This is a genomic window from Rhizobium sp. CIAT894 (genome assembly GCF_000172795.2).
Taxonomy (GTDB): domain Bacteria; phylum Pseudomonadota; class Alphaproteobacteria; order Rhizobiales; family Rhizobiaceae; genus Rhizobium.
In genome coordinates, this window is record NZ_CP020947.1 from 3,847,353 (window position 1) to 3,904,778 (window position 57,426).

Sequence of the window (57,426 nt, forward strand, 5' to 3'; positions counted from 1 at the left end):
AAACGTTTCTGAAATGTTGTAGCACGCAATTTGGCAGGCGCAAGGCACCTTCCCGCCTTTGCTTCGCGCATCGGCACGCAGGCCGGATGAGACAGGCCTGCGAACTAATCATGATGGGCTTTGACGGGCAAGAGGTACGTGCAGCATTTTCGGCTGTGCGCCGAAGGCAAGCATAAAAACGCGCCCATCCTTTCGAATGGGCGCGCCCTGCAGTCGATGGATCAGAACGGAGAATCCGGGAAATAGAAGTCCTTGGCATTGTCCTTGGTGACGAGTGTTGCGTCGAGGATGTAATTGCCGTGGACCGGGACCTGATCGTAGAGCGCCGCCGCCGTGAGTTCCATTGCCGTGCCGACCATTGCCGGCGGGTAGAGAACGTCGACCGGGATCAGCTTGTCGCCGTCCATGACCTTCTTGACCATGTCCTTGGAGCCGGCGCCGGCAACGACATACTTGATGTCGGTGCGCTTGGCCTGCTCGATCGCCTGCAGAACGCCGACGGCCATGTCGTCGTCCTGGCACCATACGACGTCGATCTTCTGGTACTTCGTCAGGTAGTCCTGCATCACCTTGAAGGCATCGTCGCGGTTCCAGTTGCCATACTGGCGATCGAGAACCTTGACCTTGGAACCGGCAATGCCCTTGTCGAAACCGTCCTGGCGCTGCTGGTCGATCGGGATCGGCAGACCACGGATGATGACGACTTCAGCGTCCGGAGTCTTTTCGGCAATGTACTTGCCGGCGACTTCGCCGAGAGCCGGGTTGTTGCCGGCGACATAAAGGTCGCGCACGGAATTGTCGTTGTTGCTCGGCGCGCGGTCGACGAGAGCGACAAATTTGCCCTTGCCTTTGACTTCCTTGATGGCGTTGACGAGCGGATCCGGGTCCGACGGCAGAATGACAAGGGCATCGATGCCCTGCGTATCGAGATCCTGCACAGCGTTAGCCTGGCTGGCGGCATCCGGCGAGGTCTTGACGATGACGTTGAGACCGGGATGTTCGGCCATCAGCAGCTTGGCGACGCGTTCGGCATGGAAGACGACGCCCGAGGTCCAGCCGTGGTCGGCAGCCGGAATGGAGACGCCGATGGTGAATTTCTTGTCCTGGGCGTGAGCGGCGCCGGCGAACGTCACCGCCGCAACCGCGAGACCCAACATCAATTTCCGCATGCTATTTCCTCCCAATGACTTCAGGGACTTGTTCCATCGGGACCGGACGCCCTGTAAGCCCGGCCGAATTGTAAACCCGGTCGAATGAGCCGGTCAGATCATGATTTGCGCACCAGCGAGCGCTGGACGAACATGGCGATGATGATGATCGCCCCCTGAATGGCGCCGATCAGATATTCGCTGATGAAGTTCGAAAGCAGCATGATGTTGCCGACGAGCTCGAGGATGAAGGCGCCGCAGATCGTGCCCCAGACCCTGCCGGCGCCGCCCTTCAGCGCCGTCCCGCCGACGACGACGGCAGTGATCGCCTGCAACTCCCACAGGATGCCTGTCGTTGCCGAGGTCGAGCCGAGACGCGGAACATAGAGCAGCACGGCGATGGCGACGCAGAGCCCCTGGATGACGAAGGCGATCGTCCGCACGCGGTTGACCGCGATGCCCGAATAGCGGGCGACATCGCTGTTCGAACCGACAGCAACGACATGGCGCCCATAGCGCGTGCGATAGAGGATGAAGGCCGCAACAGCTGTCACCGCCAGGATCACCACGATCGGCAGCGGCACGCCGCCGATATTGCCGAAATAGGCGGGACGATAGAGCGTCTGGATATCGGCCGAACGCAGGGTGATCGCGCCGCCCTGCGACAGCCATGTCGTCAGGCCGCGATAGATGCCCATCGTGCCAAGCGTGGCGATGAACGGCTCGATCTTGCCCACCGTGGTGATCAGGCCGTTCGCCAGACCGCAAAGTGCACCGGCAACGATCGTGAAGACGACCGCGACCGTCAGCATCAAAGCCGGATTTTCGATGGCGCCCGAATTCATCAACAGGATCATCAGGCTGGCAACGAAAGCCACCATCGAGCCCACCGACAGGTCGAGATCACCTGCCGATATCACGAAGGTCGCGCCGACCGCGATGATGGCGATGAAGGCGCTGCGGGTGGCGACGTTGGCAAGGTTGGTGATGCCGATGAAATTGGGATTGACCAGAGCTCCGACGATCAGGAGCAGCGCCAGGGCGACGAAAGGTGCGACCGCACGCAGATCGACATCCCGCCAGGATCGGCGCCGGATTTCCCTGGTCTCCTCGTTGACACTCATATCCAAAACCAACCTCCCGTCCCATATTTTCTGGGCATCTTCTCTGTCGTCCGGATCGGCGAAGCCCTGCTTCAAAGCCTCAGGCCGCCGCCTTCTTCTTGAGCCCGGCGGCGTAACGCATGATTTCCTGTTCGGAAATCTCGTCTCCTTCGAGCACGCCGACGATATGTCCTTCGCGCATCACCACCACTCGGGTGCAGAGGCCGATGACTTCAGGCATCTCCGACGAGACGACGATGATCGACCGGCCGTCCCGGGCGAGCGCCGAGATGAAATGATAGATCTGCTGCTTGGTGCCGACATCGATGCCGCGCGTCGGTTCGTCTATGATGATGATGTCGGGCTCGGTCTCCATGACCTTGGCCAGCAGCAGCTTCTGCTGGTTTCCGCCGGACATGCGGCCGGCGATGATATTGCCGTCGCGAACCCTGATGTCGAAACGGCGTTTGGCCTTCGCCAGTGCAGCCGCCTCGCTGGCTGGGCTGAGATAGCCGTGGCGGCCGTGCCTTTCGAGCGATTGCAACGTCAGATTGGCCACCATGCCGGAGCGCAGCAGCAGCCCCTTCGACTTGCGGTCCTTGGTCATGTAGGCAAGCCCGCAGCGATTGGCGGCATGCACGTCGCCGGAAGGAACCGTTTCGCCCTTGATGACCACCTCGCCGTCAAGACGGCTTCGCAAACCGGCGATCGCTTCCATCAGCTCGGTACGGCCGGAGCCGATCATGCCGGAGAAGCCGATGATCTCGCCCTTGCGCACCTCGAAGCTCGCATCCTTCACATAGCCCGTCGACACCGAGGCAACGCGGAGCACGACCTCCTCGTCCACGTCAGGTTCGACCTTGGCGGGATAGAGGCTGGAAAGTTCGCGGCCCACCATCAGCTGCGCGATCGATTCCCCATCCAGAATGGATGTCGGCGACGTCTTGATCCACTGGCCGTCGCGCAGGACCGTCACCCGATCGGTCAATTCCATGACCTCGTCGAGCTTATGGGAGACGAAGACGAAGCTCGTGCCCTGGTCGCGCAGCTTGCGGACCTGCTTGAAGAGCATATTGGTCTCTTCCCGCGACAGCACCGCGGTCGGCTCATCCATGAACACGACCCGCGCATCACGGCTGATCGCCTTGGCGACTTCGACCATCTGCTTGTCGGCGATGGAAAGCGTGCTGATCAGGGCATTCTCGTCGACATGCGAACCCAGCACATCGAGAACCTTGCGCGTCTCCGATCGCATATATTTGCGGTCGAGCACGCCGAACCGCGTGACTTCGCGCCCGAGAAACAGGCTCTCCGTCACCGTCAGATGGTCGGCGAGATTGAATTCCTGATGGATGATGACGATCCCCAGCGCTTCCGCTCCGCCATTCGGCGGCAGCACGACAGGCTTGCCGTCGAGCAGAATCTCGCCGGAACTCGGCTGCTCGAAGCCTGACAACACCTTGACGAGCGTGGACTTGCCGGCGCCGTTCTCACCCATGAGGGCATGGATTTCGCCGGCACGGAGATCGAAATTGACGCTGAAGAGCACCTGCACGCCGCTGAAGGATTTGCATATGCGCCTGGCGGACAGCACCACGGGTGCGGTGTCGGCGGTCTCCACGGTCATCATGCTCTCCCCCAAGAGCGTCTTGCATCCGGCGGAAGGCACCGGCGCTGCTCCATCACCTTGAACTAGCGCACATTCCCATTTTGAAAACCGCTTCCTGTTTTCGGGTGCTGTGAGCTGCGGCTCCCATCCGCTTTGAAGTTTATGTAAACCTTTACATCACCTATGTAAAGGTTTACATGGTGGATTTACGCAGATCCGTTGAAGCCTGCCTTTGACCTCTCGACAAGTCTGTGTAGTGTCGCGGCGAAGACAGCCCAAGGCAGAGCTCAGTGTCGAATTCCACGCCCGCAACCATCGAAGACGTCGCCCGGATCGCCGAGGTCTCCATCGCGACGGTGTCCCGGGCGATCCACATGCCGGAGAAGGTCGCCAACTCCACCCGTCTCAAGGTCAACCAGGCGATCGCCGTCACCGGCTACACCACCAATGCCATGGCCCGCAGCCTGAGGCTCGGCCGCTCCAACATGATCCTCGTGGTGGCGCCTGATATCGGCGACCCGAATTTCTCCAACATCCTTGTCGGTCTGGAGAATGAGGCGCGCGCGCACGGCTACGGCGTCCTGATCGGCCACACGCAGAACGACGCCCAGCGCGGGCTGGAATATCTGAAATTCTTCAACTCCAACCAGGCTGCCGGATTGATCCTCTTCACCGGCATCCTGCCCTTCGGTCATCAGACCATGACCGCGCGGCTGCCGCCGAGCGTCGGCGTTTTCGAGCCCGTCTTCAATGGCGGCATTCCCTATGTCGGCGTCGACGATACCGAGGGGGCGCGAAAGGCGGTGGACCTGCTGCTGGCCGAAGGACATCGCAAGATCGCCTTCATCGGCGATTCGCGCACCCGGCTTGCCTTTATCCGGCGCCGCATGGGATATGATGCCGAACTCGATGCGGCCGGCATTCCGCCCGATTTGAGGATCGTGCTCGAAGGCGACGGCACGATTGAAAGCGGCCGGCATGCGGTCGAACAGCTTTTCATGCGCGACACGCTGCCCACGGCCTTCATGTGCGTAAACGACCAGACGGCGATCGGCGTCATGATCGGGCTTGGGGCGCGGGGCTACGATATTCCAAGGGATTTCTCGGTGACCGGTTTCGACGACGTGCCGCAGGCCGTCTTCATATCGCCGTCGCTGACGACGATCCGCCAGCCGCGAACGGCGATCGGCAAACAGGCCATGGCGCTGCTGTTGGAACTCTTGTCCGATGGCCGGCCGGCCGAGACGGAAATCCTGCTGCGGCCGGATCTGGTGGTTCGCAACTCCGTCTCCGCACCGTCGCGCCAATGGTTCAAGCGCTGAAGACGCTATAATAACCAGCTACAAAAAGCTGCGCCGGCGACCGTGGGCCGCCGGCGCGCTTTATCAGACGTAACGATTGACGACGTTTTCGAGCAGTTCCTGCTTGCCGGATCTCGGCTGCGGGTTCACGTCCTTGGTTTCGACCCAGTTGGTGATCTCGTCCAGCGAATATTCGCCGCGGAAGAGCTTCTGGGCCTCGGCCGATTCCCAGCCGGCATAACGATCGGCGAGCGGCTGCGACAGGGCCTTGTCCTCGATCATCCTGGCGGCGGCTTTCAGGCCGCGGGCGCAGCAATCCATGCCGCCGATATGGCCGATCAGCAGATCCGCCGGATCGAGCGACTGGCGGCGCAGCTTGGCGTCGAAGTTGGTGCCGCCGGTCTTGAAGCCGCCGCCCGCCAGGACGTGGTAATAGGCGAGCGCCATTTCCGGAACGTTGTTCGGGAACTGGTCGGTGTCCCAGCCGGACTGGTAGTCGTTGCGGTTCATGTCGATCGAGCCGAAGATGCCGAGCGCATTGGCGAGCGCCAGCTCGTGCTCGAAGGAATGGCCGGCAAGGATCGCATGGCCCTGCTCGATATTGACCTTCACCTCGTTTTCCAGACCGTGCTTCTTGAGGAAGCCGTAAACGGTGGCGACGTCGTAGTCATACTGGTGCTTGGTCGGCTCCTGCGGCTTCGGCTCGATCAGGATCGTGCCCTTGTAGCCGATCTTGTGCTTGTATTCGACGACGAGGTTGAGGAAGCGCCCGAGCTGGTCAAGCTCGCGGCCGATATCGGTGTTGAGCAGGGTTTCATAGCCTTCGCGCCCGCCCCAAAGCACGTAATTCTCGCCGCCGAGCTTCTGCGTGGCGTCGATGCAGGTCTTGACCGTCGCAGCCGCGAAAGCAAAGACATCCGGATCCGGATTGGTGGCTGCACCCGACATATAGCGGCGGTGCGAAAACAGGTTCGCCGTGCCCCAGAGCAGCTTGGTGCCGGTAGCGGCCTGCTTTTCGGCGAAATAATCGACGATCTCGTTCAGGTTCCTGGTGTTCTCGGCAAAGTTCTTGCCTTCCGGGCGCACGTCGGCGTCATGGAAGCAGTAATAGGGCGCACCCAGCAGCGAGAAGAATTCGAAAGCGACGTCGGCCTTCAGCTTGGCAGCCTTCATCGTGTCTTCGAACCAGGGACGCAGGAAGGTCTGGCCGCCGAAGGGGTCGCCGCCCGGCCAGGTGAAGGTGTGCCAATAGGCGACAGCAAAACGCAGATGGTCTTCCATGCGCTTGCCGAGAACGATCTCGTCCGGCTGGTAATAGCGGAAGGCCAGCGGATTGGTGCTGTCGGGGCCTTCATATTTGATCTTCTGGATATCGCCGAAAAATCCGGTGCTCATCTTGGGTCTCCTTGGGTTCGTATTTTTTCGAAGCTCTGAATTGATGGTCTACGCCAGAGGCCCCCTCATCCGCCTGCCGGCACCTTCTCCCCGAAGGGGAGAGGTGGCCCGAAGGGTCGGATGAGGGGGCCGCTGGCTCAAACTCTCAATGCGCCAGCGACTTGATCGCCGGATAGAGTGCGCGGTAGCGCTTGTAGGCATCCTCATAAGCGGCGCTCAGCGCCGACACCGGCTCGATCGTGCCTGATGTCACCGGCGGCGTGCAGACAGCGATCGGATCCGCACCCGTTGCCGCAATCAGACCGAGACGGGCTGCACCGAAGGCCGCGCCGAAATCGCCGTCGGCCGGCAGGTCGACCGGAACACCGAGCGCGGTCGCGATCGACGCCAGCCAGTAATGCGAGCGCGAACCGCCGCCGATCGCCGTGACGCGGGCGATGCTGGTGCCGGCCGAGCGTAGCGCTTCGAGATTGTCGCGGATGGCAAAGGCCACACCTTCGAGCACCGCCTGGGTGAGCACGGCACGGCTGCTTTCATGTTCGAGGCCGATAAAGGCGCCGCGGATGACCGCATCGTTGTGCGGCGTCCGCTCACCGGAGAGATAGGGCAGGAAGGTGACGCATGTGGGCGTCTTCAGCGTCTCGCCGAGTTCGCCTGTGAGATCGGCAGCCGACTTGCCGGTCACGCCGGAATGCCAGTTGAGCGCATCGGTGGCCGAGAGGATGACGCCCATCTGGTGCCAGGTGTTCGGCAATGCGTGACAGAACGCATGCACGGCGCTTTCAGGCTTCGGCAGATAGGAACCGTTAGCGGCAAAGAGAACGCCTGATGTGCCGAGCGAGACGAAGGCGGCGCCGTCGCTGACCGTGCCCATGCCGCAGGCGGACGCCGCATTGTCGCCGGCGCCGCCGGCAACGACGACATTGCCGGATATGCCCCATTGCGCCGCCAGTTCGGGCCGCAGCGTACCGGCCTGCTCGGTGCCTTCGACAAGCGCCGGCATCTGCTCCTCGGAAAGATCGGTAGCGGCAAGCAGCTCGGACGACCAGGCGCGTTTGCCGGTATCGAGCCACGAGGTCCCGGCCGAATCCGACATTTCGGAAATATATTCGCCGGTCAGCCAGAGACGCAGATAGTCCTTCGGCAGCAGCACCTTGGCGATCTTGGCGAAGATATCTGGCTCATGCTTCTTGATCCAGGCGAGTTTCGGCGCCGTGAAGCCGGGGAAGACGATATTGCCGGTGAGGGCACGGAAACGCGGATCGGCATCGAGGGCGGCCGCCTCGACATGGCTGCGCGTGTCGTTCCACAGGATGCAGGGGCGCAGGACCTTGTCGCTGACATCAATCAGCGTTGCGCCGTGCATCTGGCCGGAAAGGCCGATGCCCTTGACTGCGGCAAGCTCTTTCGGATGTTTTGCCTTGAGGCCGGCAACGGCCTCCTCAGTGGCACGCACCCAGTGGGCCGGCTCCTGCTCCGACCAGCCGGAATGCGGACGCGAAACGTCGAGCGAACCGTTGGCCGAGCCGACGATCGTCTGATCGCCGTCGATCAGCATCGCCTTGACGCCGGAGGTTCCGAGATCGAGACCGAGATACATCTGGTATTCTCCTTTGCCGTTACGGCAGATTGTCTTTCAGGAATATGTCGAGACGGATGCGCTCCTGCGCTTCGATGACGGCAAGCCCGTCCGCCTTGGCCTTCAGCACGCGGATGGCGCTGCGCACCTCATGGCCGGCGTCCTGGTTGAGGATCGCATCGATCGTGCCGTCGAGGAGCGCCGCACGCGTATGGGCGGTCAGTTCGTGGGCGACCACGGTCAGCGTCCGATCGACGGACTTCTCTTTCAATGCCCGGATCAGGCCGCGATTGCCGGCGCCGAGACTGTAGACACCGACGATGCCGGCATTGTGGGAAAGCGCATCAGTGACGAGCCTATGGGCGACCTCGGGGTCGTCGCGACCTTCGAGAACCGGCAGGATCGCCAGATCGGGAAATTCCTCGGCCATGACGGCGGTGAAACCCTCCAGCCGCTCGCGATGGTCGCGCACCAGCATGGAGCCGGCAAGAACGGCGATCTCACCTTTTCGAGCTCCTAAAAACCGGCCGAGCAGCCGGGCAGCCGTACGACCGGCCGCAATGTTGTCGATGCCGGCATAGTGATGGCGCAGCGACCCCGTCAGATCGGAAACCAGGGTGACGATCGGAAATCCCGCCCGAACCAGCCTGTCGACGACATCGCGCACCTCAGGTGCATCGGTCGCAACCATCGCTATGCCGCAACGTTTTTCCTGGGAAAGCCCTTCGAGCACCGAGACGAGTGCCGCCGGGTCGAATGCGGATACTTCGATGGTACGGATATCGGTGCGCTCGGCCGACGACCGGAGGATCGCCTGCCGGATCTCGGCATTGAGCCCGTGCATGAAGGAATTGTCGCTCGCCGGCAGGATGAAGACCAGCGGATAGGTGCGTCCCTTCGCGAGATTGGCGGCGGCGACGTCCCTGATATAACCAAGCTGGCGGATTGCGCTCTCGACCTTCTCCCGCGTGACGTGACGCACACCGGGACGCTGGTTGAGAACCCGGTCGACAGTCGCGAGACTGACACCGGCGGCAGCGGCAATATCGTGAACAGTTGGTCTCATCATTCCTCCCGACGAGACCCTTAGCGCCAAATTTGATGTACGTAAATCAAAAAATCGAACAGGCCGGTTTCCTTATCGATTTTCCGGCATTGCTCGCCCGATTCGGGCTGATCGGCCGGTGATCATCCGCCTGATCGCACGGAAGCTGCAAAACCGCAACAAAAAGGCCCTCCGGAGAGGGCCTTTTCAAGGGGCGGCAGGCCGGAGGTCAGTGGCCGCCACCGCCTCCCCCGCCTTGCGGCGCGGGTTTCTTGATCATGGCGACACCGAAGATCATTGCGACAAAAAGCGCAGTCAGGATCAGGAAGATATCGCTGAAGGAGAGGATCACCGCCTGCTTGGTGGCAAGGCCGACCATCTGCTTGATCGCGACCGAAGCGCCATCCATGCCGTATGTGTTGAAATTGGCGGTCATGTTGTTCATCTGGTCCACCGCCGCCGGATTGCCCCAGTCCATATTCTCCCGCAGCCGCTCGTAATGCACGTCCTGGCGGTTGGTGAGCACGGTGTTGATGACCGCGAGGCCGACGGCGCCGCCGAGGTTTCTGGTCAGGTTGAACAGGCCGGATGCGCCGCGGATGCGCGAGGGCGGCATCGTGCCGAGCGCGATATTGTTGATCGGCACCATGCACATCATCAGCCCGAAACCGCGCAGGATCTGCGGAATGAACAGCTCGTAGAAATCCCAATCCGCCGTCAGGTGTATCATGATGTATGTGCCGGCGGCGAAGCTGGTGAAGCCGATCACCATCATCAGGCGCAGGTCCATCTTGGTCGACAGCTTGCCGGCGATCGGCGCGGTGAAGAACATCGCAAGCCCGGAGACGAACATCGTCTCGCCGATCATCAGTGAATCATAGCCGCGGATACGGCCGAGATAGACCGGGTAGATATAGGTGAGGCCATAAAGGCCGATGCCCATCACGAAGGAGAAGATCGAGCCGAACGAGAAATTCCGGTTCGCAAAGGCCTTGAGATCGACGACGGGGAACTCCACCGTGAAGGCGCGATAGAAGAAGACGATTGCTCCAACGCCGGAGGCGACGGCGGCAATCGCGATGGAACTGTCGTTGAACCAGTCGTTCGAATTGCCCTCTTCGAGCACATATTCCATCGTGCCGAGGAAGATGCCCATCGAGATCAGTCCCCACCAGTCGAACTTCTTGAAGAGCGACAATTCCGGCTTGTCGAAATCGATGAAATTCCAGGTGACGATCGTAACGATGATGCCGGGAACGATATTGACGAGGAACAACCAGTGCCAGGAGAAGGCGTGGCTGAGATAGCCGCCGACGGTCGGGCCGATGGTCGGCGCCAGCGTCGCGATCAGGCCGATGATCGGCGAAACGATGCTGCGCTTCGACGCCGGGAAGATGGTAAAGGCGGCCGCGAACACCGACGGGATCATGCCGCCGCCGATAAAACCCTGAATGGCGCGGTAGACGATCATCTGGTCGATATTCGTCGCCGTCGCGGCGAGCGCGCTCGCCATGGTGAAACCGGCCGCCGAGATCGCGAAGAGATACCGCGTCGAGATGATGCGCGCCAGTGTGCCCGAAAGCGGGATCATGATCACTTCGGCGATCAGATAGGCCGTCTGCACCCAGCCGACTTCGTCGCTGCCCGCCGAAAGACCGGCCTGGATTTCGGCAAGCGAGGCCGAGACGATCTGGATGTCGAGGATCGACATGAACATGCCGAGCACCATCGCGAAGAAGGCGATGAGCTTCCTCGGATCCATGCGCTCGTCGGCGTGGGCGGGCGCTGCCGGAATCGTTCCCGCTGTTGCTGTCGCGCTTCCGGCCATCGGACCACCTCCGCCTTTTCTTAAAGGCTTACTTGCCCGGCGCCGTGCGGGTATCGACGTCGACGACGACGCTGAGACCCGCGCGCAGGCGCCCGCTGTCAAGCGCATCCTGCGGCAGCGCGATGCGCACCGGCACGCGCTGGATCACCTTGGTGAAGTTGCCCGTGGCATTTTCCGGCGGCAGCAGCGAGAAGACCGAGCCGGACGCCGGCGAGATCGATTCGACGGTGCCGACAACAGGATGGTCGCTATAGGCGTCGACATGGACGTTGACCTTCGAACCGGGAACCAGATGCTGGATCTGCGTTTCCTTGAAGTTGGCGTCGATATAGAGCTCATGCACCGGAACGAGCGCCATCAGCCGCTGGCCGGGCGAAACGAGATCGCCTTCCTGGACCGAGCGGTTGCCGACGATGCCGTCATAAGGCGCCTTGAGCACGGTGAAGGAGAGGTCGCGGGCAGCCTTGTCGCGCGAGATCTCAAGCGACCGGACCGAGCCTTCGGCCTCCTTGCGCTGGGCCTGGAGAATGGTGATGTTGGCCTGCGCGGCCGTGATGTTGGCGTCGCCGCCGGCAAGATTGGCCTTGGCTTGGTCGAGGGCGATATTGGCGTTGTCGAGATCGGCAGCCGTGCCGACCGACTTCGCCTGCAGCTCGCTCTGGCGCTTCTGGGTGATCTCTGCGCCGCGAACGGCCGCTTCGAGTGCCACCTTCTGCGCCTGCGCCTGCACGAGGCTGGCATTGGCGCCTTCGATCTGCGCGTCGATGCGCTGCAGCGAAAGCTGTTCGGTGGCGATCTGGGCCTGGGCCAGGTCCAGGGCGTTCTGATAGTCGCCGTTATCAAGCGTGGCAAGCACGTCGCCCGCTTTGACTTCCTGGTTGGCGACCACATTCACCTTCGCGACGTAGCCCGTGACCTTCGGCGAAATCGTTGCAATATCGCCCTCGATATAGGCGTCGTCGGTCGACACCATGAAGCGGCCGTTCGTCCACCATTCGTAACCGTACCAGCCGCCGCCGGCGAGAAGAGCAAGCACGACGATCGGCAGTACCGGACTGCGGCGCTTCTTCGCAGCGGCGGGTGCGGCGACCGAAGCCGGCGCCGACTGCGCCGGGGCAGACGGCTTTTCCAGGGCTTCCGCCGTCGGAGCCTCGGCGACGACCGCGACCTCGGCCTTTGCCTCTTCGGCTCCGGCATTTTCGCTGACGATCCGCGCGACGTTGCTTTTCTGGTTGCTCGACATGGCCACTTACCGATCTTGGAGTAATTCATCGAACTGAACGGTTCGGTTCAGTTGACATAAACCTGTTTTATCGTCATATCAAGATGTATAGAACCAATCGGTTCGATTTCTTTAACGAAAATGCGAAACCGTGAATACGGTTAAGGAGACATGACGCTGAAACCCGACCATGCCGCCGTCTTCAGCCCCCCCGCTGCCGGAGGCCGATTTGCCGCGGGCGAAGATCCGGCCAAGCGCCAGCAGATTCTTGCCGGCGCCAAGCGCGTCTTCATGAAAATGGGTTTCGACGCCGCCAGCATGAACGACGTGACGCGCGAGGCCGGGGTCTCCAAGGGAACGCTCTACGTCTACTTCACCAACAAGGAAGAACTGTTTTCGGCGATGATCGAGGCCGAGCGCGCCGCCTTCGTGGCGGCCGTGCGCACCGCGCTTGCCGAACATGACGATCCGGAAGCCGGCCTGTACGAATTCGGGATAAGTTTCGTCACCCATATGACCGACGAAAAGGTCATCAATGCGATGCGCACCGTTCTCGGCGTTCGCGACCGCATGCCGGTGCTCTGTCAGCGCTTCTTCAAGGGCCCGGAAAACCTGCGCACCATCATGCGCGACTTCCTGGAACGGCATGTCGCCGAAGGCACGCTTGAGATCGACGACATCGATCTGGCCGCCGGCCAGTTCCTCGATCTCGCCAGCGGCAGTTTCTTCAAGCTGCGCCTGTTCGGAACCATGGAAGAGCCGCCGCATCGCGACGAAATCGAGCGCGTCATCCGCGGCGCGATCCGGGTCTTCATGGCCGCCTACAGCGTGCGCCGGCACGAAACCGCCTGACCGCCTCCTTGACGGTGGCCGCGTATCGCCCAAAATTCCGCAACGACGATCAAACCCGGCTGCCGGCTTTTCTCTAAGGAAGAAGTCGCAACCGCTGCATAACTATGCAGCAATTCACAGTGCTACAGCGTCCTTTGCGCGTCTCAAAGGACGCGCGGCGCTGTAGGGAGTGAGAATGAGCGCCATCGCACGGGCGATCTGGTTCATAGAGAGCCATTTCGAAAGCGATCTATCGCTGGAAGAGATATCCGAGGCCGCCGGATTGTCGCGCTATCATCTGTCGCGCGTCTTCGGGCTCGTCACCGGCCACTCGATCAGCGGCTATATCAGAGGACGGCGCCTCAGCCGCGCCGTGCCTGCGCTTGTCGGCGGTTCATCCACCATTCTCGAGGTTGCGCTTTGTGCGGGCTACGGCTCGCACGAAGCCTTCACCCGTGCCTTCCGCGACCAGTTCGGTGTGACGCCGGATGCGGTGCGCAGGCAGGGGCACGCCCGTAACCTTGTCCTGCTGGAGCCGATCAGAATGGACCCCGCCCACCTCAACGACCTCGAACCGCCCCGCTTCGAAACCCTTCAGCCGATGCTTTTTGCCGGTCTGCAGGAGATCTACGCCTATGGCGGCAATGCCGCCATCCCCTCGCTCTGGCAGAAGTTCAATGCCCATTTCGGCCATATATCAGGCCAGAAAGGCAACGTCGCTTACGGCATCTGCACGCATATCGACGGCGAAGCGGAGAAATTCCGCTATATGGCCGCCGCGGAAGTCGCCGACGCCGGTGATCTGCCGGCGGATTTTGCCACACTCAAGCTGCCGGGGCAGCGCTACGTCGTCTTCACCCATCGCGGCCATGTCTCCGGCATTTCCGTGACCATGCACCGGATTTTCGGCACCTGGTGGCCGACCTCCGGCCTGGAACACGGCGCCTTGCCCGACATGTTCGAGCGTTACGACGAGCGCTTCGACCCCTATACCGGCATGGGCGTCACCGAAATCTGGCTGCCGGTCAGAGCATGATGCCGAAAATTGCGAGCGGTTTTCTCATGACATCATGCTCTAACTCTTTAATTTAGAACAGGATTCAAATTTAAGGCCGACCCGGCCTTAAATCATCCTGTTCTAGGGAATAAAAGTCACACCAATTTCGTATATCCCCTTGCGGCGCTTGCGTGGCAGGCCGCCGATACTACATTGCGCGCGTCATCCAATCATGTGACGCAAGAGGGATATACGCTGATGCAGGAAATCATGACGCTCATTCAGGATCCGGCCGCCTGGGTGGCGCTCATCACGCTGGTGGTGATGGAAGTCGTTCTCGGGATCGACAACCTGATCTTCATTTCCATTCTCACCAACAAACTGCCGCCCGAGCACCGGGAGAAGGCCCGCAAGATCGGTATCGGTCTTGCGCTGGTCATGCGCCTGGCGCTTCTCGGCACCGTCGCCTGGATCGTGCAGTTGACCGAGCCGCTGTTTACGGCCTTTGGCCACGGCTTTTCCTGGAAGGACCTGATCCTGATTGCCGGCGGCCTGTTCCTCGTCTGGAAAGCCACCAAGGAAATTCACCACACCGTCGACCCGATCGACCAGCAGGAGGATTTCATCGCGACATCCGTCACGACGGGCTTCGCATCGGCGATCGGCCAGATCCTGCTGCTCGACCTCGTCTTCTCGGTCGACAGCATCATCACCGCCGTCGGCATGACGCCGCATCTGCCGATCATGGTGATTGCCGTCATCGCCGCCGTTACCGTCATGCTGGTCGCCGCCAACCCGCTCGCCAACTTCATCGAGAGGAACCCGACGATCGTCATGCTGGCGCTTGCCTTCCTGCTGATGATCGGCACGACGTTGATCGCCGAAGGCATGGGCTTCCACGTGCCGAAGGGCTACGTCTACGCCGCCATGGCCTTCTCGGCGCTGGTCGAGGTGCTGAACATGTTCGCACGCAACGCGCGCAAGCGGAAACGCGAAGGCGCGCATTGAGGCTGATAGGAGGGCGCGCTGCAGCCAGCGCGCCCTCTCAGCGCCGGCAAGCCGTTGCGGACGCGGTTTTTCTTGACGCGCCCTGTTGAATATGGCCTAAGGCCAGCCGAACGGACGATCGGCGGAGTGTGCGGGCGAATGCCCTTTTTCGGCCGGTTTGCCGATGAAGATATCTGCATCCTTCCGGCCGAACGTCGCTTTCCCGCGAATACCGTCCGGCATTCATTGACGGGCACATACAATGACAGTTTCCGGGACAGCTACCGGCGTCCGCGTCCGCATCGCTCCCTCGCCGACCGGCGAGCCGCATGTCGGCACCGCTTACATCGCTCTCTTCAACTACCTCTTCGCCAAGAAGCACGGCGGCGAGTTCATCCTGCGCATCGAGGATACCGATGCGACGCGCTCGACCCCGGAATTCGAGACGAAGGTGCTGGACGCGCTGAAATGGTGCGGGCTGGAATGGAAGGAAGGCCCCGATATCGGCGGCCCCTACGGCCCCTATCGCCAGTCCGACCGCAAGCCGATGTACCAGCCCTACGCCCAGGAATTGCTGGACAAGGGCCATGCCTTCCGCTGTTTCTGCACGCCCCAGCGCCTTGAGCAGATGCGCGAGGCGCAGCGCGCTGCCGGCAAGCCGCCGAAATATGATGGTCTGTGCCTCGGCATCACGGCCGAGGAAGTCACCTCGCGCACGGCCGCCGGCGAAGCCTCGGTCATCCGCATGAAGATACCGGCCGAAGGCTCCTGCGACTTCACCGACGGCGTTTACGGCGATGTTTCCATCCCGTGGGATTCCGTCGACATGCAGGTGCTGATCAAGGCCGACGGCATGCCGACTTATCACATGGCCAACGTCATCGACGACCATCTGATGAAGATCACCCATGTGGCGCGCGGCGAGGAATGGCTGGCTTCGGTGCCGAAGCACATTCTGCTTTATCGCTATTTCGGCTGGGACCAGCCGGTCTTCATGCATCTGTCGCTGATGCGCAATGCCGACAAGTCGAAGCTGTCGAAGCGCAAGAACCCGACCTCGATCTCCTATTACACCGCGCTCGGCTATATCCCCGAAGCGCTGATGAACTTCCTCGGCCTGTTCTTCATGCAGATCGCCGAAGGTGAAGAGCTGTTGACGATGGATGAGCTCTCCGAGAAATTCGACCCGGAAAACCTCTCCAAGGCCGGCGCGATCTTCGACATCCAGAAGCTCGACTGGCTGAACGGCCGCTGGATCCGCGAGAAGCTCTCCGAAGAGGAATTCCAGGCGCGCGTGCTGACCTGGGCGATGGAGAACGACCGCCTGAAGGCTGGCCTGCGCCTGTCGCAGACGCGCATCTCCAAGCTCGGCGAACTGCCCGATCTCGCAGGCTTCCTGCTGAAATCAGATCTCGGCCTGCAGCCTTCCGACTTCGCCAAGATCAAGTCGCCGCCGGAAGAGATCCTCGAGATCCTCAACACCGTTCAGCCGGATCTCGAAAAGATCCTGGAATGGAATGTCGAGACGATCGAAGCGGAGCTGCGCGCGATCTCCGATCGCATGGGCAAGAAGCTGAAGGTGGTGGTCTCGCCGCTCTTCGTGGCCGTCTCCGGCTCGTCGCGGTCCCTGCCGCTCTTCGATTCCATGGCGATCCTCGGACGCTCCGTCGTGCGCCAGCGCCTGAAACTCGCCGCCCAGGCGGTCGCCGCCCTCGTCGGCTCGAAATGAAAGTGGAAGCCCCTCCCCCTTGTGGGGAGGGGCTTGGGGAGGGGCCTTTTCCACAAAACCCCTCCCCTCCGCTTCGCTCCGACCCTCCCCACAAGGGGGAGGGTTAGCGTCGAGCCAGTCGCCACGCTTCGGGTAAACGAACGTTGGTTTAGAATTCATGCCGCATCGATGAGGCAAAGAACATGAACGACAAGACCGAAAACACCCTCTCCTCCGACGCGACCGAGGTGCGCGCCCAGAAGCTGAAGCTGCTGCGCGAGCAGATCGGCGAGGTCTATCCGGCGCATTTCCACCGGACGCTGACCAATGCCGAGCTTGGCGCCAAGTATGAATCTCTGGAACCCGACGTCGAGACGCAGGATGTCGTCACCGTCGCCGGCCGCGTCTATTCCTCACGCAACTCCGGCATGTTCATGGATATCCGCGACGCTTCCGGCAAGATCCAGATCTTCAGCCACAAGGACACGACACCGGAAGAGGCCCGCGGTCTGCTGCCGATGATCGATATCGGCGATATTATCGGCGTCACCGGCATCGTGCGCCGCACCAAGCGCGGCGAACTGACGATCAACGCCCAGAAGATCGAAATGCTGACCAAGTCGCTGCTGCCGATGCCCGAGAAGTGGCACGGCCTCTCCGACATCGAGCTGCGCTATCGCAAGCGCCATCTCGACATCATGACCAATGAGGATTCGAAGCTTCGTTTCCAGCAGCGCTCGAAGATCGTCTCCGGCATCCGCCGCTTCATGGAAAATGACGGCTTCATGGAAGTCGAGACACCGATGCTGCAATCGATCTATGGCGGCGCCACGGCCGAACCGTTCAAGACGCATCACAACACGCTGAAGCTCGACATGTATCTGCGCATCGCGCCGGAACTGTTCCTGAAGCGTACGCTGGTATCGGGCCTGACCGACAAGGTCTTCGAGATCAACCGGAACTTCCGCAACGAAGGCGTCTCCACCCGGCACAATCCCGAATTCACCATGATGGAATGTTACTGGGCCTATGCCGATTACGAGGACATGATGGACCTCGTCGAGCGGCTGTTCGAGGGCCTGGCGCTGTCCATTCACGGCACGACGGAATTCGACTTCGGCGACAAGCAGTTGTCCTTCAAGGGACCGTTCAAGCGCGTGCCGATGCCCGCCGCCGTCAAGGAAGCGACTGGCATCGATTTCCTCGCGATCAAGACCGACGAGGAAGCGCGCGCCGCCGCCAAGGCTGCCGGCTTCGCGGTCGAGAAGGATTGGACCTGGGGCGAGTGCCTTGCCTTCATCTTCGAGGAAAAGGTTGAATCGACGCTGATCCAGCCGTCGCACGTCACGCATTTCCCGAAGGATATTTCCCCCTTCGCCAAGGAAGTGCCGGGCGAGCCGCGCCTGGTCGAACGCTTCGAGACCTATTGCAACGCCTGGGAACTCGGCAACGCCTTCTCCGAGCTCAACGATCCGGAAGAGCAGCGCCGCCGCATGGTCGAGCAACTCGAACAGGCGCATGCCCGCGGCGAAAAGGAAAAGCAGCTGGACGAGGAATTCCTCGATGCGATCGACCAGGGCATGCCGCCGGCAGGTGGCCTCGGCATCGGCGTCGATCGCCTGATCATGCTTCTGACCAACGCGCCGTCGATCCGCGACGTCATTCTCTTCCCGGCCCGCCGCAACAAGGCCGACTGACGGACGAAACATGAGAAAACGAAGCGGAGTGCCGGCCGGCGCTCCGCTTTTTTCATGCCGGTGCTTCAGTGGGTCTTGGCGCCTTCCGCCGGCGGCTCTTCGGCCGGAGCCTCCGCCACCACATCGGCACCCGCGCCTTCTTTGGCTGGCGCAGCTTCACCAGCGGGGGCGGCTTCGCCTTCGGCCGCCGGCGCTGCGCCATGTCCGCCGCCTGCGGCCTTCTTGCCCTTTTCGCCGTTCTTCGTCGAACCCACCGCGACCGGGTCGACGCAATCCTCAGGATCCTTGAAGGCGTTGCTGATCATGGCGATCTCATCGAGAGGCAACTCTATCCGCTCGCCGAAGAACAGCCCGTTCTCGCTGGCCTTGCCGTCATAGTAGCGCGCCGTATAGGTCTTGTCGTCGAGGCCGGGAACGGCCTTGTCGGGATGCGGGATATAGACGACGTCGGCGCCGATCGCCCGGCCGCGAATGTCGGAGCGCAGGGTCGGGCCGTTCTCGTCGAGCACCACCACCTGCACCAGATCCGGCTTCTGCGCGGCATAAACGGCCTGAGCGACACGAAGCGCAGTCTTGACGCGTGTCATACCGTCGGTCGGTTCGGTCTTGATATATTTGCGCACCCAGACGTGATCCTGCTTCCGGATCGTCACCAGGTTGACGTCGCTACATTCGAGGCCGTAGCCGCCACCGGCGGCACTCATCAGTCTGTCCTTGCCGACAAAGACGGCCGCACCGCCGGAAACGCCCGCCAGAAGAGCGACTCCACCAATGATCATTGCCAATTTCCGGGAAGGCCGGAACATGCGCAGTAAGGCCTTCACGCCAACTGCTCCGCCATCTGAAACTCCAACGCAGGACAAGTGCTGAGAACGTTAAGGAAATCACGTTTCCGAATGTTTAAGTGGGCGCGCGAAGCCTGCGCCCTTTTGAGAAAACACCAAAAAAGGTCCGCTTTTTTCAGCCGCTTGCCAGGGCCTGTTCCGCCATGCTCTAAACGCTGATGGCCTTCACGCTTCGCCAGATCCAGTATTTCGTCGCTGTCGCCGAACAAGGGTCGGTGACGCGCGCCGCACAGAACCTCTCGATCTCGCAATCCTCGGTGACGGAGGCGTTGAAAGAGCTCGAAACCGACCTTGGCGTCGCGCTGTTCGAGCGCCACCCGCGCGGCCTGACGATCACTCATAACGGCCACCAGTTCCTGCGCCACGCCACGAAGATCCTCGCCTCCGTCTCCGATGCGCGCACCAGCTTCTCCGGCCAGCAGAGCGCCCTCTCAGGCACCCTGAACATCGGCGTCACCTCGCTCGTCGCCGGCTACGTGCTCTCCGATCTCCTGGCGCGATATCGCCGCGCCTGTCCGGGCATCGAAGTCAGCGCCATCGAGGACAATGGCGGTTATCTCGAACACCTCCTGGTCGGCGGCGAACTCGATGTCGCCGTCATGGTGATATCGAACCTGCGTGACCGCATGGCGCTGCAGGCCGAGATCCTCGAAACCTCGCCCTACCGGCTTTGGCTGCCGATGGGCCATCCGCTGGTATCGGCCGACATCATCTCGGTCGCCGATATCGCGCGTGAACCGCTGATCATGCTGACGGTCGACGAAATCGAGGAGAATACCGGCAAGCTGCTCTCCGCACTCGGCGCCCGCCCGCATGTTGCCTTCCGCACCCGCTCGGTCGAAGCGGTGCGCAGCCTGGTGGCAACCGGCGCCGGCGTGGCGCTGCTGCCCGATCTCGTCTATCGCCCCTGGTCGCTCGAAGGCGACCGCATCGAGAGCCGCGACGTCTCCGGGTCGCTGCCGGTCGTCCAGGTCGGCATGGTCTGGCGCAAGGGCTCCAGCCTGCCGCAGGCGGCCCGCGATTTTGTCGGCATCGCCGAAAGTCTCCGGTCCGGCCGCATCCGCTGATATCGGAATTTCCGATAACACCCTTCTGATAAATGAATTTGCGAAAGCGGCATTTTCGCGTCACCTTGTTGAGCGGGAACAAACCGCCACGGAAAGTGGCACCAGACCGGGAGACGGATGATGACCAATCGCTTGAAATCCTGCACGGTAGCGCTCGCCTGCCTGAGCTTCGCGACGCAGGTGATCGCCGCCGAACCGCTGAAGACGTTGGGCAAGGGCGAAGGCGCCGTCAGCATCGTTGCCTGGGCCGGCTATATCGAACGCGGCGAAACCGACAAGAACTACGACTGGGTCACCGATTTCGAAAAGGAGACCGGCTGCAAGGTTTCCGTCAAGACCGCCGCCACCTCGGATGAAATGGTGTCGCTGATGAACGAGGGCGGCTTCGACCTCGTCACCGCATCGGGCGACGCATCGCTGCGCCTCATCGCCGGCAAGCGCGTCCAGCCGATCAACACCGATCTGATCCCGAGCTTCAAGACCGTCGACCAGCGCCTGCAGAACGGCCCGTGGTATACGGTCGGCGGCGTGCACTACGGCGTGCCCTACCTCTGGGGGCCGAATGTGCTGATGTACAATACCGATGCCTTCAAGGACAAGGCGCCGACCAGCTGGAACGTCGTCTTCGAGGAGCAGACGCTGCCTGACGGCAAGTCGAACAAGGGCCGCGTCCAGGCCTATGACGGGGCGATCTATATTGCCGATGCGGCCATGTATCTGATGGCCCACAAGCCGGATCTCGGCATCAAGGATCCCTACGAACTGAATGAGGATCAGTACAAGGCCGCCCTCGACCTGCTGCGCGGCCAGCGCAAGCTGGTCTCCCGCTACTGGCACGACGCGATGATCCAGATCGACGACTTCAAAAACGAAGGTGTCGTCGCCTCCGGCTCCTGGCCCTTCCAGGTCAACCTGCTGCAGGCCGACAAGCAGAAGATCGCCTCCACCTTCCCGGATGAAGGCGTCACCGGCTGGGCCGACACCACCATGCTGCATGCCGACAGCGAACATCCGAACTGCGCCTATATGTGGATGGAACATTCGCTGAAGGCCAAAGTCCAGGGCGACGCCGCCGCCTGGTTCGGCGCCGTGCCCTCCGTTCCCGCCGCCTGCAAGGGCAACGAACTGATGGGTGATGCCGGCTGCGCCACCAACGGCTTCGATCATTTCGACAAGATCAAGTTCTGGAAGACCCCGGTCGCCAAATGCGCCACGCAAAGCGAATGCGTGCCCTATCATCGCTGGGTGTCGGATTATATCGGCGTGATCGGCGGAAGGTAAGCCGATCCGCTCCTATGCGTAAAATCCCCTCCCCAATCCTCCCCACAAGGGGGAGTGGGCTAAGAGTGGCACCGCCGAATCCTGCCGAAACACCAAGGTATTTGCGAAGGGGTACGGCAGGTTAAGCCCCTCCCCCTTGTGGGGAGGGGTTTGGGGCGGGGTTTTCAGTCGCCAAGACCAAGCCCTCTGAGAATAGAAGACCCGGAGCCCCCATGACGTCAGCCGTCCGTTTCCAGCAGGTATCGCGCCATTTCGGCCAAGTTCGCGCCGTCGACGGCGTCGATCTCGAAATCGCGCCGGGCGAATTCTTTGCCATGCTCGGTCCGTCCGGTTCCGGCAAGACGACGTGCCTGCGATTGATCGCCGGCTTCGAGCAGCCGACATCAGGCCATATCCAGATCTTCGGCGAGACCGCCGACGGCGTTCCGCCCTATCGGCGCAACGTCAACACCGTGTTCCAGGACTACGCGCTCTTCCCCCATCTCAACATCCTCGACAATGTCGCCTACGGGCTGATGGTCAAGGGCATCGGCAAGGCCGAACGGATGAAGGCTGCGGGCGATGCCCTCGAACTCGTCAAACTGCCGGGCTACGGCGCCCGCCGGCCAGGTCAATTATCCGGCGGCCAGCGCCAGCGCGTGGCGCTCGCCCGCGCGCTCGTCAACAAGCCGAAGGTGCTGCTGCTCGACGAGCCGCTCGGCGCGCTCGACCTGAAGCTGCGCGAGCAGATGCAGGAAGAATTGAAGAGCCTGCAGCGCGCGCTCGGCATCACCTTCGTCTTCGTCACCCATGATCAGGGCGAGGCGCTGTCCATGGCCGATCGCGTCGCCGTCTTCAACAATGGCAACATCGTCCAGCAAGGCACGCCGCAGGATATCTACCGCCGCCCGAAGACCCGTTTCGTCGCCGACTTCGTCGGCTCCTCCAACGTCATCGCCCCCGATCTGATGGCCGCGCTCGGCGGCGACAAACGCTGGGCAAGCCTGCGCCCCGAAGCGATCCGGCTGGCCAGCGACGGTATCGAGGCGACGGTCGAAAATGCAAGCTTCCTCGGCGCGGCCACCCGCCTCAGCGTCGATCTCAGGGGCAGCCGGCTGCATGTCACGCTGCCGGCGGGCGCGCCTGTGCCTGATGTCGGCGCCGGTATCCGGCTTGCCTGGCAGCCGGCCGATATCCACTACATGGACGATGCGGCATGACGGCGCTCACCATGTCAGACGGCAAGACATCGATACTTCCGGGGCGTAGCGGGTTTTTCGGCCGGATGTCGGATGCCTTCTGGCGTCACCCGAAGCTCCTGCTCTTCCTGATGCTGACGCCGCCGCTGCTCTGGCTCGGCATCATCTATATCGGCTCGCTGATCGCCCTGCTTCTGCAGAGCTTCTTCTCGATCGACGATTTCTCCGGGCTGGTGAATTACGAATTCACGCTCTCGACCTATGCCCAGCTTTTGAGCCCGACGAATTTTGACATCATCATCCGCACCGTCGTCATGGCAGCGCTGGTCACTGTCGCTTCGGCGCTGATCGCCTTCCCGATCGCCTATTACGCGGCCCGTTATGCGCAAGGCAAATGGAAGGTGCTCTTCTATCTCGGCGTCATGCTGCCGCTCTGGTCGAGCTATCTCGTCAAGATCTACGCCTGGAAGCTGATCCTCGCCAAGGAAGGCATCCTCACCTGGATCTTCGAAAAGCTCCATCTCTCCTGGCTGCTCGACGGCATCCTCAATCTGCCTGTCGTCGGCGGCAATTCGCTCTCGGTGAGCTACCTCGGCACCTTCATCGTCTTCGTCTATGTCTGGTTGCCTTACATGATCCTGCCGACGCAGGCGGCCCTCGAGCGCGTGCCCGGCAATCTGATCGAGGCCTCGGCCGATCTCGGCGCCACACCGCGCCAGACCTTCCGCACCGTGCTGCTGCCCTTGGCCCTCCCCGGCATCGTCGCCGGCTCGATCTTCACTTTCTCGTTAACCTTGGGCGATTACATCATTCCGCAGATCATCGGCTCGTCCAGGCTGTTCATCGGCCAAGCCGTCTATGCCCAGCAGGGAACGGCCGGCAACGTGCCGCTTGCGGCCGCCTTCTCCGTCGTGCCGATCGTCATCATGGCGCTCTATCTGTCGCTCGCCAAAAGACTGGGGGCCTTCGATGCGCTATGACCTCAAGACATCGCCGCTGCCGCTGAAGATCGCCGCCGCCGGCGGCCTGCTCTTCCTGCACCTGCCGATCCTGCTGATCTTCGTCTATGCCTTCACGACGGAGGAGAAGAGCTATCAATGGCCGCCGCCCGGCCTGACACTGCAATGGTTCAGCGTTGCCTGGAACCGGCCCGATGTCTGGTCGGCGCTCGGCCTTTCCGTGCAGGTCGCCGTCATCGCCACCGCGATCGCGCTCGTCCTCGGCACGCTCTGCGCGGCCGCGGTCAGCCAGACGAAATTCTTCGGCCGCGAAGCAATCTCGCTGCTGGTCATCCTGCCGATCGCGCTTCCCGGCATCATCACCGGCATTGCGCTGCGCTCCGCCTTCAGTCTGTTCGACATTCCGTTCTCGGTCTGGACGATCGTGCTCGGCCACGCCACCTTCTGCGTGGTCGTCGTCTACAACAATGCGGTCGCCCGCTTCCGCCGCACCTCCGGCTCGCTGATCGAGGCCTCGATGGACCTTGGCGCCGATGGCTTCCAGACCTTCCGTCATATCATCCTGCCGAATATCGGCACAGCACTTCTCGCCGGCGGCATGCTGGCTTTCGCCTTGTCCTTCGACGAAGTCATCGTCACCACCTTCACCGGCGGCCAGCAATCGACCTTGCCGATCTGGATGCTCGAAGAACTCATCCGCCCGCGCCAGCGCCCGGTCACCAATGTGGTCGCCATGGTCGTGGTGCTCGTCACCTTCCTGCCGATCCTGGCAGCCTATTACCTCACCCGCGACGGCGACCAGATCGCCGGTGCCGGCAAATAACAGGGAGAACATTCATGGATATCCAGATGCTGATCGGGTCCCGTTTCGAAAAAGGCACGGAGACGGAAGAGCATATCCTGAACCCGAAGACCGGCGAGACGGTCATCGACCTTCCCGAGGCCTCGCTTTCTCAGGTCGATGCCGCCGTCGATGCCGCCGAAAAAGCCTTCAGGAGCTGGTCGCAGACGACACCGGGCGAACGTTCCGGTTACCTGCTGAAGATCGCCGACGCGATCGAGAAGGATGCGGCTGGTTTCGCCGCGCTTGAAGCGCTGAACTGCGGCAAGCCGATCAATGCGGTGCTGAACGACGAAATCCCGGCGATCGTCGATTGTTATCGCTTCTTCGCGGGCGCCGTGCGCAACCTGCACGCACCGGCCGCCGGCGAATATCTGCCCGGCCACACCTCGATGATCCGGCGCGATCCAATCGGCATTGTCGGCTCGATTGCGCCGTGGAACTATCCGCTGATGATGATGGCCTGGAAGCTGGCGCCGGCGATCGCCGGCGGCAATACCGTCGTCTTCAAGCCCTCGGAGCAGACGCCGCTGACGTCGCTGAAGATGGCGAAACTGCTCTCCGACATCCTGCCCGAAGGCGTCGTCAACGTCATTCTCGGCCGCGGCGAAAGCGTCGGCAACGCGCTGATCAACCATGCCAAGATCGGCATGGTCTCGATCACCGGCGATATCGCCACCGGCAAGAAGGTGCTGCAGGCCGCCGCCAAGACGGTCAAGCGCACCCACCTGGAACTCGGCGGCAAGGCCCCGGTCATCGTCTTCGACGATGCCGATATCGACGCCGTCGTGTCAGGCATCCGCACCTTCGGCTATTACAATGCCGGCCAGGACTGCACGGCCGCCTGCCGTATCTATGCCGACGCCAGGGTCTACGACAATTTCGTCGCCGATCTCTCCTCTGCCGTCGCAAGCATCCGCTTCAACCAGGCCGACGATACCGAAAACGAAATCGGCCCGCTGATCTCCAGACGCCAGCGCGAACGCGTCGAAAGCTTCGTCGCCCGCGCTTCCGAACACAAGCACATGGAGATCACCACTGGCGGCAAGGTCTCCGGCGACAAGGGCTTCTTCTTCACCCCGACCGTCATAGCAGGCGCCCTGCAGGACGACGAGATCGTCCGCCGCGAGGTCTTCGGCCCGGTCGTCTCGGTCACCCGCTTTTCCGATACTGACGATGCCATTGCCTGGGCAAACGACAGCGATTACGGCCTGGCTTCCTCCGTCTGGACCAAGGATATCGGCCGCGGCATGAAGACCGCCGCCCGGTTGCAATATGGCTGCACCTGGATCAACACGCATTTCATGCTGGCCAACGAGATGCCGCATGGCGGCCTCAAACAGTCGGGCTACGGCAAGGATATGTCCGCGTACGCGCTGGAGGATTATACCGCGGTGCGCCACGTGATGATCAATCACGGCTGAGCGGCGAAAAAGGCAGGATCTGGAGAGGCGCAGGCTGTGTGGCTGCAAAGCGCCGGCAATTGCGCGCTCCGGATCGTGTACCCATCCATCTCAGCCAGGCGACAAAATTCGACGCAGCCCACCAGCACTGAGGGGATCAAGCCGAAGATTCGCACGTTGATGTTCGCTTTGGCGGCACCAACAACGCAATCTCTATCGCAAGCGATCTGGAACAATTTCCCGGCTGCCGCGTATTCCAGCAAACGCAAAGGATGTTGCCATGCTGAAATGGGCTCTGATATTTTTCGTCATTTCGATCATCGCCGGCTTCTTCGGTTTTTCCGGGGTCTCCGCGGCCACCGCCACCATCGCCCGCGTTCTCTTCGGCATCGCGCTGGTGATCTTCCTGATCTTCCTCGTCCTTGCATTGTTGGCCGGGCAGGCGATCTTGTGAGCGGAAACGCAGGTTCTTTGATACTCGCCTATTTCAACTCGGCCAGCAGGGCGTCGGCGCCTTTGCGGACGCCCACCATGGAGGCATCCATCGCCGTGAAGCTCGCGCCGATATTCATCGCATTGGGATATTGCTTGGTCACGTATGACGACAGGAGGCGATTGCTCGCGGCATCGTAGATCTCTACGGCATAATTCACCGAACCGGTCATCGAGCCTTCGCGGCCGCGCACAGCTTGGACGGTGTTGTATAATCCGCCTGCGACATCGATGCGTGTGACAGTCCCGAGAACCGCAGTCGTCGCCTTTGCGCCGGTCAGCGTCAGATGCAATCTGAGAGTGGCCGGAGCCGCCGTGCCGACGATCGCAAAGCGCGTCTTCAATTTTTCCGTGAACTGGTCCTGCATGTAGTCGGCCAGCAGGACCTTATCCTTTTCGGGGAATTTGCCGAACTGACTGTCGGAGCCTTTATAGACTGTAACGGGATCGACGATGATCCTGGTGTATCGGCGCCAGTCGACATTCGTCTGATAGCGATAGGGCACGCGGCCGGTTTTATCAGCCGTATTCGGCTGAAGCTGCGATGCCGAAGCAAGTCCGGCATAAACCGTGGGGTCAGGGGTCGTGCAGGCGGCAACACTCAAGCAGGCGAAAAGCGCGGCACCGACGTTCAAATTTTTGATCAAGGATTGGGCTCCAGCTGTGGACATGCCGAACGGCATCGGATCTGCTGGACCGGTTTTAGGGAATTCGAATATTGCTGTGTTTGCTATAATATGCGGAAATGTTCGCGCCGTGAGGCCTCGCCAGGCAGTCAATGCAATGACGGAACCGCCGGCAGTCCGTCGGTCTGCGCCGCCTGAACGGCGGGAAGGTCGATCACGACGACCAAACCGCTCGGCTTCCCGTCCAACAATGTCAATTGTCCGTTGTGTGCTTTGGTGATGATCCCTTTGGCGATCGGAAGACCAAGCCCAAGCCCAGATCCACCTCCCGCGCTGAACTGTCGCGATTTATCCGCTTTGAAGAATGGCTCCAAAACCTTCGCCTTAAGCTCATCCGTCAAGCCGGGACCGTTGTCGCTGACCCTTATTTTGATCCCGCCGTCATCGTGACGTTCCAAGCCGATTTCGACCTGCGTAGCGTAACGGGACGCATTCTCCACCAAATTCGCAATCGCGCGGCTCAATGCCTGAGGCTTGCAGATAAAGGCCAGCCGTCGTGGCCCGGTGAACCGCACATCGATGCCGGTGTCGGAAAAATCGGTCGCGATCGTCTGCAGCAGGCTCGAGATATCGACCTTCCGATCGACCGCCCTCACCGATGGATCTTTGAAATAGGCCAGGCAGTCGTCGATCATGAAATTCAAGGTGGCGATATCGGCCAGCATCAGGCTGCGAAGTTCGGGCTCCGCGGAACGCTCGGCCCGCATCCGCAACCGCGTCAGCGGGGTTCTCAGATCATGACCCACGCCACTCAGCATTCTTGTGCGATCCTCCGACATGCTCTGGATCCGATCGCTCATGACGTTGAGTGATTCCGCCAGGCTTCGGATCTCGGCTGCGCCATCCGGTTCGAAAGGCTTTTCCAAACTGCCTTCCGCACTCGCTTGCTTTGCAGCGGCAGCAAAAAGTCTCAGAGGTTTGGTCATCAGCCAGCTGCTGAAATATGCAAGCAGCACCAAAGGAATGACGATCTTCAAAAATCCGCTTGCCGCTGCAGGAGCAAACCACAAATAGCCGGGAAAGATCGGCAGTTGAAAGATGAGGGCACGCGTATCGTCAATTCCGACAGTCAGAAGGTCTGGGTGCGATTGACCCATGACGAAGCGATGAAATGCCGTGAAAGCATTGTCGGCGAGCATCGCGTCGATGCGCGCCACGAGGTCGCGGGGAGATACCAGTTGTTCTCCTGCGTGAAGCCGATCCAGGGACGCCCTTTCGACCGCAACGCCGAGCGCCGCAGCTCTCTTCAGGACAGCGTCTTCGTCCTGCACGGAACCTGCCTGCGCAAATTGCTCCGCGATGATCGCCGCTCTGGCAGCAAACAGGCCGTTTTGAAACCCGCGATCATGGCGGCCGTAGATAAATGGCTCCATAGCCGTCGCCACGATGGAAACGAGGACGACAAGAAGCGTTGCCAGGATGAGGATCTGGTTTTGGATCGAAGCTCGCCGAAAATTTCTCACGAGAGGCGCTCTACCTTGGATGCGAAAAGATAGCCCCCCAGCCGCACCGTCTTGATGAATGTCGGGTCTTTCAGATTTGGCTCTATCTTTTGCCTGACCCGGCTGATGTGGGCGTCGATGCTGCGCTCCACCGGCCCCGCCGATCCGGCGTGTGTCATCGACAGGAGCTGTTCGCGCGTCAAAACCTTGTTCGGATTGCAGCAGAATGCCAGGAGGAGATCGAACTCCGCGGTGGTCATCGAAACCTGGGCTCCGTCCGCATCGAGGAGTTGACGGCTTTTGGGATCGATGCGCCATCCCGAGAAGGTCATGGGGCCAAGCGCTTCCTCATGATGATGAGCATATGATGCTCTCCGGAGAATGGTTTTGATCCGAGCGAGCAGTTCGCGGGAGTTGAATGGTTTTGTGACATAGTCGTCGGCTCCGAGCTCCAGTCCCAGAATGCGATCGATATCCTCCTGGAGCGCCGTCAGCATCAGGATCGGCACGGAGCCCGAGGCGCGCAGCCGCCTGCAGATGCTGAAGCCGTCCTCACCCGGCAACATCGCATCGAGAACGATGAGATCGAATTGCTGGCGCGCCATCATTCGATCCATCGCCGCTCCGGTCTCCACCGATGAGGCCGCAAAGCCGCCGGTTCGAACAAGGTCGACCAGCATATCGGCGATTGCGGGATCGTCTTCGACGATGAGAATATGAGCCTGATTGGGAACTGCCATTTCATACGCCATCGTCGTTCACTCGTGCCGGAAGATATCTCGGCGCGCAACTATCACATTTCACCGCGCCGACAGGGCTCCGCCTTCAGGATATCAACGATCGTGCAATGCTACATTTCATAATGTTGCGATATGTTGCGGGCAACCGCCCGCTCAAAACTGGCTTTCCGGATCGCCGCTGATTTTCATATCATGACCTCCGATCGCGCTATCGATGATGACGGTGGCGATGAAACACATGCGAATGACCAGCAGGCAAAAGAACATCAAAGAGATGGCCGCCATCGTATAATGTTTCAAAGCCGAGCGCTTGGGGAGCCGTGCCATGAGCGTATGGAGAGCGTTTCTGATCAGCCGGCCGATCGCCACGAACAGAAACAATGCCGTGATGATATACCCGCTTGCCGCGGCCGCCCCCAGCAGCTGGAACATGAAAAGACACCCGCACCACGTAAAAATTTCCGGCTTCGGAATGACGCTTTCAAGCCGACGCAATCCGGAAAGACGCGGGGCGGGCGGGCGAAGAGACCGGACCGGATCATCTGGGTCCGGCAAAGACCGGTCTGTCGGCGATGGGAATGCCGCCACGCTAATCGGCCCTTCCAGCACTGGGCGCGGCACGGCGGCTGAGAAGAAGCGATGTGGCAGCGCGCCAGCGGGATGCCTTCGCCGCGCCTGCCATTGCTGCCTCACCGACCGCCGGGGTCGTCTGCACCGCAGAAATCCTGTTCGTCCTTGCTTCGGTCAGCACACCGACCCTTCTCAGAAACGCGTCGCTGTCGAATTCCTTCGAAGAGCAAACAGACTTTGCAGTCGATTGGACGGAATGGAAGAACACCTCGATATTGACGACCGGTATCGTCTTGATCTTCCGGATCATATCGATATCCGATCGCATCGTTACCGCGACGGAATATCGATCCGACCGCAGCGCATCGAAGAGCTCCGGCACCGAGGATACGGCCGTTGCGACATGCCCGTTCGCATTCAGTTGCGAGACGATGTCGCCGGCGGCGCCTTTTGCGAGAAAGACGAGAATCGGTTTTTGCTGTTTGCTTTGCACATAAGACGTCATGGCTGCACTCCTGACCTGTCGCCGGAAGTCTAGCGCGCATCGACGCTTCGGTTTGTTCGGTTTTGTTCGATTTTATTGCGCCGGGGCGTTCACGGCGCTCGCCCTCGAAGGCGATAAAACTCGCTCGCATCACGACAACACCGCCCTCAGCCAGGGATGCATTCGGTCTGCCCGCTTTCTCAGCAGCCTGTCGATCGATATCGACCCCGCCCCCGAAGCCACCAGGACGAACATGCCGCCGGCAATCGCCAGATCCTTCTCGAAATGCAGGAGCTCGTTCTGGCTGTCAAAATTCGTGTGAAAGAGCAAGGCGGTCGCCAAGCAGAAGAAGCCCAGCGCCAATGCGCCAAGCCGGCCGAGGAAACCCGCGGCAACGGAAAGGCCGGCGCCGAGCTGAAGTGCTATGACAGCAAATGCGACCGGCGCGGCAAGCCCCAGTCTTGCGAAAGTGTCGACGGTCGCGCTGATATCTGATGCGAGCACCGAACCTTCATGCAGGAAGATCAGCGACAGGAGCAGCCTGCCCAGGAGAAGAATGAAATCGGCCAGTTCAGACCGGCTTGAGGCGCTATCCATCACACCCTCCGATTTGCAGAGAACAGGCGGCTTTTCCGCCTGTTCTTGCGTTCACGTACTCGTCAGTTACCACCTTTGGCAGCGATGGCCTTTTGCAGGTCTTCGAGTTCTTCGCAGCCGCTTGGGCAAAGCTGCTTCAGCGATGATACCTGCTCCTCCGCCTTCGCCATCTCGCCCGTTTCGACATAGAGTTCGCCGAGATATTCACGCGCAGCCTTGTGATCGGGTTGAAGCTCAAGTGCTTTGGTGTAGTAGGTCAGCGACGTTCTGTAGTCGCCGGTCTTGCGCAGCGTATAGCCCATGAGATTATAGACATCGGCCTGTTGGTTGTCTTCGGCAAGACCGCGAAGCTCCACCAGGGCGCCGGCATAATCCTTGGCATCGATCTTGGCGCGCACCGACGTCAAATCGGGAACGTCCGTCGATTGCATATTATCGACAGCAAAAGCGGGAAGCGCCGTCACCGCGGAAAAACCGGCGGATATGGCGCAGAGCCAGATGAACCCGAGAATAAGATATTTCATCATGATGATCTCCATTCGGCCTTTCAGGCCTGGACTGTCGGCGTAAAGCCGTAGACGCTTCCGTCCTTGACGAAGGTGCCCGAGCCGGGGAAGGGGAAATGCGAGCCGCAAATGGCGATATTGTCGGCAATGATGCGGTCGATGAGGCGGCGGCGCGTGTCGATAGCCGCCGGCCCATCCTGATCATAACTGCCCTGCCAGTCGGGGTGCGGCGCAAGCAGCGCCGGCACGTACATGATATCGGCCGAGACAAGCAGTTGCTTGCTGCCGGAGGCGACAAGATAGGTCGAATGACCCGGTGTATGGCCTGGCGCTGCAAGCAGCCGAACTCCGGGCGCAACCTCGGCACCATCGTCCACCAGCTTCCAGTTCTTCCATTTCGGGAAGACTTCAGCGAGGCGTTTGCCGGCTGGCCTGCGGCCTTCCGCAAGTTTCTCGACCCGGCCAGGTTCCGTCCACCAGTTATATTCGATGGCATTGACGATGAGTTCGGCGTTCGGAAAGACGGGATCGTTCGTTCCCTTTTCCATCAATCCCCAGACGTGATCCGGGTGGAAATGCGAGAGCATGATCGTGTCGATCCTCTTATAATCGATGCCGGCGGCTGCCATATTCGCCGGCAGATGTGTGGCATTTGCCTGCCATTGACCGACGCCCGAGCCGGCATCCATCATGATCAGCCGGTTGCCGAATTTCAGGACGACCACCGTCAGCGGGATCGGCATGAATTCGGTCGTAAGCCCTGCCTTGGAAAGCGCTTCCTTGGTATCCTCGATCGAGGCATTCTTGATGAAGGTCGGGTCATGCGGTTTTTTCCAGATTCCGTCGTAGACCGCCGTGACCTCGACATCGCCGACCTGATATTTGTAGAAGCCGACGGTCGGCTCCAGCGTTGTTGCAGCGAGCGCCGGCCCGACGAATTCGAGCTTCGACGACAGCCCGAATGCAGCCGCCGCGGCAGCCGATCCAAGGACGGCGCGACGTGACATGGTAAACATGGATATGCCTCCTCTTGTCGATGAGATTTCAGCTGGCGAGGACCGCAATTGTTCGGATGCCCTCGCTGACGAACTAGATCGCCAGCCTGAGGCGCTTATTCCCGATCTCGGGCACTATTTATTCAAGCGCTTGAAAAGACATCGTCATTTCTATCGTCCGCCGGCCGGCTACCCGGCCACGTGCAAATAAATTGGCTTCGGTTGGAATAAAACTGGGTGCCAGTCGGTCTAGACGGCAAGGGACCGCACTCCACGCCTGCGGATCTCGCTCTTAAATTCGGCTACTATTGAGGCAGGGAGGATGATGACAAACGCTCAGATCACCTATCCCATCGGATCAAACGCGTGGTTGCCGCTGGCGTGGCGACATTGGAAGGACCGTCTTCGACCATCGCCGCTGGCCGTGCTTTTCGACAGCGCAGCACGGTTGTTCCACTCCATGGTCTCGGCAAAGTCGAGCGGCGAGCGGGTTGCTTCGACGGCCGATATAACCGCGCAGCATGAACTCATGCAGCGCTTTCAGAACATGATCGTTCCGCACCTTGACGCTGCCTATAATTTTGCCCGGTTCCTCAGCCGCGACGCGGATGCGGCACAAGATATCGTCCAGGATGCATTCCTGCGTGCTTTCCGCAACTTCGATAGCTATCGCGGTGGCGACCCGCGCGCCTGGCTCTTTGCCATCGTGAGGAACTGCTGCCATGCCTGGCGCCTGCAGGATCGCCGCAAGGCGCGGTTCGAGCGGCATCTGAGTGATGGCGACGACGACGAAACAGGTGAGAACGAGATCGCCTCGGAAGAGGATTCGCCAGAGGCGGCGACGATCCGGCGAAGCGAACAGCAGCGCGTGCGCGCTGTTATTAGCCGGCTCCCCGAGCCAATGCGGGAAATCCTCGTCTTGCGGGAGCTTGAGGATCTCTCCTACCGGCAGATCGCAGAAATCATCGACGCGCCGATTGGCACCGTCATGTCACGGCTTGCAAGGGCGCGGCGTGAATTTGGTGAAGCTTGGCACGCATGCGACAAAGGCGAGACTGCAGGATGAGCGACGCACACCAGAAAGGCTGCCCGGAATGGCGTGTCATGCTGCATGGCTTTGTCGATGGCGAACTCGATTCGCTCCACGCAGCACAATTCGAGGATCATCTTGCTACCTGTACGGATTGCAGGACGGAGATGGAAAGGGTTCAGGCGGTGAGAGAGATCATCGATCAAGATGGCGTCAAATGGCGACCGTCCGAAGCGCTGCGTTCACATGTCCTGTCGATGCTGTCGTTTGAACAGGCGACGACATCCGGCCTGCCGTTGCCACGCCAGGTGCCCGGCTGGCGCCGCGCCCTGGTTTTCATCCGGCAATGGAGCTTCGTTCCTTCACTCGCGGCGTTGGCGACCGGCGCCTTCCTGTTCGTCAACGCGCCGTCTCAGACCGCACTTCTGCAGGAACAGATCCTTTCAAGCCATATCAGGTCGATGATGGCCGACCATCTGACCGACGTGCTGACCTCGGATCAGCATACGGTAAAACCATGGTTCAACGGCAAGCTCGATTTTTCGCCGCCGGTCAGCGACCTCTCCAAGGACGGCTTTCCGCTGATCGGCGGGCGTGTCGACTATCTCGGTGGTCGCGCCGTTGCGGCCCTCGTCTACCGGCGCCACGGCCATGTCATCAACCTGTTCGTTTGGCCCGCAGGATCGGCCGCAGAGACGACAGCCGTGCATGACGGCTACAATATGGAGCAATGGTCGGATGGCGGCCTCGTTTTCTCAGCGATTTCGGATGTCGCCGCCGGCGACCTGGCCGAGTTCGAGGCGTTCTTCAGGAAGGCGGCAAGGGGTTAAAGCAGGCTTGCCCCGACATTGATCGCCAGCGCCAGAATCGTCGTGTTGAACAGGAACGACAGCACGGCATGCAGCAGCGTCAGCTTGCGCATGCTGGTCGAACTGACCGCGACATCCGCCGTCTGGGCGGCCACGCCGATGGTGAAGGAGAAATAGAGGAAGTCCCAGTAGCCGGGCTCCTCGATCCCGTCCGGAAATTTGAGACCGCCCTCCTCGTCCGCCCCGCCATAGAAATAATGCGCATAGTGGATGGTGAAAAGCGTATGCAGGAAGATCCAGGAGATCAGGATCGTCAGGACCGCCGCACCCGCCCGCGCCAGCGCGACGTCAGGTGCGGCCTCCTTGATCGAATGAAGCTCGATGCCGATGCCCGCAATGCTGGCAATTGCAGCGCCGATCGAAAGAGCCAGCAAGACAGTGTCGGAAAAATCGAGATCCGCGGAGCGTTTCCGGATGCCTTCAACGGTCGCCCGCAGCATCTTGCGCCAGCTGAGCGCGACAAAAATGCCGGCGCTGACATTCCAGCCGAACAAGATGTTACCGGCGCTGACGTCGCGCGAGGTCGCGGCCAGGAAGCCCACGAGTCCGGCAACAACGGCGATGATGAAGCTCGCATGCCTATAGGCAAATGCCGCAAGCGAATTTGCCCGTTCCTCATCCGCCATATCGGTCTCCGACAGCATATGCCCTTGATAACAGCACGAAAAAGGCGCGCCTGCCAGCGGCAGCCGCGCCTCCGATTGTTTGCCGTGCCGTGTCAGGCGGCGGCGAGCTGCAGTTCCTTCTGCACCATGGTGCGCAGCGTCGTCAGGTCCTTGGCGAAGGCGCGAATGCCTTCGGCGAGTTTTTCCGTCGCCATCGCGTCTTCGTTCATCATCCAGCGGAAGGTCTTCTCATCGACCGAGACCTTCGGATCCGGCTTGCTGCTGTTCGGCGAGAGCTTGCGCTCCAGCTTGCCTTCATCCTTGGCGAGCTCGTCGAGCAGGTTCGGGCTGATGGTCAGACGGTCGCAGCCGGCAAGGGCTTCGATTTCGCCGGCGCTGCGGAAGGAGGCACCCATGACAATCGTCTTGATGTCGTTCGCCTTGTAGTAGTTGTAGATATCACGGACGGAGATGACGCCCGGATCTTCCTCAGCGGTGAAGTCCTTGCCTGTCGATTTCTTGTACCAGTCGAGGATGCGACCGACGAAGGGCGAGATCAGAAACACCTTGGCGTCGGCGCAGGCGATCGCCTGGGCCTTGCTGAAGAGAAGCGTCAGGTTGCAGTCGATGCCTTCCTTCTGCAGCACTTCGGCGGCGCGGATGCCTTCCCAGGTGGAAGCGAGCTTGATGAGGATACGGTCCTGATCGATGCCGCGATCCTTGTAAGCGGCGATGATTGCGCGCGCCTTGGCAAGCGAAGCTTCGGTATCGAAGGAAAGATCGGCATCGACTTCGGTCGAAACACGGCCCGGGACGAGCTTCACAAGTGCTGCGCCGACGGAGATGGCGAGGCGGTCGGCAACGGCTGCAGACACGGCTTCGGGATTGCCGCCCTGCTTCTTGCCCCAGGCGACGGCTTCCTTGATGGCGTCGGCAAACATCGGCGTGCCCAATGCCTTCAGCACGATGCTCGGGTTGGTCGTGCAATCCACGGGCTTCAGGCGGGCGACGGCTTCGATGTCGCCGGTATCGGCGACGACGGTGGTAATCTCGCGGAGTTGGTCAAGCTTGGATGTCATGGTCAATAATCCTTGTTGAACTTGGGCTGCGACCGGTGCGAGTTCCGCCCGGCAAAGGTGATCTACCGACAGGTAGTTTGCATGCTGCAGGCGAAAATCCGCGCATCTGTCACGGCTGAATCATAAACGTAAAGGACAGTGGCGGTGTTCCCGCGGACAAACGCCCGCTCGAACGCAGACAACGCCTGCGGCTGGAAGGCCGGTCGTGACTTTCGGCATGCCCGCACTATGTCCTCCTCGGACGGACAGAACGACTTCGTGTCGCCAGGACTATCGCCGTTCGCCTAAGGGAAAGTCAAGGACATTTGTGCATTTCAATTGACATAAGTGTCACACCCGTCATTATCCCCTCAACAAACGCGCCGTGACAGCCGTTGATCCCAAAAGGGATTTAGGGCCGGGAATTCGGCTGGAGGAAATGTGGTCAAACTCAAACGCGGCACGCATACGGCCTATTCCGAGGCATCCTCGCTGCGGCTGAGGGCGGCATGGCTCTATTACAATGAGGGACTGACCCAGAAGGACGTCGCCGAACAGCTCGGCATCAGCCGCACCACCGTCATCCGCCTGCTCGACGAGGCGATGAAACGCAGCGAAGTGCAGATCTGGATCAACGATTCGATCGGCGACTGCGTCGAACTCGCGGTGAAGCTGGAGCGCGCCTACGGCCTCGACGAGGCGATCGTGGTGCCGGCATCGATCCATGGCGACGTCAATTCTCTGGCGAGGAATGTCGGCCTGGCGCTTGGCCAGTTCCTCTCCGAAGCCATCCCCGACGACTATACCATCGGCGTCGGCTGGGGCCGCACCATGACCGCCTCGCTGTCGAGCTTCCGACCGCCGCGCCGCGCCAATTGCAAGGTCGTTTCGCTGCTCGGCGGCATCGTCGCCGTGCACCAGACGAACCCGATCGATTACACATGGCGGCTGGCCAATCAGCTCGGCGCCGAATGTTATATGTTCCTGGCGCCGCTTCTCGTCGATTCCATCGAGACCAAGCGCAATCTGATCGAAAAATGCGGGTTGGACACGATCTATCGTCTGGCCGAGAACCTTGATCTCGCCATCGTCAGCTGCGGCGATATCGGCCCGCATTCGACCTCGCTGTCGGAGGGCTGGATCTCGAAGGCGGAGCTGCGGGAACTGATCGATGCCGGCTGCGTCTGCGACACGATGTTCAACTTCCTCGACAAGGACGGCAATTCGGTCGACCACTCGATCAATCGGCGCGTCATGTCCGTCGATCTCGATACGCTGAAGGAGGCCAAGCACATCGTGCTCTCCTCCGGCGGCGCCCATCGCGCCATCGCCATCCGCGCCACGATCAAGCGCATCGGCTGCAACACGCTGATCACCGATGAAAGCGCGGCCCGGGCGTTGCTGGAACTGGCCGATACATCGCCGCCGGCCTCTTCTCCCCAGCGGGGAGAAGTGCCGGAGCGATAAGCGACGAACGATCCGCCCCTCAGGCGTGCGCCGATTCCCAGCCGAGCATCGCCCGCTTGCGGGTGAGGCCCCAATGGTAACCGGTCAGCGCGCCGTTCTTGCCGACCGCGCGATGGCATGGCACCACGAAGGAGATCGGGTTGGCCCGACCGCGGCACCCACGGCGCGCTGCGCTGTCGGCCGGCCGATATCCTTGGCAATATCGGAATAGGTGACCGCCTTGCCGAACGGGATTTTCATGAGGCTTTGCCAGACGCTCACCTGGAAATCCGTGCCGATCAGCACGACGCGCAAAGGCTGTTCCGAGGACCATTTGCCGGGCTCGAAGATGCGAGCAGCGTAGGGAACCGTCGCCTGTAGATCCTCGACATATTGGGCATTCGGCCAGCGGCAAGTCATATCCTCGAGGCAGGCCTTCTCGTCGCCGGAATCGCTGAAGGCAAGGCCGGCAAGGCCGCGGTCGGTCACCATGATCAGCGCGATGCCGAAGGGGCAGATGTGGAAGCCGTAGCGGATGGTGAGACCGCCGCCCTTGGCCTTCCACTCGCCGGGTGACATCGCCTCATGAGTGACGAAGAGATCGTGCAGCCGGCTCGGCCCGGAGAGGCCAACCTCGATCGAGGTCTCGAGCAGCGGCATGTCCTCTTGGCGCAGCAGCCGCTTGGCGTGGTCGAGCGTCACCGCCTGCAGGAAGCCCTTGGGCGACAGGCCGGCCCAGCGGGTGAAGGTCTTCTGCAGCTGGGTCGGCGACTGATTGAGCCGCGCCGCGATCGCCTCCAGCGAAGGCTGGTCGCGGTAATCCTCGGTGATGAGTTCGATCACCCGGCGGACAATGTCATAATCAGGGCCGTCAGGCGTGATGTCTGTTTGCAGGTTCGCAATCATATTCATCGTCTTTCTCCTTGTCACAAGGAGATAATCAATAGGGTCTTCGCAAACCACCCGTTTCTTGCGCACCCGCCAGATAAGCTCAGATACGCTGCTTGACCGTGGCGAGCGCCCCCTTGAAGGCCTTGGCGAAGCTTTCACGATCGTCGGGATTGAGGAAAGAGCCGATATCGGTGCGCCGGCCCTCTCCGAAGATCTGCATGGAAAGAATGCCGATCTCGTGATGCCGGCGAATAAGGAAGCGCGCCCAGAACGGATTGAAGTGATGCTCCACCATCCGTCCCGATGGCGCGAACTTGCGCACCGAAACGTCGGTGCGCGACACCGTCACCTCCTCACGCGCCCTTCCGGAGCGGTAGCTCAGCCAGAAGGCGCCGTAGAGAAGCAGGAAATCCAGCCCGAAGAAGAAGCCGATCGGCCAGGCGCCGGTGGCGATGAAGAACATGCCGTAGAAGAAGCAGACGGAACCGGACAGGATCAGCAGCACCTTGAAGCCCCGGCGGCCGAGCGACCGGTGGGGAAAGAGCTCGGCGGCGAAAACAGGCTGCTCGTTGGAGCTGTCGGCGTTGCTTTCCATCATGGCTGCTGAGTATAGAGTTTCCATGGCAAATCCGAAACCCAAATCCGTTACCAGACCGTCGCAAAACTCGAATGTGATCGCCCGAAGCAAACCGGCAGCGGCGGTGAAGACCGCCTATTCGCTGGCCGAGCGCGAGGAGATCTTCCGCCGCTTCTCGGTGCAGCGGCCGGAACCGAAGGGCGAACTCGAGCATAGCAACCCCTTCACCCTCGTCGTCGCTGTCGCTCTGTCGGCGCAGGCGACCGATGTCGGCGTCAACAAGGCGACACGCGCCCTTTTCAAGGTTGCCGATACGCCGGAAAAGATGCTGGAGCTCGGCGAGGAGAAGGTTCGAGACTACATCAAAACGATCGGCCTTTATCGCAACAAAGCGAAAAACGTCATTGCGCTGTCGCAGATGCTGGTCGATGAATTCGCCGGCACGGTGCCGGAGACGCGCGAGGAACTGGTGAAATTGCCGGGCGTCGGCCGCAAGACCGCCAATGTCGTGCTGTCCATGGCCTTCGGCCAGGCGACGATGGCCGTCGATACCCACATCTTCCGCATCGCCAACCGCATCCGGCTTGCGCCCGGCAAAACGCCTGACGAGGTCGAGGCGCGGCTGATGAAGGTGATCCCGAAACACTATCTCTACCACGCCCATCACTGGCTGATCCTGCACGGGCGCTATACCTGCAAGGCACGCCGCCCGGAATGCGAACGCTGCGTCATCGCCGATCTCTGCAAATCGCCGGAAAAGAGTTGGGATGTGGCGGCGCCGCTCATCGAGCTACCGCCGCAGATGATCGGCGAGGCCGTCGAGTAGAGCGGAACATTTCCGCCCTGCCCGGCTGAGCCTCAGGCGCGCGCACCGGTTTCGCGTGCGGAAATCAGCTTGTGCAGATGCACCATCATGCCGGCGGCAAACAGCGGCGTGAGAAGATTGACGAACGGGATCGCCAGAAACAGCGCGATCACCAGCCCGCCAAGAAAGACGGTGGAGGCGTGTTTGGCGCGGAAGAGCCGCGCCTCCTCCGGCGGCCGGAAGCGCATGGCGGCGAATTCGAAAAATTCCCGTCCGAGCAGATAGCCGTTCACCAGAAAGAACGCGATCAGATTGACGCCGGGGATGAACAGCAGCAGCAAGGCAACGATATTGCCGAGGATCACCACGCCGAGGAACTTGATCGAGCTTGCCATCGCCGGACCGAGCGGCATGGCAGTGCCCAGCGCATCCGCGGGATAGTCGCGTTTTTCGATGACATCGGCGACATCGTCGAGAAACAGGCCGGCGATCAGCGCCGTCACCGGCGAAAGCAGCAGCGCCAGCATCAGCGCAAGGCCGATGCCGGCGAGAATTGCAAAAACCAGAGCGAGCCACCCCGCCCAATCCGGCATGTCGGGAAAGAAACTCGCGAGCCAGGGAAAGAGGAAAGCCATGAAGGCCCCACGCAGCGCAAACCACAGACCGACCAGCACGAGGACTGTCAGGCCGAGCACCTTCCAGAACACTGCGCGTGTTTCCGGCGCGAACAAATTGGCGAGCGAAAGTCGAGCGGCGTCGAGGATCATGTCTCATGCGTCTCCGGTTGCGCGGAAGATGTAGGAAAGATGGAGACTACCCACAAGAGAGAATAAAATTGCATGTGGTAATAGAAAACTTGTCGAAAATTAAATGCTAATATAGTATTGTCGCGTATCAAATATGCATGAGCCTGAGAAGCAGCTTCCGAAATAGTTGCAAAGACGAGGGGTCGCAACAGCGCGTCCACGGAACGCCTCTGAGGAAAAACGGGGGAGGCTGATGTGGAAGACTTTGTGCAAAAGCTCAGGCAATACGTAAAAACCGGCACGCCGGCCGAACGCCGTATCGCGAAATATTTTACCGAACATTTGAATGACCTGCCATTCGAGACAGCGGCGTCCGTCGCCGACCGGCTGGATTTATCGCCGATGACCGTCGGCCGCTTCCTGCGCGCGCTCGGCTATCAGGGATTGGACAGTGTCAAAGTGGAAATTCGCGAGACGGTGACGACATCGCCGGCGCAATTGCAAAGCGCCATGAGCGAGTTGCATCAGGACGCCGCGGAAGGCAAACCGCTTGCCGTGCTGGTTGCCGAACAGATCCAGGCGCTCCACCATATCTATCATCTGACGGCGCAGCCGCACTGGTCCGAAGCCGTCAGCCTGATCAGCACGGCCCGCGAAGTGTCGATCGCCACGCATGCCCGGCTTGCGAGCCTTGCCCACCATTTCTGCCAGCGGCTGACGCAAGCCCGTGACGGCGTGCGCACGCTCGACGGCGCCGACAACCGTTTTGCCGAACTCTTCGCCCGGCTGGCGGTCGACGACGCGCTGCTCGTCATCATCGATTGTCGCCGCTTCGCCAAGGCGCGCCTGCTTGCCCGAACCGCGCGGCGCTACGGCTACAAGGTCGTGCTCATTTCCCCGCAGCAAGCAGATTGGATGGCCGACCAGTCGAATGTCATGCTGCCCCTGCCGCCGGCACGCGCGCCCGACCTCGACAATCTTCCGCCGCTGATCGCACTGCTCGATTGCCTGTCGGAATCCGTCATCCTTGAAGTCGGAGAAGAGGCAGGACTTCGCCGCCGCCGCATGATGGAATTCGCGACCGTCCTTGGCGAGACGGCCAATCACTGAAGACTACTCCATCGCCTCCAGCTCGGCGCGGTGCCGGTGCATGGCGAGGAGGCGCCGGTAGTCGCGGTCGTAGAGCGCCTGCTTCGCCGTGTCGGGAAACCGTTCCTCGCCGCCCGGATACATCGCCTCTCCGGCGGTCGCCAAATCCCTGTGCAGGCCGCAGGCGACGGATGCGGCAATCGCCGTGCCGAGCAGCACCGCCTCGTTCATCTTCGGCACCACGACCTTGCAGCCGGTGGCGTCGCTATAAAGCTCCATCAGCACCGGGTTTTTCACGTGCCCGCCGGCAATATGCAGCGTATCGGGCACGTAGCCGTATTCCTTCATCTTCTCCAGTATGTGGCGGATGCCGAGCGCAATCGCCACCGCCGTGCGCCAATAGAGCGCGCAAAGCCCATCGAAGGAAGCATCGAGCGTCAGCCCGCTGACGACGCCGACGGCATGCGGATCGGCAAGCGGTGAGCGGTTGCCGTGAAAATCCGGCAGCACGAAAATCCGCGCGCCGAAAGCATCGCCCTCCTCGGCCCGTAATTCGGCGATGCGCGCGACGATCTTTTGATGCAGTGCCGAGGTCGGCTCGCCGCCGGCTGCATGCATGCGCACGATGTGATCGAGCAGCGCACCCGTTGCCGATTGCCCGGCCTCGACCAGCCAGCATTGCGGGAAGACCGCCTCATAATAGGGCCCCCACATGCCGTGGCTCGGCTTGCGCTCCTGCGAAAAGGCGACAATGCAGCTCGACGTGCCGGCGATCAGCGCCAACTGGTGTTCGCGTTTGACCGGATCGGCGGCATAACCGCCGAGTGAGCCGAGCGCACCGGCATAGGCGTCGATCATCCCGGCGCAGACATGGCAGTCCGTGGTCAGCCCGAGCGCTTGCGCCGCATCCGCTGTCAACTGGCCGACACTGTCTCCGACAGCGATCGTCTCATCCGGCAGGTGGCCGCGCGCCTGAAGGTCTTCGAGGCCGATCCGCTCCAGGAAATCCTGCTGCCAGCCCTTTTCGAGATGGGCGAGATAGTTCCACTTCGCCGTCAGCGTGCAGCGCGAACGGGCAAGCGATCCGGTCGATTTCCAGGTCATGAAGTCGGCGAGATCGAAGAAATAACCGGCCTTTTCCCATGTGGCGGGCAGCTTTTTCTTCAGCCACATCAGCTTCGGCATTTCCATCTCGGGCGACATCACATGCCCGGAATGTTCGAGCACCCGATGCTCCGTTGCCGTGCAGAAATCGGCCTCCTTCAGCGCCCGGTGATCGAGCCAGACGATCGTGTCGAAACGCGTCTCACCGCCTCTGGAAACGCTGATCTGCCGACCCTCGACGTCGCGCACGACGAGCGAGCAGGTGGCGTCGAAGCCGATCGCGGCGACGGAGGCGGGAGCGACCCCGGATTGCTCCATCGCCCTGCGCACGGCCGTACAGGCGGCAGCCCAGATGTCTTCGGAATCATGCTCGGCATGGTTTTACGCGGCCGGTTCATCACGATCGGATGTTCGGCCTTGGCAAGCAGGCGGCCACGCGCATCGAAGACCCCGGCACGCGCACTGCCCGTGCCGATATCCACCGCAACCACATGATCACGCATCAAATCTTGGTCCCATCCAGTCTATGGTCGCGGACAAGGTGTATCAAATCCGGCATGACGTCAAACACCACATCAGGCGAAAGGCGGTCGAGTTCGGCACGATATCCGGCGAAGTTGGCGTGCGATCCGCCGGTGAAGGCAAAGACGGTCATGCCGGCCGCCTTGGCGGCGGCAATACCGGCCGGGCTGTCCTCGACGACGAGGCAATGAGCCGGCTCGACCTGCATTTTGCGCGCAGCATGCAGGAAGAGATCGGGCGCCGGCTTGCCGCGCTTGACCATCGTCGCGCTGAAGATGTCGGGCAGCTTGTCGATAAGTCCGGTCACCGACAGCGACAGCCGGATTCGCTCCATCTGGCTGGACGAGGCGACGCAGCAGCGAACGCCAAGCCCGTCGATCGTTGCGGCGATACCGTCGATCGGCTTCAGTTCGGTGCGAAAGCGGGCGTAGAGATCGGTGCGGATGCGCTCGAGGAACTCCTCGCCGGCGTGGACGTTGAATTCGGTTTCCAGCGTATCGATGAGTGTCGAGAGGCTGCGGCCGAGAAACCTTTCATAGGCCTGGTCCTCGGTGATCGAGACGCCGAGATCGCTCATCGCTTCGACGAGCACGCTGATCGAGATCGGCTCGCTGTCGACGAGCACGCCGTCGCAATCGAAGATGACCAGCCGTGTTTCAACATCAGCCATGAAAGACCCAACCTGAGTTCAATTCGGACGCACCGTCCCGCTTCGCTCGCAAGGCCGGACGGATGACGGCAGGCAATGCCGCCATCCGGTTTCTTTACACTGCGAGCTTGCCGTCGAGATAGAGTTGCAGGGTTTCCCGCGTGCCCTTTTCCCACAGGGTTTTGAGGGCATGGGCAAAACGCTTGCGGAAAAGTTCGGATTTCGCCACCTCGCCGAAAATATCGTCGAAGGCGAGGAAAGCCGACGGATCGTCCTTTGCCTTCAGCGCCGCCGCATGCAGGCGATCGGCGCTGGCGTCGTTGAAGACGATATCCTTGCCGCTGTCGGTCTTGCCGGCGAAATAGCGGCACCACAGCGCCGAGACCAGCGCCAGGCCAACGACATCCTTGCCCTGGCGGAGATTATCGAGCGTCGACGGCAGGATGAACTTCGGCTGGCGGTTCGATCCGTCCTGCGCCAGACGCGGAATGGTGTCGGCAATTTTCGGATTGAGCAGGCGATGTTCGATCAGCGCGAAATAATCCGTCAGCGACGTGTTCGGCACCGGCGGCACGATCGGGATGATCTCGTCCTTCTCGAGCTTGGCGAGGAAGGCACGGATGAGCGGATCTTCCATGGAATCATGAACGAAATGAATGTCCATCAGCGCCGCCGGATAGGCGATCGCCGCATGACCGCCGTTGAGGATGCGGATCTTCATATGCTCGTAGGGCGTGACGTCGGGCACGAAGGTCACGCCGACCTTTTCCAGCGCTGGCCGGCCGGCGGTGAACTTGTCTTCGAGCACCCACTGCTTGAATTCCTCGCAATAAACAGGCCAGTTATCTTCGATCTCGAAATTGTCCTTGAGGAAATCGATCTCGCGCTGACCGGTCGCCGGCGTGATGCGGTCGACCATGGCATTCGGGAACGCGACGTTCGCCCGGATCCAGTCGGCAAAACCGGGATCGGAAAGGGCGGCCGTGCCGACCACCGCATTGGCGGTGACGACGCCGTTATGGGGAATATTGTCGCAGGACATGACGGTGAAGGGACGGATGCCCCTGGCCCTGCGGGCCTTCAGGCCGGCAACGATCAACCCGAAAACCGTCTTCGGCGTGTCGGGGCTGTGCCCGTCGGCGGCAATTGCCGGATGGGCCGGATTGAACGTGCCCGAGGCATCGATGAAATAACCGCCCTCGGTGATCGTCAGCGAGACGATGCGGATTTCGGGATCGGCGAGCTTGGCGATGATCGCGGCGGGGTCGCCGACCGGCAGGATGTCGATCATCGGCGCGGTGACGCGCGCCGCCGTCTTGTTGTTGTCCTGCTCGACCACCGTCGTCAGAAAATCCTGGGCCGCAAGTTTTTCGCGCATGGCGGCATCCGACGGCAACACGCCGGCGCCGACGATTGCCCAGTCGTGATCCGTGCCCGCGTTGAAGAGATCGTCGAGATAGATCGCCTGGTGGGCGCGGTGGAAGTTGCCGACGCCGAAATGCACGATGCCGGCTTTCAGCGACGCCCGGTCATATCCGGGGATGGCGGCGGTGCGCGCTGCGTCCGAAAGCGTTGCCAGCGATAGTTTGCACGTCATGTTTCAGTCCTCTTGAAGGTCTTGCCGAGACGGCCGGGCGCCATCGCCCGGCTCGCATGCCTGCCCCCAGCCCGGTGGCCAGCCTCAGATGGCAAGACCGCCCTCGTTGAATTTGTGGATGCGTGAACGGTCCGGCGTCAGGTAGACGGTATCACCCGCCTTGGCGGCAAAATCGCCGCTGCCGCGCGCCGTCACCATGCCGATATCCTCCGCATCGATATGCAGGAAAGTGTCGGAACCGAGATGTTCGGCGACCACGACCCTGCCCTTCCAATCACCGCTCTCCGTCGACAACAGCATGTGCTCCGGACGGATGCCGATCGTATGGGCGCCGAGCTGAGCCGCGTTCTGGCCCTTGATGAAATTCATCTTCGGCGAGCCGATGAAGCCGGCGACGAAGAGGTTGCGCGGACGGCTGTAGAGTTCCAGCGGCGAGCCGACCTGCTCGATATTGCCCCTGTTCAGCACGACGATCTTGTCGGCCATCGTCATCGCCTCGACCTGGTCGTGGGTGACATAGACCATCGTCGTCTTCAGCTGCTGATGCAGCTCGCTGATTTCGAGACGCATGTTGACGCGCAGCGCGGCGTCGAGGTTCGACAGCGGCTCGTCGAAGAGGAAAGCCGAAGGCTGGCGCACGATGGCGCGGCCGATCGCGACGCGCTGACGCTGGCCGCCGGAAAGCTGGCGCGGCTTGCGCTCCAGATAATCGGTGAGGTTCAGCACCCGGGCCGCATCCGTCACCTTGCGGTCGATCTCCGCCTTGTCGACGCCCGCCATCTTCAGCGGGAAGGCGATGTTGTTGCGCACGCTCATATGCGGGTAGAGCGCATAGGACTGGAACACCATGGCAAGACCGCGCTCCGAGGGCGCCTTTTCGGTGGCGTCCCTGCCGTCGATGACGATCTTGCCGCCGGAGACGTCCTCGAGCCCGGCAATCAGCCTGAGCAGCGTGGACTTGCCGCAGCCCGACGGGCCGACGAAGACGACGAACTCGCCGTCCTTGATGTCGAGATCGATCGAAGGGATGACCTTGGCTTCGCCGAAGACCTTGGAAACCTTCTGAAGGGTAATGCTGCCCATGTTTGTCTCCCTTTTCTTATTTCACTGCGCCGAAGGTCAGGCCGCGAACGAGTTGCTTCTGGCTGAACCAGCCGAGGATCAGGATCGGCGCGATCGCCATCGTCGAAGCCGCCGAGAGCTTGGCGTAGAACAGGCCTTCCGGGCTGGAATAGGACGCGATGAACGCCGTCAGCGGCGCCGCCTTGGAGGCGGTGAGATTGAGCGTCCAGAACGCCTCGTTCCAGGCCAGGATGATGTTCAGAAGCAGCGTCGAGGCAATGCCCGGCACCGCCATCGGCGTCAGCACGTAGACGATCTCCTTCATCAGCGACGCCCCGTCCATGCGGGCCGCCTCGAGGATCTCGCCGGGGATTTCCTTGAAGTAGGTGTAGAGCATCCAGACGATGATCGGCAGGTTGATCAGCGTCAGCACGAGCACCAGCCCGGTGCGCGTATCGAGCAGGCCGGAATTGCGGAACATCAGATAGATCGGGATCAGCGCGCCCACAGGCGGCATCATCTTGGTCGACAGCATCCACATCAGCACGTCCTTGGTCCGCTTGGTCGGCGCAAACGCCATCGCCCAGGCGGCCGGGATCGCGATGATCAGGCCGATCAGCGTCGAGCCGAAGGAAATGATCACCGAGTTCATGAAGTGGCTGAGATAGTTCGACCGGCTCTGCACCTCCGCGTAATTCTCCGTCGTCCAGTGGAAGAACAGGAACTGCGGCGGCGAGGCGATGGCGTCGGCTTCCGACTTGAAGCTGGTCAGGAAGGTCCAGAGGATCGGGAAGAAGATCAGGATGCCGAGCGTCCAGGCGATCGCCGTGACGATGAGTTTGCGCCGGGTTGTGACTTTTCTGGCCATCTCAAGCCTCCAGATTCTTGCCGACGAGGCGCACGAGGAAGATCGCAACGATATTGGCGAGCACGACCGCGACGATGCCGCCGGCCGAAGCGCCGCCGATATCGAACTGCAGCAGTGCCTGGGCATAGACGAGATAGGTGAGGTTGGTGCTGTCGGTGCCCGGCCCGCCATTGGTGGTGACAAGGATTTCGGCGAAGACCGAAAGCAGGAAGATCGTCTGGATCAGGATCACCACGGTGATGGCGCGGGCCATGTGCGGCAGGATGATATAGATGAATCTCGAGATCGGCCCGGCGCCGTCCATTTCGGAGGCCTCCTTCTGCTCCTCGTCGAGCGACTGCAGCGCCGTCAGCATGATGAGGGTGGCAAAGGGCAGCCACTGCCAGGCGACGATGAGAATGACGGAAAACAGCGGCGCATTCGCCAGCCAGTCGATCGGCTGCACGCTGAGCGCCTTTGCGAGATGCGCAAACAGGCCGTTGACCGGGTTCATGAACATGTTCTTCCAGACGAGGGCTGCCACCGTCGGCATGACGAAGAAAGGCGCGATCACCAGGATGCGCACGATGCCCTGGCCGTACATCGGCTGGTCGAGCAGCAGCGCGAAGGCGATGCCGCCGATGACGGTGATCAGCAACACGCCGGCGACGAGCAGCAGCGTATTGATCAGCGCCGCGAAGAAGGCCGGATCGGACAGGAAATATTCGTAGTTCAGGAAACCGACGAAGCTCTCCATGCCAGGGCTGAGCAGATTGTAGTTCAGCAGCGAGAAATAGATCGTCATCGCAAGCGGAACGATCATCCACGCAAAGAGCAACAGCACGGAGGGTGCAATCATCATGCGCGCTGCGGAGCGGGTGTGTAAGGTCGCCATGGCAATCACCGATCTGATCTGACGCGGGGAGCGGTCGCAGGAAAGCTTGTCTGAAAAAGAGGCCGCCGATGCAGTTCGGCAATCGGCGGCCCGGAGGGGCGGATTGTCAAGGATCCGCCTCTTGGCTCGGGAGGTATTATTTGATGTAGCCGGCTTTGGTCATTTCGCGGGTTGCCAGCTGCTGTGCGCTCTGCAGGGCCTGGTCGACCGAAATCTGGCCGGCAAGGGCTGCCGAGAACTGCTGGCCGACCGCCGTGCCGATGCCCTGGAATTCCGGGATCGCCACGAACTGGACGCCGACATAGGGGACCGGCTTGACGGTCGGCTTGCTCGGATCAGCCGAGTTGATCGAGTCGAGCGTCGTCTTGGCGAAGGGAGCCGCCTTCTGATACTCCGCATTCGCATAGAGCGAGCTGCGAGTACCGGGAGGTGCATTCAGCCAGCCTTCCTTCTCGGCGACGAGGTTGGTGTAGTCCTTGCTCGTAGCCCAGGCGACGAACTTCTCGGCCGCTTCGACCTTCTGCGAGCCTGCCGGAATGGCGAGGCTCCAGGCCCAGAGCCAGTTGCCGCGCTTGCCGAGGCCCTTATCCGGGGCGAGCGCGAAGCCGACCTTGTCGGCGACCTGCGACTGCTTCGGGTCGGAGACGAAGGAAGCGGCAACCGTTGCGTCGATCCACATGCCGCACTTGCCGGTCTGGAACAGCGCCAGATTTTCGTTGAAGCCGTTGGAGGAAGCGCCGGGGGGACCGGCTTCCTTCATCAGATTGACGTAGAAGTTCAGCGTGTCCTTCCACTCGGGCTGATCGAACTGCGGCTTCCACTTCTCATCGAACCAGCGCGCACCGAAGGAGTTCGACATGGCCGTCAGGAAGGCCATGTTTTCGCCCCAGCCGGCCTTGCCGCGCAGGCAGATGCCGTAGATTTCCTTATCCTTGTTGGTGATCTTCTTCGCAGCGTCTGCGATGAAGTCCCAGGTCGGAGCGTCGGGCATCTTCAGCCCGGCGGCATCGAACAGGTCCTTGCGGTACATGACCATGGAGCTTTCGCCGTAGAACGGCGCCGCATAGAGCTTGCCGTCCGTGGTCAGGCCGCTGCGGATTGCCGGCAGCAGGTCATCGACGTCGTAATTGGCGCCGAGATTGTCGAGCGGCAAAAGCCAGCCCTGCTTTGCCCAGATCGGAACTTCATAGGTGCCGATCGTCAGAACGTCGTACTGGCCGCCCTTGGTCGCGATGTCGGTCGTGACCTTCTGGCGCAGCACGTTCTCTTCGAGGGTGACCCATTCAAGGTCGATACCGGGATTCTTCGCCTTGAAATCATCCGTCAGCTTCTGCATCCGGATCATGTCGCCGTTGTTCACGGTTGCGATTGTCAGCGTCTCGGCCGAAGCCATGCCGGCAAACGCCAGCGCTGAGCAGGCGCCCAGCAGAAAAGTTCTCAATGTCATATCTTCCTCCCAGAAGATGGGTGTGAGCATTCGCTTCGCTCATGGGCAATTACTCACCAGACGGCAAAAAATGTCAATCGGCAATCGTTGCTGCAATGCCGAAGGCGGTATCTATATTATTGATTTAAAATATGAATTTTTTGCTCAATTCCTGAGCAAAAACTCAGCCGTATCTTCGTCGGTGATCAGCCCGTTGATCTGATGACCGACAACGGCCGCCCTGATCGCCTTGAACTTCCGCTTGCCCTTGGCCAGCCCAATCACCATCGACGCGTCGCGCGACGGGATCGGCGCCGATGCGACGCGCTCGTTGATCGGGTTGTCGAGCAACCTGCCATCGACATCGAAGATCCAGCCGCAGATCTCGCCGACTGCGCCCCCGCGCATCAGCCCCATCATCTCGTCCTTCTCGAGAAAGCCGTCGACGCAGAGCGGACCGTCGATGCCGAGCTCGCCGATGCCGACGAAGGTGACGTCGGCCTGGGCGCTGATGTCGAGCGTCGAGCGCACGAGTTGCTGGCCGTGCAGCAGCTCCCGTTCCTCGGCCGAGGTGACGAGCACCGGCAGCGGCATCGGAAAATGCCGCGCCTTCACCGCATCCGCCATGCTGAAGATGACGTTGTAATAGGCCGCCGATCCGTCCGGCGCGATATTACCGGTCAGCGAGACGATGCGGTGGTTGGGACATTCGATCGCCGGCAGCTGGTCGACGGCCGCCTTCAGCGTGCGGCCGGTGCCGACCGCGAGCACGATCGGTTCCGCCCGCTTCAGCCAGCGCTCGATTTCGGCCGCCGCCGCCTCGGCGATTCCGACGGTGGTCGACGAGGAAGCCGGATCGCTCGGCACCACCTCGACATGTTTCAGCCCGAATTTTCGCCGCAACTGATCGGCGAGTTCAAGACAGGCAGCGATCGGATGATCCAGCCGCACCTTGATCAGACGTTCGGCCACTGCAAGCGACACCAGCCGCTGTGCCGATTGCCGCGAGATTCCCATCGAGGCGGCAATTTCATCCTGGGTGCGCCCGGCGACGTAATAAAGCCAGCCGGCCCGCGCCGCATCGTCGAGCCGTGCAGGAGTCTCGGATCTTTTTGCCATCTAATGCCTACCGCGCAAAGTGAGCCGGCTTGCCGCCGCCGACCAGGATGTGAGTCTATCGCGCCAGATCAAAACAAAATTCCGGCAAATGTCGAGCCCGTTGAAAAGGCCGCCGCCAAATAACCGCCCCGGCAAAACCCGCTCAGGCAAATCCCATTCACGCTAACCATTGCATGACGAGATAGACCCCGGCCTTCACCAGACCGTAGATCACGCCCCCGGCGATGACCAGCGACACCGCCGTCATCACGAAACCGCCGAGCGCAAAGAGCCCGTCACGGCCCATGATACCGAAGGCGAAGACAGAAATGGTGATCGCCGGCAGAATGTTGCCGAGCGGAACCGGCAGCACCAGCACGATCGACAGCGCCAGGCAGGCAAGACCGGCCAGATATTCCGCCGGCGGCTCGGCGAAGATCGCAAGTCTTGGCTTCAGCATGCGCTCCGCCCAGGCGAGCCAGCGATGGATGCGCCCGACGATCGTCTCGAAATCCTCCCGCCGCATCGACCGGTCGGCGATCGCCCTCGGCAGCCAGGGTTTCAAACCGAACGTCAATTGGACCGCCAGGAACACCAGCGGGGCGCCGAGCACGGCCGAGGTGCCCGGCGGCGTGGGGAAAGCGTTCGGCAGCGCGAAGATCAGCATCAACGCGCTGATCGCCCTGTCGCCCATCGTTTGGAACAGATCGCCGATTGAAATCCGCTCCCGGCTCCGATCGGCAGCCATCTGCCGCAGGATGGATGAAAGGCGACGGCCTTTGGGACGTGGTCTTCGGCTTCTGCGTGTGTCGGTATCGGCGTTTTCGATTGTCATGGATCCGAGAAATGATGGAAGTGTAGGGCCAAATTCTGGCGACGCAATATGCCAATTGAATGACTTGCGGGGTGAGAAATTTCGGCCCCGACGGGCAGAGGGGCGATACACGACACAACCCTGAACCCGACGCCAAATGAAAAGCTTGTAATTCCGACCCAACAGTGCGAGCAGACGCTCTGCAAGACCTGAGAAACGGCAGAGTGGCAATGATCATTTCATTCGACATCGGCGGCTCCGCCATCAAGGGCGGTATCGCCCGCTCCGAGACGAATATCGCTCCGCTCGGCCGCCGCCCCACACCTCGGGATGATTTCGCCGCTTTCGTCGAGACCCTGCGCGCCATCATCGCCGAGACCGGCGAAGAGCCGAGTCGCATCGCGCTGTCCATCGCCGGTGTCGTCGATCCCGATACGCAGCGCCTGATCTGCGCCAATATTCCCTGCATCCACGACCGCACACTCGCGGCCGATCTCGAAGCTGAGCTCGGCTTGCCCGTGCTGATCGCCAACGACGCCGACTGTTTCGCCATGGCCGAAGCTGGTCTCGGCGCCGGCCGCGGCCACCGCATCGTCTTCGGTGCCATCCTCGGCACCGGCGTCGGCGGCGGCCTGGTTGCCGACGGACGCCTCGTCAACGAGGCCGGCGGCTTTGCCGGCGAATGGGGTCATGGCCCGATCATCGCATCCGCAGCCGGCAATCCGCCTGTGGCCATCCCTGCCTATGCCTGCGGCTGCGGCCAGAAGGGCTGCGTCGACACGATCGGCGGCGCCCGCGGCCTGGAGCGGCTGCACCGGACGCTGCACGATCTCGACCTTTCCAGCGAGGAGATCATCGGCCAGTGGCGGCATGGAGAGGAGAAGGCGACGCGCACCATCGACGTCTATGTCGATCTCGTCGCCTCGCCCTTGGCGCTGACGATCAACATCACAGGCGCGACCATCGTGCCGGTCGGCGGCGGGCTTTCCAATGTCGAACCGCTGCTTGCCGAACTCGACCAAGCGGTGCGCGCCCGCATCCTGCGCAAGTTCGACCGCCCGCTGGTGGTGCCCAGCCAATGCCGCATCGAACCCGGCCTGATCGGCGCAGCCCTGCTGGGGTTGAACGCCGAAGCGACCGCGTCCTAAAGCATCGGCCACATCCGCACGATCGCTGCGAACCGATCCCAGTCCTTGCGCGCCAAAGGCGTCCACGCCGCTTCGGCGATGGCCGGAAGGCGCGGGAAGACTAACCGGTTGAATTGAGTGCGCGAGGCGATGTTGCCGCTCCAGATACAGGCCTGGATGCCACGCATCTTCCCCTTCAGCGCCTCCGGCAACTCGGCCTCGTAAGCATAGGCGCGCTCGGGCGGCGTAAAACCCGCCCAGCTTGCGCCGGGCTCGGCCCAGGCTTCCGCCTGCGCCATGTCGAGATAATAGGCCTGCCCCGGCGTCATCACCACGTCGTAGCCTTCCTGCGCCAGCTCGCTGCCGAGTTCGGGCCTTTCCCAGGCCATCAGCAGCGTGTCGACGCGGTCGACGCCGCCGCCATGCGAAACCTGGTTCCAGCCGGCGAGCTTCCTGCCGCGTTCCGACAGCATGGTCTTGATGCGCTTCAGGAAATAAGATTGCAGCTCGTCGGTGCCGGCAAGTTTTTCCCGCTTCATCAGCGCCTTGCAGGCCGGCGAGGAAAGCCAGGCTCCATGCGCCACCTCGTCGCCGCCGATATGGACATAAGCGCCGGGAAACAGCGCCACCATTTCGTCGAACACCTTGCCGAGGAATTCATAGGTAAATTCGACCGCCGGATTGAGCGCGTTGTTGGCATAGCCCTGCGGCGAGCGATAACTGCCCGGCGGCTCCTGCCGGTCGATGAGATCGGGCAGCGCTGACAGCGCCGCGGCGCTATGACCGGGAAGATCGATTTCCGGCACCACCTCGACACCAAGCGAGCCAGCATGCGCAACAATGCGCCTGACGTCACCCTGCGTGTAGTGGCCGGCGGGCGCTTCCGGCCCATCGCCGAGTTCCGGCATAAGCACTCCGTCCGGGCCGTGCTGTGCACCGGTTTCCGTCAGTTGGGGATAGGCCTTGATCTCCAGCCGCCAGGCTTCATCGTCGGTCAGGTGCCAGTGAAAGATATTGAGCTTGTTCCAGGCGAGGATATCGATCAGCCGCATGACGTCCGCCGCCGGATAGAAGCGCCCCGACACATCGAGATGGCAGCCGCGCCACTCATGGCGCGGCTGGTCGGCGATCGTGCCGAAATTGGGAAATTGGAAGCGCTCGCGATCGGCGCGGGCGCCGTGCAGCAATTGCGCCAGGCTGATCAGCCCGTATTGCCGCCCGGCTGCATCCGCACTCGAAAGCACGACCTCATGGGCAGAGAAACGCAGTTCGTAAGCGAAAGCGGCGATCGACGATTCGGTGACGAAACGAATGGCCCGCCCGCCTTTGACGACAGACAGCGAGAATGGCACGCCATCGGCCGGATAGAGCCGCTGGTAAAGCGCAAGAACCAGAGAGAGCGCCTTGATCGCATCGGGCCGGGTTCTTTCAACGGGATAGAGGACGATCGGCAAATTTCCTGCTTTCAGACCGAGCGACAGCGGCCAGGGCAGCAGCGCATAGGGCTCCTCGATCCGCCCTGGCGGCAGAAGCGGCGGCGCCACACCGCCATCCCGGCCTTCGAGCATGAGATCGCCGAAACCTATCGCGACGCGACGGCCATCACCGAGCCTCAGATGGGCCGACCGGATGCCGTCGGTCCGATGTTTGGGTTCGTCGGCCAGCCCCTCGACGGTGAACCGCCAGTGCCCGCCGGGGGCAATGCTCAGCCTCTCGGGCGGCTGGAATTCGTGGAAATTCGCAACCTGCCGCGTCAGGCTGGCGCCGTGGCAAACATATTTGTCGGCAACCCGCGTCGACGACGTATAGGCGAGCGAAAACCCGGAAAGCGGCTCGGGTGAAAGATTGAAGAGCGTCAGGATCAACCGTCCCGGACTGCCCTCGACCGGGCTCCAGCTTGCTTCCAGATGGTAGTCGGCCATGGTCGTGCCTCCACCGCAAACTGACTGGCGGCAATGCATCGCCGAGATCGCGGCTGGTCTCCCGGCAAGCTTTTGCAAGCTTAACTTTTTTAAGTCGGCAATGGAATCGGCCGTTCGAATTCTAAGCGGAGCGGGGCAGCGCGGCTTCCTGGAATGACGATGGAATAACGAGTTGGGGCAGTTCGCGTTTTCGCGAACCGCCCCAAATGCACGCTTTGACGGGCGTGCGCCTCGCGAAGGAAAACGGCGCGGCTTTCGCCGCGCCGCCTTCACTCGGCTGCCAACGCCGGCGGATGTCTGTCATCCGCCTCTTCCTGGATGGCGTCGGCATCCCGGCCTGGCTCGTCCTTCGCCTTCGGCTCGCGGCCGAAGAAAAGGGCGTAACCGGCGGGCAGAACCAGAATGGTAAGCACTGTCGCAACCAGGATGCCGCCCATCATCGCGTAGGCGAGCGGACCCCAGAAGACGCCGCGCGAGATCGGGATCAGCGCCAGCACAGCCGTCAGCGCCGTCAGCATGATCGGCCGGAAACGCCGCACGGCAGCACCGACGATCGCCTCCTGCCGGTGCATGCCGGCCTTGATATCCTGGTCGATCTGATCGACCAGGATGATCGAATTGCGCATGATGATGCCGAGCAGCGCGATGACGCCGAGGATCGCCACGAAGCCGAAGGGCGCGCCGCTGATCAGCAAGGCGGCAGCCGCACCGATGATGCCGAGCGGCCCGGTGGCGAGCACCAGCATCGCCTTGCCGAAATGCTGCAGCTGCACCATCAGCAGCACGATGATGACGGCGAGCATGATCGGCGCCTTGGCGGCGATCGACATCTGGCTTTCCGCCGCATCCTCGGCGCCGCCCTGTATCTCGACATTATAGCCGGCCGGCAGGCTGTCGCGCAGGTCCTTCATGTCGGCATACATCTTCATGACGACGTCGTTCGGCTGCACACCATCCGGCAGCGTCGCGCGCACCGTGATCGTCGGCAGGCGATCGCGCCGCCATTCGATGCCCTGCTCCATCACAGGCACGACCTTGGCAAGCTGCGAGACCGGCACGAAACCGCCGAAATCCGTCGGCACATAGACCGAATTGACCGCCGACAGCAGCGAGCGGCTGGCATCCGGCTCGCGGGCGACGATCGAGACCGTCTCCTCGCCGTCGCGGAAATCGTCGAGCGGCGCACCGGACATGGCGGTCTGCAGCATCTGGCGCACGCGCTGCGAGGTGACGCCGAGCGCCCGGGCACGGTCTTGGTCGATCACCAGCTTCATCGCCGGCACCGGTTCCAGCCAGTCGTCGTGAATGGCGCCGAGCATCGGATTGGCCTCGAAGCGCGCCTTTACCTGGTCGGCGATCGCTCGCACTTCCTGACGATCAGGCCCCATGATACGCATCTGCACCGGCCAGCCTGTGGGCGGGCCGAGGAAGAGCCGGTCGACCTTGCCGCGGATCGATGGGAAATCTTCCGCAAGGATGGTGCGCAGCTTGACGATCAGCCGCTCGCGCGACGGCTCGTCCTTGGCCATGACGAGAAGCTGGGCGAAGTTCGGGTTACGCAGCTGCTGGTCGAGCGGCAGGAAGAAGCGCGGCGCGCCTTCGCCGATATAGGTGGCGATGAACCGCTTGTCGGGATCATCCATCATCTTCGCTTCAAGCGCCTTTGCCTGCACCTCGACCTCCTTGATGCTGGTACCCTCGGGCAGCCAGAGATCGACGAGGATTTCCGGCCGCGACGATTGCGGGAAGAAATTCTGCGGAATGAACTGGAAAGCCCAGAGGCTGGTGACGAAGGTGCCGAGCGTCAAGAGCAGCACGATCACCCGATGGCGAACCGCCCAGCCGACCGTGCCGCGCAGCCGCCGATAGAAGCCGGTGTCGAAGGCGTCGTGATGCTCGCCGGCGTGATGGCGCTGCTTGAGGATCATGTAGCCGAGCCAGGGCGTGAAATAGACCGCGACGAACCACGAGGTCACCAGTGCGATGCCGACGACGTAGAACAGCGAACGGACATATTCGCCGGCCGTTGATGCGGCAAAACCGACCGGAATGAAGCCGGCCGTGGTGATCAGCGTGCCGGTCAGCATCGGGAAGGCGGTCGAGGAATAGGCAAAGCTCGCTGCCTCGATCTTGACCAGCCCCTCTTCCAGCTTCCGCTCCATCATCTCGACGACGATCATCGCATCGTCGACGAGCAGGCCGAGCGCGATGATCAGCGCGCCGAGCGAGATGCGCTGCAGGTCGATGCCGAGTTCGTACATCAGCGCAAAGGTGGCGGCGAGCACCAGCGGAATGGCGATGGCGATGACGAGGCCCGAGCGCCAGCCGATCGACAGGAACGAGACGACGAGCACGATGACAAGAGCTTCGCCGAGCGCATGCATGAATTCGCTGACCGCATCCGTCACCACGTCGGGCTGGTTGGCGATCTGATCGACGGCGACGCCGTAAGGCAAAGCCTCCTCGAAGCGCTGATAGGTCGCCTCCACACCCTTGCCGACATCGGTGACGTTGAAGCCCTTGGCCATGACGACGCCGACTTGCACGCTGTCATGACCATTGAAACGGTACTTGCGCTGATAGGGATCTTCGAGCCCGGAACTGACGGTGGCGATATCGCCGAGGCGCGTCACCTGGCCGCCGGCGCGAAGGCTGAGCTCGCGGATATCGGCCGCCTTCTTGACGTCGCCTTCGACGGAAATACGCACCGA

Annotated in this window: 51 protein-coding genes and 2 pseudogenes (1 of these 53 cut by a window edge); 19 read left to right on the forward strand and 34 right to left on the reverse strand. The window is 61.5% G+C overall.

Annotated features, from left to right (window positions below; genetic code table 11):
* Positions 1–221: 221 nt before the first annotated feature.
* The 3 genes from RHEC894_RS18920 to RHEC894_RS18930 form a co-directional block, all read right to left on the reverse strand.
* Positions 222–1,169, reverse strand: a complete 948-nt coding sequence (locus RHEC894_RS18920) for a substrate-binding domain-containing protein (protein ID WP_085738425.1) — start codon at positions 1,167–1,169, stop codon at positions 222–224.
* Between the two features lie 98 nt (positions 1,170–1,267).
* Positions 1,268–2,272: an ABC transporter permease gene (locus RHEC894_RS18925; RefSeq protein ID WP_085739053.1), complete on the reverse strand. Its 1,005-nt coding sequence runs from the start codon at positions 2,270–2,272 to the stop codon at positions 1,268–1,270.
* 79 nt (positions 2,273–2,351) lie between these two features.
* Positions 2,352–3,878: a sugar ABC transporter ATP-binding protein gene (locus tag RHEC894_RS18930; protein ID WP_085738426.1), complete on the reverse strand. Its 1,527-nt coding sequence runs from the start codon at positions 3,876–3,878 to the stop codon at positions 2,352–2,354.
* A 272-nt stretch (positions 3,879–4,150) separates the two neighbouring features.
* Between RHEC894_RS18930 and RHEC894_RS18935 the strand changes: the two genes are divergently transcribed.
* Positions 4,151–5,182, forward strand: a complete 1,032-nt coding sequence (locus RHEC894_RS18935) for a LacI family DNA-binding transcriptional regulator (RefSeq protein WP_085738427.1) — start codon at positions 4,151–4,153, stop codon at positions 5,180–5,182.
* A 63-nt stretch (positions 5,183–5,245) separates the two neighbouring features.
* On the opposite strand, the gene xylA is transcribed toward RHEC894_RS18935, so the two are convergent.
* From xylA to RHEC894_RS18960, 5 genes are all read right to left on the reverse strand, one after another.
* On the reverse strand, positions 5,246–6,556 hold the full coding sequence (xylA, locus tag RHEC894_RS18940) for a xylose isomerase (protein WP_085738428.1): 1,311 nt from the start codon (positions 6,554–6,556) through the stop codon (positions 5,246–5,248).
* Positions 6,557–6,701: 145 nt separating this feature from the next.
* The gene (gene xylB / locus RHEC894_RS18945; protein WP_085738429.1) at positions 6,702–8,156 is read right to left on the reverse strand and encodes a xylulokinase; all 1,455 of its coding nucleotides are present in this window, start codon (positions 8,154–8,156) and stop codon (positions 6,702–6,704) included.
* A gap of 19 nt (positions 8,157–8,175) precedes the next feature.
* On the reverse strand, positions 8,176–9,201 hold the full coding sequence (locus RHEC894_RS18950; protein WP_085738430.1) for a LacI family DNA-binding transcriptional regulator: 1,026 nt from the start codon (positions 9,199–9,201) through the stop codon (positions 8,176–8,178).
* A 208-nt stretch (positions 9,202–9,409) separates the two neighbouring features.
* Positions 9,410–11,008 (reverse strand): DHA2 family efflux MFS transporter permease subunit, encoded by a 1,599-nt coding sequence (locus RHEC894_RS18955; protein ID WP_085738431.1) that lies wholly within the window; start codon positions 11,006–11,008, stop codon positions 9,410–9,412.
* Positions 11,009–11,036: 28 nt separating this feature from the next.
* Positions 11,037–12,251, reverse strand: coding sequence for an HlyD family secretion protein (locus RHEC894_RS18960; RefSeq protein ID WP_085738432.1), 1,215 nt, complete (start codon positions 12,249–12,251; stop codon positions 11,037–11,039).
* Between the two features lie 150 nt (positions 12,252–12,401).
* Here RHEC894_RS18960 and RHEC894_RS18965 point away from each other — a divergent pair, with 150 nt between their 5' ends.
* From RHEC894_RS18965 to lysS, 5 genes are all read left to right on the forward strand, one after another.
* Positions 12,402–13,082, forward strand: a complete 681-nt coding sequence (locus tag RHEC894_RS18965; protein WP_010068402.1) for a TetR/AcrR family transcriptional regulator — start codon at positions 12,402–12,404, stop codon at positions 13,080–13,082.
* Positions 13,083–13,257: 175 nt separating this feature from the next.
* Positions 13,258–14,097, forward strand: coding sequence for an AraC family transcriptional regulator (locus tag RHEC894_RS18970; RefSeq protein ID WP_085738433.1), 840 nt, complete (start codon positions 13,258–13,260; stop codon positions 14,095–14,097).
* A 219-nt stretch (positions 14,098–14,316) separates the two neighbouring features.
* Positions 14,317–15,066, forward strand: coding sequence for a TerC family protein (locus RHEC894_RS18975; protein ID WP_085738434.1), 750 nt, complete (start codon positions 14,317–14,319; stop codon positions 15,064–15,066).
* A 241-nt stretch (positions 15,067–15,307) separates the two neighbouring features.
* The gene (gltX, locus tag RHEC894_RS18980) at positions 15,308–16,774 is read left to right on the forward strand and encodes a glutamate--tRNA ligase (RefSeq protein ID WP_085738435.1); all 1,467 of its coding nucleotides are present in this window, start codon (positions 15,308–15,310) and stop codon (positions 16,772–16,774) included.
* A gap of 182 nt (positions 16,775–16,956) precedes the next feature.
* Positions 16,957–18,450, forward strand: a complete 1,494-nt coding sequence (gene lysS, locus RHEC894_RS18985) for a lysine--tRNA ligase (protein ID WP_085738436.1) — start codon at positions 16,957–16,959, stop codon at positions 18,448–18,450.
* Between the two features lie 65 nt (positions 18,451–18,515).
* Here the strand turns inward: lysS and RHEC894_RS18990 are convergent, their stop codons facing one another.
* A complete protein-coding gene (locus RHEC894_RS18990) occupies positions 18,516–19,274 on the reverse strand; it encodes a hypothetical protein (RefSeq protein ID WP_085738437.1) in 759 nt (252 codons plus the stop codon).
* Positions 19,275–19,453: 179 nt separating this feature from the next.
* Here RHEC894_RS18990 and RHEC894_RS19000 point away from each other — a divergent pair, with 179 nt between their 5' ends.
* The 6 genes from RHEC894_RS19000 to RHEC894_RS19025 all read left to right on the forward strand — a co-directional run bounded on the left by RHEC894_RS19000 (position 19,454) and on the right by RHEC894_RS19025 (position 26,045).
* Positions 19,454–20,362, forward strand: a complete 909-nt coding sequence (locus RHEC894_RS19000; protein ID WP_085738439.1) for a LysR family transcriptional regulator — start codon at positions 19,454–19,456, stop codon at positions 20,360–20,362.
* A gap of 120 nt (positions 20,363–20,482) precedes the next feature.
* Positions 20,483–21,643, forward strand: a complete 1,161-nt coding sequence (locus tag RHEC894_RS19005; protein ID WP_085739054.1) for an ABC transporter substrate-binding protein — start codon at positions 20,483–20,485, stop codon at positions 21,641–21,643.
* Positions 21,644–21,855: 212 nt separating this feature from the next.
* Positions 21,856–22,842 carry an ABC transporter ATP-binding protein gene (locus tag RHEC894_RS19010; protein ID WP_085738440.1) on the forward strand — a complete coding sequence of 329 codons (987 nt, stop codon included), beginning with the start codon at positions 21,856–21,858 and terminating at the stop codon, positions 22,840–22,842.
* A complete protein-coding gene (locus RHEC894_RS19015; RefSeq protein WP_085738441.1) occupies positions 22,839–23,801 on the forward strand; it encodes an ABC transporter permease in 963 nt (320 codons plus the stop codon). Before RHEC894_RS19010 ends, RHEC894_RS19015 begins: the two co-directional genes overlap by 4 nt.
* Complete coding sequence (locus RHEC894_RS19020; protein WP_010068060.1) at positions 23,791–24,603, forward strand: ABC transporter permease; 813 nt, start codon at positions 23,791–23,793, stop codon at positions 24,601–24,603. The genes RHEC894_RS19015 and RHEC894_RS19020 overlap by 11 nt, the downstream gene beginning before the upstream one ends.
* A 14-nt stretch (positions 24,604–24,617) precedes the next feature.
* Positions 24,618–26,045 (forward strand): gamma-aminobutyraldehyde dehydrogenase, encoded by a 1,428-nt coding sequence (locus tag RHEC894_RS19025; RefSeq protein ID WP_085738442.1) that lies wholly within the window; start codon positions 24,618–24,620, stop codon positions 26,043–26,045.
* Here RHEC894_RS19025 and RHEC894_RS19030 read toward each other — a convergent pair.
* The gene (locus tag RHEC894_RS19030; RefSeq protein ID WP_010066497.1) at positions 26,036–26,293 is read right to left on the reverse strand and encodes a hypothetical protein; all 258 of its coding nucleotides are present in this window, start codon (positions 26,291–26,293) and stop codon (positions 26,036–26,038) included. The genes RHEC894_RS19025 and RHEC894_RS19030 overlap by 10 nt on opposite strands.
* A gap of 11 nt (positions 26,294–26,304) precedes the next feature.
* Between RHEC894_RS19030 and RHEC894_RS19035 the strand changes: the two genes are divergently transcribed.
* The gene (locus tag RHEC894_RS19035) at positions 26,305–26,478 is read left to right on the forward strand and encodes a DUF1328 domain-containing protein (RefSeq protein WP_003582429.1); all 174 of its coding nucleotides are present in this window, start codon (positions 26,305–26,307) and stop codon (positions 26,476–26,478) included.
* 28 nt (positions 26,479–26,506) lie between these two features.
* Here RHEC894_RS19035 and RHEC894_RS19040 read toward each other — a convergent pair whose 3' ends face one another.
* The 8 genes from RHEC894_RS19040 to RHEC894_RS19075 form a co-directional block, all read right to left on the reverse strand.
* Entirely contained in the window at positions 26,507–27,163 is a 657-nt protein-coding gene (locus tag RHEC894_RS19040; protein WP_206427873.1) for a DUF3313 domain-containing protein, read from the reverse strand.
* A gap of 128 nt (positions 27,164–27,291) precedes the next feature.
* Entirely contained in the window at positions 27,292–28,665 is a 1,374-nt protein-coding gene (locus tag RHEC894_RS19045) for a HAMP domain-containing sensor histidine kinase (protein ID WP_085738443.1), read from the reverse strand.
* Positions 28,662–29,384, reverse strand: coding sequence for a response regulator transcription factor (locus tag RHEC894_RS19050; protein WP_206427874.1), 723 nt, complete (start codon positions 29,382–29,384; stop codon positions 28,662–28,664). The genes RHEC894_RS19045 and RHEC894_RS19050 overlap by 4 nt, the downstream gene beginning before the upstream one ends.
* Before the next feature lie 153 nt (positions 29,385–29,537).
* Positions 29,538–29,816 (reverse strand): hypothetical protein, encoded by a 279-nt coding sequence (locus tag RHEC894_RS19055; RefSeq protein ID WP_010062751.1) that lies wholly within the window; start codon positions 29,814–29,816, stop codon positions 29,538–29,540.
* Positions 29,817–29,973: 157 nt separating this feature from the next.
* Positions 29,974–30,459 carry a hypothetical protein gene (locus tag RHEC894_RS19060; protein ID WP_085738445.1) on the reverse strand — a complete coding sequence of 162 codons (486 nt, stop codon included), beginning with the start codon at positions 30,457–30,459 and terminating at the stop codon, positions 29,974–29,976.
* Positions 30,460–30,588: 129 nt separating this feature from the next.
* A complete protein-coding gene (locus RHEC894_RS19065) occupies positions 30,589–31,035 on the reverse strand; it encodes a DoxX family protein (RefSeq protein ID WP_085738446.1) in 447 nt (148 codons plus the stop codon).
* A 62-nt stretch (positions 31,036–31,097) separates the two neighbouring features.
* On the reverse strand, positions 31,098–31,562 hold the full coding sequence (locus RHEC894_RS19070) for a tetratricopeptide repeat protein (RefSeq protein WP_206427875.1): 465 nt from the start codon (positions 31,560–31,562) through the stop codon (positions 31,098–31,100).
* Positions 31,563–31,582: 20 nt separating this feature from the next.
* Positions 31,583–32,557, reverse strand: a complete 975-nt coding sequence (locus tag RHEC894_RS19075) for an MBL fold metallo-hydrolase (protein WP_085738447.1) — start codon at positions 32,555–32,557, stop codon at positions 31,583–31,585.
* Between the two features lie 301 nt (positions 32,558–32,858).
* On the opposite strand from RHEC894_RS19075, the gene RHEC894_RS19080 reads away from it, so the two are divergent.
* Both RHEC894_RS19080 and RHEC894_RS19085 read left to right on the forward strand, forming a co-directional pair.
* On the forward strand, positions 32,859–33,602 hold the full coding sequence (locus tag RHEC894_RS19080) for a sigma-70 family RNA polymerase sigma factor (RefSeq protein ID WP_085738448.1): 744 nt from the start codon (positions 32,859–32,861) through the stop codon (positions 33,600–33,602).
* On the forward strand, positions 33,599–34,396 hold the full coding sequence (locus tag RHEC894_RS19085; protein WP_010068521.1) for an anti-sigma factor: 798 nt from the start codon (positions 33,599–33,601) through the stop codon (positions 34,394–34,396). The genes RHEC894_RS19080 and RHEC894_RS19085 overlap by 4 nt, the downstream gene beginning before the upstream one ends.
* Here the strand turns inward: RHEC894_RS19085 and RHEC894_RS19090 are convergent.
* The gene (locus RHEC894_RS19090; protein ID WP_010068520.1) at positions 34,393–35,061 is read right to left on the reverse strand and encodes a DUF1345 domain-containing protein; all 669 of its coding nucleotides are present in this window, start codon (positions 35,059–35,061) and stop codon (positions 34,393–34,395) included. The genes RHEC894_RS19085 and RHEC894_RS19090 overlap by 4 nt on opposite strands.
* 92 nt (positions 35,062–35,153) lie before the next feature.
* The gene (gene tal, locus RHEC894_RS19095; protein WP_085738449.1) at positions 35,154–36,119 is read right to left on the reverse strand and encodes a transaldolase; all 966 of its coding nucleotides are present in this window, start codon (positions 36,117–36,119) and stop codon (positions 35,154–35,156) included.
* 420 nt (positions 36,120–36,539) lie between these two features.
* On the opposite strand from tal, the gene RHEC894_RS19100 reads away from it, so the two are divergent.
* Positions 36,540–37,565 (forward strand): sugar-binding transcriptional regulator, encoded by a 1,026-nt coding sequence (locus RHEC894_RS19100; RefSeq protein ID WP_085738450.1) that lies wholly within the window; start codon positions 36,540–36,542, stop codon positions 37,563–37,565.
* Positions 37,566–37,584: 19 nt separating this feature from the next.
* Here RHEC894_RS19100 and RHEC894_RS19105 read toward each other — a convergent pair.
* Positions 37,585–38,456 (reverse strand): annotated as a pseudogene (locus tag RHEC894_RS19105) (bifunctional helix-turn-helix domain-containing protein/methylated-DNA--[protein]-cysteine S-methyltransferase).
* A 79-nt stretch (positions 38,457–38,535) separates the two neighbouring features.
* Positions 38,536–39,033, reverse strand: coding sequence for a DUF2244 domain-containing protein (locus RHEC894_RS19110; protein WP_049734801.1), 498 nt, complete (start codon positions 39,031–39,033; stop codon positions 38,536–38,538).
* On the opposite strand from RHEC894_RS19110, the gene nth reads away from it, so the two are divergent.
* On the forward strand, positions 39,032–39,838 hold the full coding sequence (nth, locus tag RHEC894_RS19115) for an endonuclease III (protein WP_206427876.1): 807 nt from the start codon (positions 39,032–39,034) through the stop codon (positions 39,836–39,838). The genes RHEC894_RS19110 and nth overlap by 2 nt on opposite strands.
* A gap of 32 nt (positions 39,839–39,870) precedes the next feature.
* On the opposite strand, the gene RHEC894_RS19120 is transcribed toward nth, so the two are convergent.
* Positions 39,871–40,584, reverse strand: a complete 714-nt coding sequence (locus RHEC894_RS19120) for a sulfate transporter family protein (protein ID WP_085738452.1) — start codon at positions 40,582–40,584, stop codon at positions 39,871–39,873.
* A gap of 234 nt (positions 40,585–40,818) precedes the next feature.
* Here RHEC894_RS19120 and RHEC894_RS19125 point away from each other — a divergent pair, with 234 nt between their 5' ends.
* A complete protein-coding gene (locus tag RHEC894_RS19125; protein ID WP_085738453.1) occupies positions 40,819–41,673 on the forward strand; it encodes a MurR/RpiR family transcriptional regulator in 855 nt (284 codons plus the stop codon).
* Positions 41,674–41,676: 3 nt separating this feature from the next.
* Here the strand turns inward: RHEC894_RS19125 and RHEC894_RS19130 are convergent.
* The 9 genes and pseudogenes from RHEC894_RS19130 to RHEC894_RS19170 form a co-directional block, all read right to left on the reverse strand.
* Positions 41,677–43,259 (reverse strand): annotated as a pseudogene (locus RHEC894_RS19130) (FGGY-family carbohydrate kinase).
* Entirely contained in the window at positions 43,259–43,948 is a 690-nt protein-coding gene (locus RHEC894_RS19135; RefSeq protein ID WP_010068686.1) for an HAD family hydrolase, read from the reverse strand. Before RHEC894_RS19135 ends, RHEC894_RS19130 begins: the two are co-directional and overlap by 1 nt.
* A 94-nt stretch (positions 43,949–44,042) precedes the next feature.
* Positions 44,043–45,524: a mannitol dehydrogenase family protein gene (locus tag RHEC894_RS19140; RefSeq protein WP_085738454.1), complete on the reverse strand. Its 1,482-nt coding sequence runs from the start codon at positions 45,522–45,524 to the stop codon at positions 44,043–44,045.
* 84 nt (positions 45,525–45,608) lie between these two features.
* Positions 45,609–46,607 (reverse strand): ABC transporter ATP-binding protein, encoded by a 999-nt coding sequence (locus RHEC894_RS19145; protein WP_085738455.1) that lies wholly within the window; start codon positions 46,605–46,607, stop codon positions 45,609–45,611.
* Between the two features lie 16 nt (positions 46,608–46,623).
* Entirely contained in the window at positions 46,624–47,454 is an 831-nt protein-coding gene (locus tag RHEC894_RS19150; RefSeq protein ID WP_085738456.1) for a carbohydrate ABC transporter permease, read from the reverse strand.
* 1 nt (position 47,455) lies between these two features.
* Positions 47,456–48,328 (reverse strand): sugar ABC transporter permease, encoded by an 873-nt coding sequence (locus RHEC894_RS19155; RefSeq protein ID WP_085738457.1) that lies wholly within the window; start codon positions 48,326–48,328, stop codon positions 47,456–47,458.
* A gap of 136 nt (positions 48,329–48,464) precedes the next feature.
* Positions 48,465–49,775, reverse strand: a complete 1,311-nt coding sequence (locus RHEC894_RS19160) for a sugar ABC transporter substrate-binding protein (protein ID WP_085739057.1) — start codon at positions 49,773–49,775, stop codon at positions 48,465–48,467.
* Positions 49,776–49,919: 144 nt separating this feature from the next.
* Positions 49,920–50,873 carry a sugar-binding transcriptional regulator gene (locus RHEC894_RS19165; protein WP_085738458.1) on the reverse strand — a complete coding sequence of 318 codons (954 nt, stop codon included), beginning with the start codon at positions 50,871–50,873 and terminating at the stop codon, positions 49,920–49,922.
* Between the two features lie 157 nt (positions 50,874–51,030).
* Positions 51,031–51,609 (reverse strand): exopolysaccharide biosynthesis protein, encoded by a 579-nt coding sequence (locus RHEC894_RS19170; RefSeq protein ID WP_206427928.1) that lies wholly within the window; start codon positions 51,607–51,609, stop codon positions 51,031–51,033.
* Between the two features lie 287 nt (positions 51,610–51,896).
* Here RHEC894_RS19170 and RHEC894_RS19175 point away from each other — a divergent pair, with 287 nt between their 5' ends.
* A complete protein-coding gene (locus RHEC894_RS19175; protein ID WP_085738460.1) occupies positions 51,897–52,814 on the forward strand; it encodes an ROK family protein in 918 nt (305 codons plus the stop codon).
* Here the strand turns inward: RHEC894_RS19175 and RHEC894_RS19180 are convergent.
* Positions 52,811–54,715 carry a family 20 glycosylhydrolase gene (locus RHEC894_RS19180; protein ID WP_085738461.1) on the reverse strand — a complete coding sequence of 635 codons (1,905 nt, stop codon included), beginning with the start codon at positions 54,713–54,715 and terminating at the stop codon, positions 52,811–52,813. The two genes, RHEC894_RS19175 and RHEC894_RS19180, sit on opposite strands and share 4 nt — an antisense overlap.
* A gap of 269 nt (positions 54,716–54,984) precedes the next feature.
* Positions 54,985–57,426, reverse strand: the 3' portion of a protein-coding gene (locus RHEC894_RS19185; RefSeq protein ID WP_085738462.1) for an efflux RND transporter permease subunit. The gene runs 702 nt beyond the window's last position; 2,442 of the gene's 3,144 nt are visible here — the last part of the coding sequence; its start codon lies off the right edge, out of view; its stop codon occupies positions 54,985–54,987.

Excerpts from the sequence above, each read along its gene's own strand:
- RHEC894_RS19050 (WP_206427874.1), bottom strand. The coding sequence starts at position 29,384 with ATGGCAGTTCCCAATCAGGCTCATATTCTCATCGTCGAAGACGATCCC.
- RHEC894_RS19150 (WP_085738456.1), bottom strand. The coding sequence starts at position 47,454 with ATGGCCAGAAAAGTCACAACCCGGCGCAAACTCATCGTCACGGCGATC.
- RHEC894_RS19165 (WP_085738458.1), bottom strand. The coding sequence starts at position 50,873 with ATGGCAAAAAGATCCGAGACTCCTGCACGGCTCGACGATGCGGCGCGG.
- RHEC894_RS18950 (WP_085738430.1), bottom strand. The coding sequence starts at position 9,201 with ATGAGACCAACTGTTCACGATATTGCCGCTGCCGCCGGTGTCAGTCTC.
- RHEC894_RS19090 (WP_010068520.1), bottom strand. The coding sequence starts at position 35,061 with ATGGCGGATGAGGAACGGGCAAATTCGCTTGCGGCATTTGCCTATAGG.
- RHEC894_RS19180 (WP_085738461.1), bottom strand. The coding sequence starts at position 54,715 with ATGGCCGACTACCATCTGGAAGCAAGCTGGAGCCCGGTCGAGGGCAGT.
- xylB (WP_085738429.1), bottom strand. The coding sequence starts at position 8,156 with ATGTATCTCGGTCTCGATCTCGGAACCTCCGGCGTCAAGGCGATGCTG.
- RHEC894_RS19120 (WP_085738452.1), bottom strand. The coding sequence starts at position 40,584 with ATGATCCTCGACGCCGCTCGACTTTCGCTCGCCAATTTGTTCGCGCCG.
- RHEC894_RS18975 (WP_085738434.1), top strand. The coding sequence starts at position 14,317 with ATGCAGGAAATCATGACGCTCATTCAGGATCCGGCCGCCTGGGTGGCG.
- xylA (WP_085738428.1), bottom strand. The coding sequence starts at position 6,556 with ATGAGCACCGGATTTTTCGGCGATATCCAGAAGATCAAATATGAAGGC.
- RHEC894_RS19140 (WP_085738454.1), bottom strand. The coding sequence starts at position 45,524 with ATGACGTGCAAACTATCGCTGGCAACGCTTTCGGACGCAGCGCGCACC.
- RHEC894_RS19080 (WP_085738448.1), top strand. The coding sequence starts at position 32,859 with ATGATGACAAACGCTCAGATCACCTATCCCATCGGATCAAACGCGTGG.
- RHEC894_RS19035 (WP_003582429.1), top strand. The coding sequence starts at position 26,305 with ATGCTGAAATGGGCTCTGATATTTTTCGTCATTTCGATCATCGCCGGC.
- RHEC894_RS18965 (WP_010068402.1), top strand. The coding sequence starts at position 12,402 with ATGACGCTGAAACCCGACCATGCCGCCGTCTTCAGCCCCCCCGCTGCC.
- RHEC894_RS19075 (WP_085738447.1), bottom strand. The coding sequence starts at position 32,557 with ATGTTTACCATGTCACGTCGCGCCGTCCTTGGATCGGCTGCCGCGGCG.
- RHEC894_RS19055 (WP_010062751.1), bottom strand. The coding sequence starts at position 29,816 with ATGTTCCAGCTGCTGGGGGCGGCCGCGGCAAGCGGGTATATCATCACG.
- RHEC894_RS19145 (WP_085738455.1), bottom strand. The coding sequence starts at position 46,607 with ATGGGCAGCATTACCCTTCAGAAGGTTTCCAAGGTCTTCGGCGAAGCC.
- RHEC894_RS19070 (WP_206427875.1), bottom strand. The coding sequence starts at position 31,562 with ATGATGAAATATCTTATTCTCGGGTTCATCTGGCTCTGCGCCATATCC.
- RHEC894_RS19085 (WP_010068521.1), top strand. The coding sequence starts at position 33,599 with ATGAGCGACGCACACCAGAAAGGCTGCCCGGAATGGCGTGTCATGCTG.
- tal (WP_085738449.1), bottom strand. The coding sequence starts at position 36,119 with ATGACATCCAAGCTTGACCAACTCCGCGAGATTACCACCGTCGTCGCC.
- RHEC894_RS18960 (WP_085738432.1), bottom strand. The coding sequence starts at position 12,251 with ATGTCGAGCAACCAGAAAAGCAACGTCGCGCGGATCGTCAGCGAAAAT.
- RHEC894_RS19135 (WP_010068686.1), bottom strand. The coding sequence starts at position 43,948 with ATGGCTGATGTTGAAACACGGCTGGTCATCTTCGATTGCGACGGCGTG.
- RHEC894_RS18925 (WP_085739053.1), bottom strand. The coding sequence starts at position 2,272 with ATGAGTGTCAACGAGGAGACCAGGGAAATCCGGCGCCGATCCTGGCGG.
- RHEC894_RS18955 (WP_085738431.1), bottom strand. The coding sequence starts at position 11,008 with ATGGCCGGAAGCGCGACAGCAACAGCGGGAACGATTCCGGCAGCGCCC.
- RHEC894_RS18920 (WP_085738425.1), bottom strand. The coding sequence starts at position 1,169 with ATGCGGAAATTGATGTTGGGTCTCGCGGTTGCGGCGGTGACGTTCGCC.
- RHEC894_RS19110 (WP_049734801.1), bottom strand. The coding sequence starts at position 39,033 with ATGATGGAAAGCAACGCCGACAGCTCCAACGAGCAGCCTGTTTTCGCC.
- RHEC894_RS19010 (WP_085738440.1), top strand. The coding sequence starts at position 21,856 with ATGACGTCAGCCGTCCGTTTCCAGCAGGTATCGCGCCATTTCGGCCAA.
- RHEC894_RS19160 (WP_085739057.1), bottom strand. The coding sequence starts at position 49,775 with ATGACATTGAGAACTTTTCTGCTGGGCGCCTGCTCAGCGCTGGCGTTT.
- lysS (WP_085738436.1), top strand. The coding sequence starts at position 16,957 with ATGAACGACAAGACCGAAAACACCCTCTCCTCCGACGCGACCGAGGTG.
- RHEC894_RS19060 (WP_085738445.1), bottom strand. The coding sequence starts at position 30,459 with ATGACGTCTTATGTGCAAAGCAAACAGCAAAAACCGATTCTCGTCTTT.
- RHEC894_RS19020 (WP_010068060.1), top strand. The coding sequence starts at position 23,791 with ATGCGCTATGACCTCAAGACATCGCCGCTGCCGCTGAAGATCGCCGCC.
- RHEC894_RS19175 (WP_085738460.1), top strand. The coding sequence starts at position 51,897 with ATGATCATTTCATTCGACATCGGCGGCTCCGCCATCAAGGGCGGTATC.
- RHEC894_RS18930 (WP_085738426.1), bottom strand. The coding sequence starts at position 3,878 with ATGACCGTGGAGACCGCCGACACCGCACCCGTGGTGCTGTCCGCCAGG.
- RHEC894_RS19000 (WP_085738439.1), top strand. The coding sequence starts at position 19,454 with ATGGCCTTCACGCTTCGCCAGATCCAGTATTTCGTCGCTGTCGCCGAA.
- RHEC894_RS19065 (WP_085738446.1), bottom strand. The coding sequence starts at position 31,035 with ATGGATAGCGCCTCAAGCCGGTCTGAACTGGCCGATTTCATTCTTCTC.
- RHEC894_RS19005 (WP_085739054.1), top strand. The coding sequence starts at position 20,483 with ATGACCAATCGCTTGAAATCCTGCACGGTAGCGCTCGCCTGCCTGAGC.
- RHEC894_RS19155 (WP_085738457.1), bottom strand. The coding sequence starts at position 48,328 with ATGGCGACCTTACACACCCGCTCCGCAGCGCGCATGATGATTGCACCC.
- RHEC894_RS18970 (WP_085738433.1), top strand. The coding sequence starts at position 13,258 with ATGAGCGCCATCGCACGGGCGATCTGGTTCATAGAGAGCCATTTCGAA.
- nth (WP_206427876.1), top strand. The coding sequence starts at position 39,032 with ATGGCTGCTGAGTATAGAGTTTCCATGGCAAATCCGAAACCCAAATCC.
- gltX (WP_085738435.1), top strand. The coding sequence starts at position 15,308 with ATGACAGTTTCCGGGACAGCTACCGGCGTCCGCGTCCGCATCGCTCCC.
- RHEC894_RS19015 (WP_085738441.1), top strand. The coding sequence starts at position 22,839 with ATGACGGCGCTCACCATGTCAGACGGCAAGACATCGATACTTCCGGGG.
- RHEC894_RS19025 (WP_085738442.1), top strand. The coding sequence starts at position 24,618 with ATGGATATCCAGATGCTGATCGGGTCCCGTTTCGAAAAAGGCACGGAG.